At 44.0% G+C, this 56,502-nt stretch carries 59 protein-coding genes and 2 tRNA genes (1 of these 61 only partly in view); 19 read left to right on the top strand and 42 right to left on the bottom strand.

The genetic code is table 11. The features are described 5' to 3' along the window. The 8 genes from ACTTJF_RS02585 to ACTTJF_RS02620 all read right to left on the bottom strand — a co-directional run. Window positions 1-898, bottom strand: an 898-nt coding sequence (locus tag ACTTJF_RS02585) for a cache domain-containing protein (RefSeq protein WP_442550633.1), incomplete at its 3' end; no start/stop codon positions are given. Window positions 899-1,127: 229 nt separating this feature from the next. Then, window positions 1,128-3,686: a molybdopterin-dependent oxidoreductase gene (locus ACTTJF_RS02590; protein ID WP_442550634.1), complete on the bottom strand. Its 2,559-nt coding sequence runs from the start codon at window positions 3,684-3,686 to the stop codon at window positions 1,128-1,130. A 599-nt stretch (window positions 3,687-4,285) separates the two neighbouring features. Then, window positions 4,286-4,864, bottom strand: a complete 579-nt coding sequence (locus ACTTJF_RS02595; protein ID WP_314989894.1) for a cytochrome C — start codon at window positions 4,862-4,864, stop codon at window positions 4,286-4,288. A gap of 270 nt (window positions 4,865-5,134) precedes the next feature. Beyond that, window positions 5,135-6,061 carry a Dyp-type peroxidase gene (locus ACTTJF_RS02600; RefSeq protein ID WP_442550635.1) on the bottom strand — a complete coding sequence of 309 codons (927 nt, stop codon included), beginning with the start codon at window positions 6,059-6,061 and terminating at the stop codon, window positions 5,135-5,137. A gap of 213 nt (window positions 6,062-6,274) precedes the next feature. Next, complete coding sequence (locus ACTTJF_RS02605; RefSeq protein WP_442550636.1) at window positions 6,275-7,003, bottom strand: response regulator transcription factor; 729 nt, start codon at window positions 7,001-7,003, stop codon at window positions 6,275-6,277. Window positions 7,004-7,068: 65 nt separating this feature from the next. Beyond that, window positions 7,069-8,163 (bottom strand): ATP-binding protein, encoded by a 1,095-nt coding sequence (locus ACTTJF_RS02610; RefSeq protein WP_442550637.1) that lies wholly within the window; start codon window positions 8,161-8,163, stop codon window positions 7,069-7,071. Beyond that, window positions 8,138-9,148, bottom strand: a complete 1,011-nt coding sequence (locus ACTTJF_RS02615; protein ID WP_442550638.1) for a bifunctional 3,4-dihydroxy-2-butanone 4-phosphate synthase/GTP cyclohydrolase II — start codon at window positions 9,146-9,148, stop codon at window positions 8,138-8,140. Before ACTTJF_RS02615 ends, ACTTJF_RS02610 begins: the two co-directional genes overlap by 26 nt. A gap of 700 nt (window positions 9,149-9,848) precedes the next feature. After that, on the bottom strand, window positions 9,849-10,292 hold the full coding sequence (locus ACTTJF_RS02620; protein WP_442550639.1) for a helicase IV: 444 nt from the start codon (window positions 10,290-10,292) through the stop codon (window positions 9,849-9,851). 202 nt (window positions 10,293-10,494) lie between these two features. Between ACTTJF_RS02620 and ACTTJF_RS02625 the strand changes: the two genes are divergently transcribed. From ACTTJF_RS02625 to ACTTJF_RS02635, 3 genes are read left to right on the top strand one after another with little or no spacing between them, the layout of a single operon-like run. Next, complete coding sequence (locus ACTTJF_RS02625; RefSeq protein ID WP_442550640.1) at window positions 10,495-10,704, top strand: hypothetical protein; 210 nt, start codon at window positions 10,495-10,497, stop codon at window positions 10,702-10,704. Further along, the gene (locus tag ACTTJF_RS02630; RefSeq protein ID WP_442550641.1) at window positions 10,691-10,972 is read left to right on the top strand and encodes a type II toxin-antitoxin system YafQ family toxin; all 282 of its coding nucleotides are present in this window, start codon (window positions 10,691-10,693) and stop codon (window positions 10,970-10,972) included. The genes ACTTJF_RS02625 and ACTTJF_RS02630 overlap by 14 nt, the downstream gene beginning before the upstream one ends. 3 nt (window positions 10,973-10,975) lie before the next feature. After that, on the top strand, window positions 10,976-11,155 hold the full coding sequence (locus tag ACTTJF_RS02635; RefSeq protein WP_442550642.1) for a helix-turn-helix domain-containing transcriptional regulator: 180 nt from the start codon (window positions 10,976-10,978) through the stop codon (window positions 11,153-11,155). A 22-nt stretch (window positions 11,156-11,177) separates the two neighbouring features. Here the strand turns inward: ACTTJF_RS02635 and ACTTJF_RS02640 are convergent, their stop codons facing one another. Genes ACTTJF_RS02640 through ACTTJF_RS02650 form a run of 3 tightly spaced genes read right to left on the bottom strand, consistent with a single transcriptional unit; the run spans window position 11,178 to window position 12,895 of the window. Next, window positions 11,178-11,792 (bottom strand): hypothetical protein, encoded by a 615-nt coding sequence (locus ACTTJF_RS02640; protein ID WP_442550643.1) that lies wholly within the window; start codon window positions 11,790-11,792, stop codon window positions 11,178-11,180. Between the two features lie 22 nt (window positions 11,793-11,814). Further along, entirely contained in the window at window positions 11,815-12,660 is an 846-nt protein-coding gene (locus tag ACTTJF_RS02645) for a hypothetical protein (RefSeq protein WP_442550644.1), read from the bottom strand. Between the two features lies 1 nt (window position 12,661). Then, window positions 12,662-12,895, bottom strand: a complete 234-nt coding sequence (locus ACTTJF_RS02650) for a hypothetical protein (protein ID WP_442550645.1) — start codon at window positions 12,893-12,895, stop codon at window positions 12,662-12,664. A 215-nt stretch (window positions 12,896-13,110) separates the two neighbouring features. Between ACTTJF_RS02650 and ACTTJF_RS02655 the strand changes: the two genes are divergently transcribed. The 11 genes from ACTTJF_RS02655 to ACTTJF_RS02705 all read left to right on the top strand — a co-directional run bounded on the left by ACTTJF_RS02655 (window position 13,111) and on the right by ACTTJF_RS02705 (window position 21,604). Then, a complete protein-coding gene (locus tag ACTTJF_RS02655) occupies window positions 13,111-13,497 on the top strand; it encodes a hypothetical protein (protein ID WP_442550646.1) in 387 nt (128 codons plus the stop codon). Window positions 13,498-13,508: 11 nt separating this feature from the next. After that, the gene (locus ACTTJF_RS02660; RefSeq protein ID WP_442550647.1) at window positions 13,509-13,805 is read left to right on the top strand and encodes a hypothetical protein; all 297 of its coding nucleotides are present in this window, start codon (window positions 13,509-13,511) and stop codon (window positions 13,803-13,805) included. 168 nt (window positions 13,806-13,973) lie between these two features. After that, window positions 13,974-14,198 carry a hypothetical protein gene (locus ACTTJF_RS02665; protein ID WP_442550648.1) on the top strand — a complete coding sequence of 75 codons (225 nt, stop codon included), beginning with the start codon at window positions 13,974-13,976 and terminating at the stop codon, window positions 14,196-14,198. A gap of 344 nt (window positions 14,199-14,542) precedes the next feature. Then, the gene (locus ACTTJF_RS02670; RefSeq protein ID WP_442550649.1) at window positions 14,543-14,674 is read left to right on the top strand and encodes a hypothetical protein; all 132 of its coding nucleotides are present in this window, start codon (window positions 14,543-14,545) and stop codon (window positions 14,672-14,674) included. Between the two features lie 9 nt (window positions 14,675-14,683). Further along, complete coding sequence (locus tag ACTTJF_RS02675) at window positions 14,684-16,123, top strand: hypothetical protein (protein WP_442550650.1); 1,440 nt, start codon at window positions 14,684-14,686, stop codon at window positions 16,121-16,123. Window positions 16,124-16,134: 11 nt separating this feature from the next. After that, a complete protein-coding gene (locus ACTTJF_RS02680; protein ID WP_442550651.1) occupies window positions 16,135-16,557 on the top strand; it encodes a hypothetical protein in 423 nt (140 codons plus the stop codon). Beyond that, window positions 16,554-17,684 carry a zonular occludens toxin domain-containing protein gene (locus ACTTJF_RS02685; protein WP_442550652.1) on the top strand — a complete coding sequence of 377 codons (1,131 nt, stop codon included), beginning with the start codon at window positions 16,554-16,556 and terminating at the stop codon, window positions 17,682-17,684. Before ACTTJF_RS02680 ends, ACTTJF_RS02685 begins: the two co-directional genes overlap by 4 nt. Further along, window positions 17,638-18,780 carry a type II secretion system protein GspD gene (locus tag ACTTJF_RS02690; RefSeq protein ID WP_442550653.1) on the top strand — a complete coding sequence of 381 codons (1,143 nt, stop codon included), beginning with the start codon at window positions 17,638-17,640 and terminating at the stop codon, window positions 18,778-18,780. The genes ACTTJF_RS02685 and ACTTJF_RS02690 overlap by 47 nt, the downstream gene beginning before the upstream one ends. 115 nt (window positions 18,781-18,895) lie before the next feature. Next, window positions 18,896-20,230 (top strand): replication endonuclease, encoded by a 1,335-nt coding sequence (locus ACTTJF_RS02695; RefSeq protein ID WP_442550654.1) that lies wholly within the window; start codon window positions 18,896-18,898, stop codon window positions 20,228-20,230. Window positions 20,231-20,241: 11 nt separating this feature from the next. Then, window positions 20,242-20,745: a class I SAM-dependent methyltransferase gene (locus ACTTJF_RS02700; RefSeq protein WP_442550655.1), complete on the top strand. Its 504-nt coding sequence runs from the start codon at window positions 20,242-20,244 to the stop codon at window positions 20,743-20,745. Continuing rightward, on the top strand, window positions 20,732-21,604 hold the full coding sequence (locus tag ACTTJF_RS02705) for a tyrosine-type recombinase/integrase (RefSeq protein ID WP_442550656.1): 873 nt from the start codon (window positions 20,732-20,734) through the stop codon (window positions 21,602-21,604). The genes ACTTJF_RS02700 and ACTTJF_RS02705 overlap by 14 nt, the downstream gene beginning before the upstream one ends. Before the next feature lie 47 nt (window positions 21,605-21,651). On the opposite strand, the gene ACTTJF_RS02710 is transcribed toward ACTTJF_RS02705, so the two are convergent. The 18 genes from ACTTJF_RS02710 to ACTTJF_RS02795 form a co-directional block, all read right to left on the bottom strand. Continuing rightward, window positions 21,652-21,726 (bottom strand) — tRNA-Met (locus ACTTJF_RS02710). A 12-nt stretch (window positions 21,727-21,738) separates the two neighbouring features. Further along, window positions 21,739-21,813, bottom strand: a tRNA-Gln gene (locus tag ACTTJF_RS02715). 75 nt (window positions 21,814-21,888) lie between these two features. Beyond that, window positions 21,889-22,578, bottom strand: coding sequence for an MOSC domain-containing protein (locus tag ACTTJF_RS02720; protein WP_442550657.1), 690 nt, complete (start codon window positions 22,576-22,578; stop codon window positions 21,889-21,891). Window positions 22,579-22,585: 7 nt separating this feature from the next. Further along, the gene (locus ACTTJF_RS02725; protein ID WP_442550658.1) at window positions 22,586-23,272 is read right to left on the bottom strand and encodes a DUF4230 domain-containing protein; all 687 of its coding nucleotides are present in this window, start codon (window positions 23,270-23,272) and stop codon (window positions 22,586-22,588) included. Between the two features lie 225 nt (window positions 23,273-23,497). Continuing rightward, window positions 23,498-24,709 carry a threonine ammonia-lyase gene (ilvA, locus tag ACTTJF_RS02730; RefSeq protein ID WP_185898934.1) on the bottom strand — a complete coding sequence of 404 codons (1,212 nt, stop codon included), beginning with the start codon at window positions 24,707-24,709 and terminating at the stop codon, window positions 23,498-23,500. Window positions 24,710-24,844: 135 nt separating this feature from the next. Continuing rightward, entirely contained in the window at window positions 24,845-25,240 is a 396-nt protein-coding gene (locus ACTTJF_RS02735) for a CoA-binding protein (RefSeq protein ID WP_442550659.1), read from the bottom strand. Next, window positions 25,233-26,366 carry a tRNA (uridine(54)-C5)-methyltransferase TrmA gene (gene trmA, locus ACTTJF_RS02740; RefSeq protein ID WP_442550660.1) on the bottom strand — a complete coding sequence of 378 codons (1,134 nt, stop codon included), beginning with the start codon at window positions 26,364-26,366 and terminating at the stop codon, window positions 25,233-25,235. Before trmA ends, ACTTJF_RS02735 begins: the two co-directional genes overlap by 8 nt. Before the next feature lie 2 nt (window positions 26,367-26,368). Continuing rightward, on the bottom strand, window positions 26,369-28,063 hold the full coding sequence (locus ACTTJF_RS02745) for a Na+/H+ antiporter NhaC family protein (protein WP_442550661.1): 1,695 nt from the start codon (window positions 28,061-28,063) through the stop codon (window positions 26,369-26,371). Window positions 28,064-28,538: 475 nt separating this feature from the next. After that, window positions 28,539-29,285, bottom strand: coding sequence for an SDR family NAD(P)-dependent oxidoreductase (locus tag ACTTJF_RS02750; RefSeq protein WP_442550662.1), 747 nt, complete (start codon window positions 29,283-29,285; stop codon window positions 28,539-28,541). A 9-nt stretch (window positions 29,286-29,294) separates the two neighbouring features. Next, a complete protein-coding gene (locus tag ACTTJF_RS02755; protein WP_442550663.1) occupies window positions 29,295-30,506 on the bottom strand; it encodes an ankyrin repeat domain-containing protein in 1,212 nt (403 codons plus the stop codon). 63 nt (window positions 30,507-30,569) lie between these two features. Next, complete coding sequence (locus ACTTJF_RS02760) at window positions 30,570-31,067, bottom strand: HIT family protein (RefSeq protein WP_442550664.1); 498 nt, start codon at window positions 31,065-31,067, stop codon at window positions 30,570-30,572. Between the two features lies 1 nt (window position 31,068). Continuing rightward, complete coding sequence (gene trpC, locus ACTTJF_RS02765; RefSeq protein WP_442550665.1) at window positions 31,069-31,854, bottom strand: indole-3-glycerol phosphate synthase TrpC; 786 nt, start codon at window positions 31,852-31,854, stop codon at window positions 31,069-31,071. Then, window positions 31,851-33,116: a tetratricopeptide repeat protein gene (locus ACTTJF_RS02770; RefSeq protein WP_442550666.1), complete on the bottom strand. Its 1,266-nt coding sequence runs from the start codon at window positions 33,114-33,116 to the stop codon at window positions 31,851-31,853. The genes trpC and ACTTJF_RS02770 overlap by 4 nt, the downstream gene beginning before the upstream one ends. Next, window positions 33,092-33,469 (bottom strand): YkgJ family cysteine cluster protein, encoded by a 378-nt coding sequence (locus ACTTJF_RS02775; protein ID WP_442550667.1) that lies wholly within the window; start codon window positions 33,467-33,469, stop codon window positions 33,092-33,094. The genes ACTTJF_RS02770 and ACTTJF_RS02775 overlap by 25 nt, the downstream gene beginning before the upstream one ends. Then, the gene (locus ACTTJF_RS02780; RefSeq protein ID WP_442550668.1) at window positions 33,466-34,161 is read right to left on the bottom strand and encodes a tRNA1(Val) (adenine(37)-N6)-methyltransferase; all 696 of its coding nucleotides are present in this window, start codon (window positions 34,159-34,161) and stop codon (window positions 33,466-33,468) included. The genes ACTTJF_RS02775 and ACTTJF_RS02780 overlap by 4 nt, the downstream gene beginning before the upstream one ends. After that, window positions 34,158-36,140: a vesicular transport factor Uso1p gene (locus ACTTJF_RS02785; protein ID WP_442550669.1), complete on the bottom strand. Its 1,983-nt coding sequence runs from the start codon at window positions 36,138-36,140 to the stop codon at window positions 34,158-34,160. The genes ACTTJF_RS02780 and ACTTJF_RS02785 overlap by 4 nt, the downstream gene beginning before the upstream one ends. 2 nt (window positions 36,141-36,142) lie before the next feature. Next, window positions 36,143-37,093, bottom strand: a complete 951-nt coding sequence (locus ACTTJF_RS02790) for an NAD(P)-binding domain-containing protein (protein ID WP_442550670.1) — start codon at window positions 37,091-37,093, stop codon at window positions 36,143-36,145. 238 nt (window positions 37,094-37,331) lie between these two features. Beyond that, window positions 37,332-38,669, bottom strand: a complete 1,338-nt coding sequence (locus tag ACTTJF_RS02795; protein ID WP_442550671.1) for a class II 3-deoxy-7-phosphoheptulonate synthase — start codon at window positions 38,667-38,669, stop codon at window positions 37,332-37,334. Between the two features lie 163 nt (window positions 38,670-38,832). On the opposite strand from ACTTJF_RS02795, the gene rarD reads away from it, so the two are divergent. The 5 genes from rarD to ACTTJF_RS02820 all read left to right on the top strand — a co-directional run bounded on the left by rarD (window position 38,833) and on the right by ACTTJF_RS02820 (window position 43,167). Then, window positions 38,833-39,723: an EamA family transporter RarD gene (rarD, locus tag ACTTJF_RS02800; protein ID WP_442550672.1), complete on the top strand. Its 891-nt coding sequence runs from the start codon at window positions 38,833-38,835 to the stop codon at window positions 39,721-39,723. 30 nt (window positions 39,724-39,753) lie between these two features. Further along, window positions 39,754-40,212, top strand: a complete 459-nt coding sequence (locus ACTTJF_RS02805; protein WP_442550673.1) for a hypothetical protein — start codon at window positions 39,754-39,756, stop codon at window positions 40,210-40,212. Between the two features lie 66 nt (window positions 40,213-40,278). Next, window positions 40,279-41,211 carry an aspartate carbamoyltransferase catalytic subunit gene (locus ACTTJF_RS02810; RefSeq protein ID WP_442550674.1) on the top strand — a complete coding sequence of 311 codons (933 nt, stop codon included), beginning with the start codon at window positions 40,279-40,281 and terminating at the stop codon, window positions 41,209-41,211. After that, complete coding sequence (locus tag ACTTJF_RS02815) at window positions 41,208-42,488, top strand: dihydroorotase (RefSeq protein ID WP_442550675.1); 1,281 nt, start codon at window positions 41,208-41,210, stop codon at window positions 42,486-42,488. Before ACTTJF_RS02810 ends, ACTTJF_RS02815 begins: the two co-directional genes overlap by 4 nt. A gap of 16 nt (window positions 42,489-42,504) precedes the next feature. Next, on the top strand, window positions 42,505-43,167 hold the full coding sequence (locus ACTTJF_RS02820; RefSeq protein ID WP_315017026.1) for a hypothetical protein: 663 nt from the start codon (window positions 42,505-42,507) through the stop codon (window positions 43,165-43,167). Window positions 43,168-43,627: 460 nt separating this feature from the next. Here the strand turns inward: ACTTJF_RS02820 and ACTTJF_RS02825 are convergent, their stop codons facing one another. The 13 genes from ACTTJF_RS02825 to ACTTJF_RS02885 form a co-directional block, all read right to left on the bottom strand. Then, window positions 43,628-44,947 (bottom strand): amidohydrolase, encoded by a 1,320-nt coding sequence (locus ACTTJF_RS02825; protein ID WP_442550676.1) that lies wholly within the window; start codon window positions 44,945-44,947, stop codon window positions 43,628-43,630. 414 nt (window positions 44,948-45,361) lie between these two features. Next, a complete protein-coding gene (locus tag ACTTJF_RS02830) occupies window positions 45,362-46,447 on the bottom strand; it encodes a glycoside hydrolase family 3 N-terminal domain-containing protein (protein ID WP_442550677.1) in 1,086 nt (361 codons plus the stop codon). 454 nt (window positions 46,448-46,901) lie between these two features. Further along, window positions 46,902-47,792 carry an NAD(P)H-dependent glycerol-3-phosphate dehydrogenase gene (locus ACTTJF_RS02835; RefSeq protein ID WP_442550678.1) on the bottom strand — a complete coding sequence of 297 codons (891 nt, stop codon included), beginning with the start codon at window positions 47,790-47,792 and terminating at the stop codon, window positions 46,902-46,904. A 218-nt stretch (window positions 47,793-48,010) separates the two neighbouring features. Continuing rightward, window positions 48,011-49,432, bottom strand: coding sequence for an Asp-tRNA(Asn)/Glu-tRNA(Gln) amidotransferase subunit GatB (gene gatB / locus ACTTJF_RS02840; RefSeq protein WP_442550679.1), 1,422 nt, complete (start codon window positions 49,430-49,432; stop codon window positions 48,011-48,013). 126 nt (window positions 49,433-49,558) lie between these two features. Further along, window positions 49,559-50,266, bottom strand: a complete 708-nt coding sequence (locus ACTTJF_RS02845) for a F0F1 ATP synthase subunit A (protein ID WP_442550680.1) — start codon at window positions 50,264-50,266, stop codon at window positions 49,559-49,561. Window positions 50,267-50,413: 147 nt separating this feature from the next. Next, window positions 50,414-51,181 (bottom strand): TSUP family transporter, encoded by a 768-nt coding sequence (locus ACTTJF_RS02850; RefSeq protein ID WP_442550681.1) that lies wholly within the window; start codon window positions 51,179-51,181, stop codon window positions 50,414-50,416. A gap of 437 nt (window positions 51,182-51,618) precedes the next feature. After that, window positions 51,619-52,167, bottom strand: a complete 549-nt coding sequence (locus ACTTJF_RS02855) for a superoxide dismutase family protein (RefSeq protein ID WP_442550682.1) — start codon at window positions 52,165-52,167, stop codon at window positions 51,619-51,621. 135 nt (window positions 52,168-52,302) lie between these two features. Further along, on the bottom strand, window positions 52,303-53,064 hold the full coding sequence (locus ACTTJF_RS02860) for a TIGR02757 family protein (protein ID WP_442550683.1): 762 nt from the start codon (window positions 53,062-53,064) through the stop codon (window positions 52,303-52,305). Between the two features lie 54 nt (window positions 53,065-53,118). Then, on the bottom strand, window positions 53,119-54,972 hold the full coding sequence (flgK, locus tag ACTTJF_RS02865) for a flagellar hook-associated protein FlgK (RefSeq protein WP_442550684.1): 1,854 nt from the start codon (window positions 54,970-54,972) through the stop codon (window positions 53,119-53,121). A 3-nt stretch (window positions 54,973-54,975) separates the two neighbouring features. Further along, window positions 54,976-55,407, bottom strand: a complete 432-nt coding sequence (gene flgN / locus ACTTJF_RS02870) for a flagellar export chaperone FlgN (RefSeq protein ID WP_442550685.1) — start codon at window positions 55,405-55,407, stop codon at window positions 54,976-54,978. Window positions 55,408-55,442: 35 nt separating this feature from the next. Beyond that, window positions 55,443-55,646, bottom strand: a complete 204-nt coding sequence (locus ACTTJF_RS02875) for a flagellar biosynthesis anti-sigma factor FlgM (protein WP_442550686.1) — start codon at window positions 55,644-55,646, stop codon at window positions 55,443-55,445. A 53-nt stretch (window positions 55,647-55,699) separates the two neighbouring features. Continuing rightward, complete coding sequence (locus tag ACTTJF_RS02880) at window positions 55,700-56,011, bottom strand: rod-binding protein (RefSeq protein WP_442550687.1); 312 nt, start codon at window positions 56,009-56,011, stop codon at window positions 55,700-55,702. Then, window positions 56,011-56,502 carry the end of a flagellar basal body P-ring protein FlgI gene (locus ACTTJF_RS02885; RefSeq protein WP_299027876.1) on the bottom strand. Its footprint extends 570 nt past the window's final position, so 492 of the gene's 1,062 nt are visible here — the last part of the coding sequence; the start codon falls outside the window, past its right edge; it ends in the stop codon at window positions 56,011-56,013. Before ACTTJF_RS02885 ends, ACTTJF_RS02880 begins: the two co-directional genes overlap by 1 nt.

Below are 56,502 nucleotides of genomic sequence, written 5' to 3' on the forward strand. Positions count from 1 at the left end.
CAAATAGCGAAAGAGCGACGATAAACACCGCGGCTAATATAAGCTGAGCTTTTAAGAGCGGCAAAGTGTGATTTGAAAAGGTATTCGCACCAATAGCCGCAACCACTAGCCAGCCATCTTTATTTAACTCTAAAACCTTAGCTGTTACGTTTTCGCCTTTAGGATTTACATAAGGAATAAGGCCATTTGAATCAAAATCTTTATTTGCTAACTTGGTTGATATAGTCTTAGCAAATTCCGGTGTTTTGCCTATAAACTGAGGATCGCTATGGATTAAAACTACGCCACCTTTATTCATTAAATAAATATAACCGTGATCGGTTTTACCCATATCTAAAATTTTCTTACTTAGAGCGTCAATCTGGATATCAAAACCGATCGCGCCTACAAATTTGCCGTCCTTTACGACCGGTGCGGCAAAACTTATAACCAGCGCGTTATACGTAGCGGCTTTATAAGGCTCAGTATAGATGGGCTTGTTTGCGGCTTTTGCTTCCATATACCAGCCGCGTTTACGAGGGTCGTAGTTGTCTTTTTCCGGAGTTAGTCTAGTGCCGTCCGATTGAAAAAAATATCCATCGTCTTCGCGGCCGTAAAATACAAACGAAACCAAAGAGTTTGCATTGTCTTTTTGAAATTTAGTCTGCGCCATGTAGGCATCGCCATCGTTATCCGTCTTTGCTATTGCCTGGGCAATTTTGTTCGCAACCTCCATGTAGTCGTGAAAAAACGAATCCGTGACCGCGTCGACGTCTTTTAAAATTTGAGCCTGATTTTGGCTAACGAGCTGAACGACCTTGTTCTCGGCCGTATAATAACTAACCGCCGAAATAGCGGCAAACGAAACAATCAGCGCGACGATGAGCATCAACGCGATCTTATTCGTGATAGAACGCATTTTCTCTCCTTATATTTTTTCTTAAAATTAAAAAATTATTCTACTACTTTCAAAGTTAAATAAAATTGAAATTTAGCATAAACTTAGCTTTAAAAGCAAAATTTGATCCAAATTTATACCGCTCCGAGTTAAATTTAACGACTAAATTTTAAACGCCTCGCCGAGTCAAATTTAACCCGGCGAGGCTTTATCAAATTTAAGCCGCAGATTTTAGTTTGTGGCCTTAAATTTAAGCAAATTTCGGATCGCTAAACGCCGTTAGCTCAGGCGCCTTGCCTGTAAATTTCTCGATATTTACAAGCGCGGTGTGGCTGATGTTGCCGTTAGCTAGCTTGCTAGTCGGGATATCGATAGTTAGGACGTTTGGCGAGCCGTTTTTACAAAGACCCGCGTCAAATCCGTCGTACCATACGCCCTCAGCAAGCTTAACTACGCCCTCTTTGATATCTTGCGTCACGTATGCGCCCGCTAGCACTTCGCCGCGCGCGTTAAATACCCTGACCAAATCGCCCGTTTTGATACCTTTTTTCGCGGCGTCTTTAGGGTGTATCCAGATCGGCTCGCGGTTTGCGATCGCGTAGTTTTCGCGTAGAGAGGTTTGGTTTAGCTGCGAGTGGAGGCGATCGGTCGGATGCGGGCTTAGCATGTGTAGCTCGGCAGGTTTATCTTTCATACCCAGCCACTCGATCGGCTCAAACCACATCGGATGCGCGCCGCAGTCGTCATAGCCCATTTTCTCGATGGTTTCGGAGTAAATTTCGATTAGGCCGCTTGGCGTTCCTAGCGGATTTAGCACCGGATCCTCTCTAAACTCGCCAAATCTTACCCACGCATCGCTCTCAGGCGTCGAGGCGAAAGTTACCGGCTTGTTTTCGTTCCAAAACTCCTCAAACGGCTTCATATCCGTTTCAAAATCAGGTATAGCCTTGACCTGCTCGTACGCCGCGCCGTAGTACTCTTTGATCCAGTCAAATTCGTCCTTGCCGTTGTCGGTGTAGGCTACGACTAAATTTTTAGCGTACGCCTTGCAAAGATCGACGAAAATTTGATAATCATCGCGCGCTTCGGCGTATTTTTCCACGACTTGTTTCATCGGCACTATGTTCATATTCGAGTAGTCGCCCGTCATCGTGACGTCGTTGCGCTCGTACGCCGTAGTAGTCGGAAATACAATATCAGCCATCTTAGCCGTCGGCGTCCAATAAGCTTCGTTTACGACTACCGTGCGAGGTTTGCGCCACGCTTCTAGCAAGCGGTTCGTCTCTTGATGATGGGCAAAAGGATTGCCGCCGACCCAGTAGATAAAGTCGATATCCGGATACGTGATTTTCTTACCGTCGTGATCGATCACTTTGCCCGGATTTAGCAGGGCGTCCGCGATACGAGCGACCGGGAATGCATAGTTTGTCGCCTTTTGCAGCCAGCTTTGACCAGTACCCGCAACAGCCGCGGCTTTAGCGACGAAGCGGCCGTTTGCGTCAAATTCTCCGCTATCGGTACCAATAAACTCGCCCTCGTCGTTAAATTTACCCACGCTTGCGCTATTTACGCCGCCTATGACCGCGCCTTTGCAAGTCGGAGCGCCGCCGTTTGAGTAGTGGTAGCTAAGGCCAAAACCTCCGCCAGGAAGTCCGATCTGTCCTAGCATCGCCGCCAAAGTCACCATCGCCCAGTGCGGCTGCTCGCCGTGATGCGCGCGCTGCATACCCCAGCCGCTCATTATCATCGTGCGGTTAGCAGCGAAGGTATCGGCAAGCTCTTTTATGAGGCTTGCTTTTAGGCCGCAAATTTTGCTCGCCCACTCTAAATTTTTAGGCGTGCCGTCGGTTTTACCGAGCAGATACGGCAGGAACTTATCAAAGCCGCTCGTATAGGTCTCAATGAAGTTTTTATCGTATTTGCCGCTCTCGTATAGGTAGTGCATCATGCCTAGCATCATCGCGGTGTCGGTGTTTGGTACCGGAGCGATCCACTCGGCCTTATCAAAGTACTGCGCCGTTTCGCTTCTTATAGGGTCGATTATTATGACTTTTATGTCGCTGCGTTTTTTTAGTTCTTCAAAGTACTTAAAGCCCTGTTCGTCGGTGCTAGTCCACGCTATGCGAAGGGTTGCCATCGGGTTTGCGCCCCAGATGACGACTACTTTTGAGTTTTCTAGTACTACAGGCCAGCTGGTTTGCTGCTCATAGACCTCGATGCTACCCACGACGTGAGGCATGATGACCTGGCTAGCGCCAGTAGAATAATCGCCTAAAGACCCCACGAATCCGCCGCTAAGGTTCATAAATCTATGAAGCAAAATTCTCGAGTTATGCACGTTACCGCTTGATTTCCAGCCGTAGCTGCCCGCAAATACGCCCTCTAGCCCCTTTTGTTTTCTCGTCTTTTTTAGCTCTCTAGCTACTAGCTTTATCGCATCCTCGTAGCGTACGCGTACCCATCCGTCTTTACCTCTTAGTTCGGGTTTTGGCGAGTCCGGATTTTCTAGGTAGCTTTTGCGTACCATCGGGTATTTTATACGTGATTTGTAGACCATATCGGCGGTGTAGTGCTGCAACGGATTATACACTTCGCTCGTTTTTTGAAACGGCTCTGATTTTACGATCTTGCCGTCTTTGACGCTAACTTTTAGCATGCCCCAGTGAGCGGCCGTTAGCACCTCGCCGCTACGCACGTTTGCCGTATTTAGCTCGGCTCCGAGTAAATTTGACGCCGTTACGCTAGAAAACAAAGGAGCCGCTGCAAGCGCCGCTCCGCCTTTTAATACATTTCGTCTTTGTAGGTTCATTTTTCTCTCCTATTTTTACTTCTCGGTCGAACAAAGTCCGACCTGCGAGCGGAAGCGCAAGCGCTCCCTGCACCCACCTAAAGTCCCTACTGCGTAGGGTACCCTGCAAAATTTACTTCGCAGACTGGCAAAGCCAGTCTTTTTGCATCGTATTCGCTCGCAACTGCAAGCAGACACGACGGGAAGCTATGCTCCTGCACCCCTCTGCTCGCAGTTGCGAAGTCGCAGACGCAAGCAAAGCTAAATCACACCGCTTCTTTTAAAAGCGATTTTAATTCGGCTTTTTATCAGCCAACGAGCCGCGCCTTAGCACGGACTCAAATTTAAGCTTTTACGCTCAAATTTGACCGCTCTCTAGTCCAGCGAGTCAAATTTGACGGCTAAAAGCCTCATTCGCGCAGTCTAGCCCGCAAAGCTGCCGCTCAAATTTAGCGCGCATCTCGTTTTACGCGCTAAATTTACCATCCGCCGAGCCTTCAAATTAGGCGTTTTAAAAAAACAGCCGCTTCGCCACGACTTTTATAGGTTTAGCTCCCGCAAATCTCGTCCGTTTGCGAGCGCATTAAGCGTAAATCCTCGTCAAATTTACGCACCGCTTTTTACTTTTTCGCCACGTTCACATCGGCAGAGTGCTTTTGCAAGTACTGTATCACCAGCCACTCGTCGTCTTTGCCGATCGCCGTTCGCGCGATCATCGATTTTAGCAGGTTAGGCCACTGATTTGCCTTGTAGTGTGTGGTTTGATGTAGCGAATGGCACACTCCGCAGCTCTCTTTGTAAATCTCGCCGCCCTTAGCAAAAAGTCCGCCTAGATCGCTCGTAAAGCCGTCTTTTTGCGCATATACCACGGTTTCGACCTCGTCCCATTTGCCGTTAGCGCCCTTTTTTACGACCTTGATCTCAGGCGTCGCGGTTTTGGCAAACGCAACGGCGATGACGCGCTCGGAGTCGCTAAAGTAAACGACGTTACTAACGGCCGGATTTTGGTAGCCTTTAACGGAGATTTTCACGCGGTCGCCCTCGTTCGCTAGTATTTTTACGGCATTAGTCGGCAAGAGCCTACCTATGCTTTTTTGCGACGTCGCGTCGGCGTAAACGTCTTTTACCGATGGGCTATACACCTCGCCCGCTGCAAAGAGCGAACAGGCGAGCAAGCTTGATAGTAGGATTTTTTTCATTTCTCTCCCTTAAATTTAAGATGTAAAAGGATTATATAAGAAAAGTATGATGAAAGTATGATTTTATGAAGTTAAGATTTTATATTTTGCGAGGTTCATGCCGTAAATTTGCAAGCAAAATTTACAAATTTAGCGGTAAAAGCTTATGAAAAAATACTAATCTCGGTTTTAAATTTTAAAAGCGAATTCGGCGAGGTTATTGAAAGCAAATTTGAAAGCGGCGGCTCGCAAAATACCCGAAATTTAGGAGGGTTCGCGAGCCGAAAAATCCTACTCTGCGCTATAGCTTGAGAGCATATCAAAAGTAGGCGCGAAAAAGAGCGCTCCGGTGATCGGCATGCTAAAATCAAGTAGTCTATCGGAGTTGCCACGCGGCTCGCCGATAAACATCTTATTTAGCATCGCTTCAACCGTCGAAAACGTGCTAGCATACGCGATAAAGTACGTCCCGGTCACGCTTCCCTCGACAAAAGGCATATTTCCGCGAACGACTTTTTTATCGTCGCCTACGTTTGCCGCGGCGGAGTGCGAGTTGCTAGGCTTTTCATCCTCGCTCATCTCGATGTCGTCTGCTTTTGTGCGGCCAATGACTTTTTCTTGCTCGCTCACGCTAGTTGCATTCCACTCTCTCATTTTGTGCTTATATTTTTGTACGAACACATAGCTTCCGCCCTTAAATTTCGCGTCCTCGTCGCCGACTTTGGCAAAATGATCTCTATCCTCGCCGTTTGGATTTTCGGTGCCGTCTACAAAGCCAATGATCGCCCTGCCGTCGTGGTATTTAAAACCCTGGGTTTCGTCTGCGAGCTTGGCAAATTTAAAAAGCTCGGCCTTTACATTTTGCGCCATATCAAAGCAGTCGGCAGCATCAAGCGCTCTAATATGCACGTGGATATCGCCCGCGGTGCTCACGGCTTCGTGCTTATCGCCTTTTATCGCTTTAAAATTTACAAGCTCTTTTGGTAGCGGTTGCGGGAGTCCTAGTTTTAGCCACGCGTCGCGTCCGACGGCGATAACGCAGTTTACGTTCGCCTCCGCGCCAAATCTTACTTTTGCCGTTTTGTTTAAATTTACTACCAAAGCGCAAAGCCTCTCAAAGCCCTTTTTACAGGCGTTTTCGTCGCCGCTTAACAGCCAAGTTTGAAAGACGGTGTTGTTTCCCGGCGCCTGCGTTACTTCTTGCGAATTTATTTGCATTTTATCTCCTTGATATTTTTAAAATTAGCGGCTCGCATTTTACGACTTAAATTTTAATTTATGCTAAATTTACGCTTTTAAGAAACGTAAAATTTAAACGGATTAAAATCGCCGAGTCTTGGCTCAAATTTATCGTTGCGGTCTTTGCAGACGCCAAATTTAAAAGCGCCGCGTTTTGTATTTAAACTATGATTTTGATTAAGCCGTCTTGCCTCAGATATAGCTCGTTTGACTCACGGTTCGTTGATTTTGCTCGGCTAGGACAAGCGCATATCCGCTGCCCTGCGCGTTTTGGATGAGTTCGGGGTAGAGTTTTTTACGTAGTTTATAGACGAAGCTTCGTATCGCGTCGGCAGTGCAGCTACCATCCTGCCAGACGCACGACTCGATCATCTCAAAGCTCACGACGCGGCCCTGATTTTTTAGAAAAAGATGGAGCAAATTTTGCTCTTTTTTAGTTAGCGCCACGGGCTCGCCGCCCTTTGTTAGCTGCCTACTAAAGGCGTTAAATTTAAAGCCGTTTTTTAAATCTACTTCTGCGAAATCGTTTTTAAATTTATTCGCCGCAAAGCTCATTTGCATGATTAGCTCGCGCTTTTCAAACGGCTTTTTTAGTACGCCAAAGCTACCCAGCTCTATCGCGCTAAGCACGTTTTCGTCGCTACCATATGCAGTGAGAAATATAATGGGCACGTCCTTATCCAGCCCCCTGATGCGAGCCGCCATCTCAAGCCCGTTCATGTGCGGCATGTTGATATCAGAAAGCACCAAATTTACGCCCTTTGCTTCAAAAACTTCCAGCGCTTCTTTGGCGTTTGCGCAGGCGTAAACCTCGCTCACGTAGTTTTCGACCGATATTTTGATACTTTCGCGCAGGCTCTCGTCGTCCTCGACGATGAGCAAATTTACGCCGTTTAAGATATTTTTTATTTTGCTATACACGCTAGCCTCATTTCTTACTTGTGTTTCTTAAGTCCGCAAACTAATTTTCAAATTTATAGCCTCATCTAAATTTCGCCTAAAAATAGCGTAAATTTAGTCGGATTCGCCGCGCTTTCAAGCTCCAGCGAGCCGCCTAGCTTTTTTACGGCGAGCTCCCTAGCTACGTTTAGCCCCGTGCCCGTGCCCATATTTTTCGTCGTAAAAAACGGCTCGAAAATTTTATCGCTATCCGCCTTTACTCCGCTGCCGTTATCGCTCACGCCCACGCAAAATAGCCCGCCAGACCTCTTTAGCTCGATTAAAATTTGCGGCGTTTCGCATCCGCTTTCAACTAGCGCGTCCTTGGCGTTTGAGAGCAAAGAGAGCAAGATCTGCCTCACGTAGCTAGCGACGCTTTTTAGCTCGCATTTGCCGCTATCGTGAGCAAATTTTAGCTCGATACCGTGAGAGTTTAGCTCGGGTCTTACTATCAAAATAAGCTCGTTTATGATATTAACGAGATCAAATTTCGCCGCACCCTCGCCGCTGGCGTAAAAATTTCTAAACGCCTTTATTGTTTCGTCCATGAGCCTTAGGCTCTTTTTGCAGGCTGCGATTTGAGCCGGTATGCGCTCAAATTCACCCTCGCGCGCACACTCATCGATATTATCCAGATACAGTCCCAGCGCGCTTAGAGGCTGGCGCTGCTGATGCGAGATGGAGTTTATCATCTCGCCTACCAGCGCGGTTTTGGCGTGAATTAGCACCGAGCGCCTATGCTCAAGCTCCTTTTTTTCGAGCTCCGCTTCGTGAGTGACGTCGGTAGCCGCAAGGATAAATCCGCCAAATTTCACCCCGCCCTCAAGCACGTTTGAAACGTTTAGCCTGAAGCATTTTTGATCCTTTTTTACTATAAAATCGCTCGAGTTTAGCGGGCTATTTTTGAGATTTTCAAAGCTTTTTAGCTCGCCAAGGCCTTGCGCCGCAGCGATCATCTCGTCAAATTTCGCTCCGTAAAAAACCTTGGGCGCCAGAGCGAAAATCCGCTCGAATTTTTTATTGATAAATTTTATGACGCCCTTTTTGTCCGCGTACAAAAGCCCCAAATTTAGCGTCTTGGCAAAGGCCCGCGCAACCTCGCTGGGCCCGCTTGCGTTACTCTTTATAGCCCGCGATGTCAAGTCCAAAGCCCTTTAACGCGACGAAATCTTTGTTTTTATTCGCGCTTAAAAGCTCGATCCGGCTAACGCCTAGTTTGTGCAAAATTTGCGCGCCGATGCCATAGTCCTTGACCTGTCCGCCGCACTTCTCCTCGCCTTGTAAAAACACCGCGACGCCGCCGTTTTTGGATAGATACTCAAGCGACTCCAGCAGCTCGGCGAATTTATCGGAGCCAAGCAGCTCGACGTCGCTTGAAATTTGATGAAATTTGACCGCGGTTTTGTCCTTTATCTCGCCGAAAACAAAGGCATAGTGGCGCTCGCCCTTATGATCTAGGATCTCGCATTTTAGGGCGTCAAAGCCAGCTATCTTAGCCGCGCTTTTTTCCTTTACCTCGATTAGGCTTTCGTGTTTTAGACGGTACTGCACGAGCTCGGAGACCGAGACCATATTTAGCCCGAATTTCTCGCAAAACTCCTCTAGATCGGGTCTGCGAGCCATATTTCCGTCCTCTTTTACGATCTCGCAGATGACGGCTGCTTGCGTTAGGCCGGCAAGCTTGCATAGATCGACCGAGCCTTCGGTGTGTCCGGTGCGGCTTAGCACGCCGCCTTTTTTAGCGATGAGCGGGAAAATATGCCCAGGGCGCACGAAATCCTCCGGCTTTGACATCGGATCGGCCGCTAGACGGATCGTGACGTCGCGCTCGTAGGCGCTCACGCCCGTGGTCGTATTTTTAGCGTCTATGGTGACGGTAAACGCCGTCTCGTGGCAAGACGTGTTTTTATCCACCATCAAATTTAGCTCAAGTCTCTTTGCGATCTCCTCGTTTAACGCAAGGCACAGCACGCCTTTTGCGTGAGTTATGGCGAAATTTACCTTTTGCGTGTCGCTAAAGGTCGCCGCAAATACCAGATCGCCCTCGTTTTCGCGGTCTTCATCGTCGACCATGACGACCATTTTGCCGTTTTTAATGTCGTTTATGGCCTGCTCTACTCTATCCATTGTTATTCCTTGTTTAAAAATTTAGGATAATTATACATTTTTAGCTTTAAATTTAGTCTTTTGCGCAGGCTTTGCTTGAGATTTTACGGACTTTTAGACGTAGCTGGACGCGGTATCAACGAACTCTGGTTAAATTTAAACGAAGCGACCAGGCTTGTAAGTTTTTGTTTAGTTTTTACGGATTTATCAAATTTGACCGATTTTGGGCATAACCCGCACCTTGAAAATGCTAATGTTCAATTTAGCGATAATAATATGCGTGAGGTAAATTTTGCGCGTCGTTATTTTGGTTAAATTTGCCAAACCTTTAAAAATACGCACGATAGGATTTAGGCTGTTTTTATGGCGACGACCAAATTTGATCAAACTCGCCGCCAACCGCATACCGTTTTGGAGCAAATTTGCCGACCTAAAAGTGCAGACACGCCTGTTTGACGTTACGCGAGCGGTAAATCATCTTAACATCCTACCTTACGCCTTGCCAGCACGGTTTTATCACCCACTCCCAGACCGACAACTACGGTCGCAATACCAGAACTTAAATCTGTTTTTTCAAACAACCGCAAACACTTTTAAATAGTCAATTTTCTAATTTAATAAATTTTGTATCCATCGAATTTAACTTCCATCTTCTTGCGTTTTGTATTCTATTTGCATACAAAATTGCGACAAAGACGGAAGCATTTAAATTTGATAAATTTTACTGTTTTGACTTGATTTGATATTTTGCGCCAAGCCTTGCAAATTCTTTTGTAAAAAATGCGTTTAGATCGCGCAGGCTATCGTCGTTCATTTGGATGAGTTTCAGGCGGTTTTTCTTGTAAATTTTGATTTTTTTGCTTTTTCTTTTTAGGTATTGCGGCGTCTCAAGTCCCCAAAATTCGATATAAATTTCGCTTTGCGTCAGGTAAAAATCGCTAACGACGTGCTCTTTGGTCGGAGCTTTTTTCTCGTAGATAAAATCTATGCCGCGGTAAAACAGCCAATTTGCCACGATGAGCTCGGCACGGCTTTTCACCGTATCGCCGCTATCGCTTTTGTATCTAGTTTGCTTGATTTTTTGCTTTTTAAATAGCTTTAAAAGCAAAAAAATAATTACGATCAGCAGCAAAACGATTAAAATTTTTGGTACATCAAAGCTCATAAACATTTTTCTTTAGTGCAAAATTTGATTTTTTGGAGTAAATGAAGAAAAAATTAGATTTGGTTGCGGAGGACGGACTTGAACCGCCGACCTTCGGGTTATGAGGATTATGCGCTGCAAATTTGCCTTTCAAATGCCCTATTTTAGGATATTTTAATACTTTTTTGATATGATAGTATATCAAAATATTAAAGGGGTTTCAATGACTATCACTTTAACAAACGTCAGCTATGATTTTTTGAGCGCGCTTAAAGGGCTTATGTCTTTGGATAGAAGCGTTAGGATTTATGAGGAAAATGAACCAAACGAAACGACGCTTCAAACCATCAAGGATACTGAAGAAGGTAAAAATTTAGTCGGACCTTTTAACGGCGTCGAGGATGTTATGAAAGCTTTAAATGCTGAAGATTAATTTCTCAAATCAGTTTAAGGCCGATCATAAGCTTTTAAAGAAACAAGGCTTTGATGAAATTTTACTTAGCGAGTTTTTGTCTCATCTTGTGATTATAGACGAAATCGACCTACCGAGCTTTTATAAAAATCATCCTTTAAAAGGTGATTATAGGGGCTATTTTGAATGCCATTTAAAGCCTAATTGCGTTATCATCTATCGTCAAGGTGATAAATTTATCGATCTCGTCCGTATCGGCTCACATGCTCATTTATTTAAAAAGTATTGATTTATGAAAGTAACTTTTAGTGAATTTAAGATTGAGTATTTTTTAGATAGCGAAGAAGTCAGAGAAGAATACCTAAAACAGGTATTGGCTGACGGCGATCCTGAAGAATTTAAAAGAGCTTTGGAGGATGTCGAGCGTTCTCGCATTGTCGAAAAGAAAAATAATGAGAATTTGAAAGGTTAAATTTCAAATCCCATCTTAAAAATTAACTTAAATTTATTCCAAATTTTAAAAGCTCTCTAGGTAAAAAATCATCTATATTATTTATTTTGCTATTATCTATTTCGATCAAATTTAGATTGTATTTTTTATAAAGTTCTCTTTTCTTTTGCTTCCTGGCAAGATATTTTTCATCGTCTTCGTATCCCCAAAATTCTATATAAATTTTGCCTTTCGGTATATAAAAATCGCAATAAACATCTTCTTCTATCGGTACTCTTTTTTCGTATGCATGGGCTATACATTCGCTAAAAAGCCAATTTGATATTATTACTTCGGCGCGACTTCTTACGTAGTGTCCGTCGTTTGTTCGATATTCGGCTTTAAATTTGTTTCTAAAATCTGTTTCGTCTTTGTCTTTGACTTCTTGCGGTTCTACCGCATTTTTGAAAATTTTATTGTTTAAAATTTCTATTTTCCAATAAACGCTTAAATTTCCCTTATAGTTATTTTGTATTCCGCCGTTTTTCTTGCCAAGATCGGTAAGCTCCCAGCCGCTATTGCATTTTTTTATAAAATTTATTTCCGACAAAAATTCGTTTATTTCCTTTGCGGTTTTACTTAGTTTCTCTCCGATTTGCGTCGGTGTCAATGTATCCATTTCCTACTCCTTTTTTTGATTACTACGCCGCATATATGACGTATTCTATTTTGATCTGATTGTATTGATTGTATTCTTCCAGGAAAATTTTTGCCCCGTAGTCCATTTGTCGGCAGCTCGTAAAGAAAATTTTTCGGATTCTTTTGTTTTTAAATTTGCTTTGATTTTTATTTATAAATAGATCCGCATCGGCTACGAATTTCTTTATAATATCTTGTTTTGGCGGATTGATCCAGTTTTTACATTGTGCTAAAATCGCTTCATCTTCTTTGTATGCTATCAGGTCTATTCCCTCGTCTTTGACTCCGTTTATATAGCCGTTTGGATATACCTTGTAATTTCTTTGCTCAAAAAAACACTTTACGTCGTATTCGTATTCTTTGCCTTTTCTGATTTTTTTAGTTTCGGTTTTTGCGGCTTGATATTTTATTTTTTTGAGTTTGCCTGGCTCTTCGTTTATTTTACTATATGCTTCTATTATTTCTTGTTGTCGTTTTTCTTTTGCTTCTTTCCATTTTTGATCTATATAGCTATTTTCTTGCTTTTTAATATTGTTTATTTTTATTTCTATTTGCGAAAATTGATTATTTTGTAGAAATTCTTTTGTATTGATTTGACCTTGTTTTTTTGTGTCTTTGAGAGTTGCGTTTTCCCTTGTGTCTTTAGATAGAAATTTCATTGCTACATATATTGATATCCCGATCGCCAAAATAGCTAAGGTTATCACAAATGCTTGTTTTATCATTGTTACTACTTTGGGATGAGTCGCAAAGTATCCTATTATGACAAGAACTATTACTGTTATAAAAACTGCTAGCTGAAAATCATCTTTATTCTTTTTTGAATAATAGTTTCTTGATCTTCTCAAATTATTGATCTACTTCTTTTTTTAAAATTCTTAGTTTTATATCTGTAATGTAGTATTCTTTTTCTGTATTATTTAGCTTTTTGAATAATTCTAACAATAGTTTTTCATCATCACTTAATTGTATTCCATTGAAGTATTCATATACAGCCTTGTATAATTCAGGGTTTCTTTTTTCCCAATTGTAAAGCGTTGTTATATCTTTTTTAATAACTTTCGCTATTTCTTTTTTGTCCATTTGAATATTTCATACTTTTTAATTTATTTCTAAGTTTAATTTTGTAATAATTCAAATGTGGTTTTAGAATTATTCAAAATTTTCTAGATTATATCTAAAAAATTATGAATTTTTAATTCCGCCCTGAACATGGCGCAAAACTATTCCCCCTGTTTTTGGTCTGATACGCCTTTGCAGGGGTCTTTAAAGTATCAAATTCAAAACAAAGGCGTATTATGGAACTCATTAAATCACAGTTTGCCGTTACTTACGAGATTAAAGACGGCGATATTAAAGCAACTGCTGCGGGCGTTATGGACGATCGCCCTTATGGTGCATCTGTTCGCATTTCTTGCGTTAATACCTTTGAGGTTCTTAACGAAAAAACCCAATTTACCAATACTGTTAAGCAAGAGGTATTTTTTAAAATCCCTTGCCCTGATGATCTAACCGCTGGCAACGTTGGGAGATTTTTTCAGCAAAAGTTTAAAAATCACGAAACCGTTGTTTGTCTAGGCGGCTTGCCTGATCGCAATAACGTTATAACGTTGATTAACCCAGTTGAGTATTTTTTGCCTGAAACAGCTACTACCAAAAAAGCTCCTATCGCTCCAAAAGCTTAAGGCGGTGTGATATGAGCTTTACTGTTTCTTATGAGCTTTTTCGTGGGGAAGTTTTAACTGTTGCTTCTGGCGAGGCTTCTGAGTCTGCCGTACTTATCAAAAGTTCAAATGTTTATGATATAAGAGGCGCTAAAAAAGAGCAATCTATTACTTTTAAAATTCCTTGCCCTAATGATGATTTTGCTTCTACAGTTTCTGCATTTATAAAAAACAGATTTGATAGCGGTGATAGTATTGTCTTTTCTGGCACATTTCCTCATGACAATTTGGTTATTGTGTCTGTTCCCCCTAATTTTTTATCGTCTTAAATTTTTAGAGCAATGCGGCTTTTAACAAAAAGCGTTCGCATTGCTCCTACGCTCCAAGCGTATGTCGCGAAGCGCAAAAAGCTTACTATTTCGGCAAAGCTTGATTTTGTTTCAGCCTTTGCCAAAGTAGTACGCGTCTGCTTTAAAATTTACTTCAAGGAGGCTAAGATGCCTAAGTTTCTTTCTACTGCAAAAGGTAAGATAACTACCGCTGTTGCTGTTGTTTCGATTTGCGCTATGAATGCTGCCGCCGCTGGCGTTGCTATCGGTGCCGACGGTGCCGTAACTGGTGACATAGATCCAAAAACCTTTTTTGGTATGGCTACTGTTGTCGTTGCTCTTTTGGGAGTCATTTTCGGCGTAAAAGCTGGTATTCGCTTACTGCGCAGCTAGCTTGCATGACTTCCTTGATTTTTCGAGGAAGTCAAATTTTTAAAAAGCTCTAAAGATGTACGATTTTATAGATCTTGTTAGACTCGGCATTTATATCAATGGCTTAATGGCTGTTGTTATCGGTTTTTTTGCCGTAGTTAAACAAGTTGCTGTCGCTTTAGACCTTTTTAAGAGTTTGGATTAAGCCTCATGTATGATTTGCATTTATCTATTGATCAATATCATTTCCTTATGAGCCTTAGCGGAATCCTTTGCGGTTTTATTTTATGTTTGTTTATCTTTCTTATCGCTACTAAAATTTAGGCTGATCCAAACTCAATAATCAAGAAAAGGAGCTTTTTAACATGTCAGTAGGCGTATTTACCGTTACGGGCGTTCTTAGCTTTGATTACTTCTTTTCTATCATGGTTTGGTTTATGCTGTTGTGCTTGCCCGTTTGCGCTGGTTTAGTCCTTTTTACCAAAAAGGTATTATAAGGCTGTTTTATGAGAAGCATACTCTTAATTTTCGCCCTCTGCCTAAATCTATTCTCTATTGATCTAAATTCTATTCCTGATCAAACTTTTTCTCAGAATAGATATGAGCCTTATCCGCCTCCCTCTGCCGCCTTTTCTTCAATTTCCGGAGTAAGCATTATTAATTATGAATATTTAAAAATAGGCAACGATTACTATTTATATAATAATATTGGCACTCCTATTTTTAATCTTGAAAAGTTAAATTCATCAGGTTTTATGGCTAAATATAGCGGAAGTAATATCATTGAACTTGTAAACTATGATAGTTCTTTCGATAAAATTAAAATTCCTTGTTCAAAAAGCGGTAATGGATATTCATATTGCGCCCGTTCTATAAAAAAATCAGATCCAAGCTATACCGAAGTAGAATTCTCATATTACGACAAATACTCTGTTACTAAGGTTGGTTCTTGCCAGCCTGATGAACATTTTAATACAAATACCAAACAGTGTCAAAAATGTCCTGATGGTCAATCTTGGAATCCTCAAACAAATAGTTGTTTTACTGATTGCACTGACGAAAAAACAAATAAATACGGCTGGGCTGATGGTTCTTGCACTGATTGCAGTGCTGCAAAAACTACGGGAGAAATTTATAAATGTTTTTGCGGCAGTTTAGGACTAGGTGTTCCCGAAACTCTTACCGATGTTGGTGTAATTGGTAAGCCTGGTTATTTTTTAGGTAAATGTTCTAATGGTTATTCTTTTGAATATAGAGATCCTGATTATAGACCGGATCCTAAACCCGACGACAATAAAACAAAACCCGACGATCCTAAGCCTGATAATCCTGACAATCCTGATCCAGATAATAAAGACAAGGACAAAGATAAGGATAAAGACAAGGATGATTTTTGTAAGAAAAATCCAAACGATCCTAAATGTAAACCCGATGATTTTTGTAAGAAAAATCCAAATGATCCTAAATGTAAACCCGATGATTTTTGTAAGAAAAATCCAAATGATCCTAAATGTAAACCTGATAATAATAATACAATACCTGGTCCTGGCGGTGGTGGCAATAATGACAATAAAGACGGCGAAGCTAAATTTAATAAAGGTGATTTTGATGACGGAGATCTTGATAAGGAGCGTAACAGCCTTTATGGTGGAATAGCAAAACATATAAACGACAGTTTATCTAAATTTGATGGTATTCGTGACGGTATTAATCAATTTGTAAGCAATGTTCAAGGTAAAGGTTTTGAAAAAGTTCAAGCTAGCATTAAAGGCAAATGTCCCATAAAGAAACAAATTTTACTACCAAATGGTAGTTCCAAAGAAGTAACGGTTGATTATTGCGAGTATTTATCTCCTGTTTCTGAAATTTCATATTTTGCCTTTTACGTAGGTTTTGCTGTAGGCGGTCTTATTTTGTTTGTTAAGCTTCTTATATTTTCAATTTAAAGGATGAAATTTTGCCTGCCATACTCTCTGCTCTTTCTTGGATATTTGGACGTTTAAAGCTTGGCAATCTTGCCGGATTTATAATCAAAAAGATAGTTTTTAGCAAAGTCGTATTAATTGAAATTGCTATGTTTGCGCTTATGGTTGTTTATTTTGGTGCATTGCTTGCTATAGCTAATTTTTTATTTGGTCAATTATTTGATATTTTTAATTTTACTAAAACTTTAACTAATCCTACAAATAGTAATGAGGTAACTTCTACCGCCTTAGCTGTTTTATCTACTCTTGGTGTTTTTAAAGCCTTTTGGGATATTTTTAATCTTTATGCCCCTATTTTTATATCGCTATTCCTTATGATTGGTGCAAAAATAGGCATTAAGCTACTTGAGAAGCTTAGAAAAAGCATTCAAAGCTATATTGGGTACATCACATGATAACTTACTTAGTCGGCAATCCTGGAAGCGGTAAAACCTATTATGCTGTTTTTAAAATTTATCAGCTTTTTTTGTTTAAGCCTGAAAACAGTTTTTTAAGCAAATTTATCAAGCCCGAGAAGTTAAAAGAATATACTTATTGCTACACAAATATTAATGAGTTTAAATTTGACCTACATAATAAATTTATAAAATTTGACTTTGATAAATTTTATGCCGATATGTCTATACTCCACGCTCTTTATATTTCCAAAGTTACCGACGCGGAGTTAAACGAGCGCGCTAAAGAGTTAAATTTAAGTGGCGTATTTATAGTTCTTGACGAAGCTCACAATTTTTTAAAGGCTAAAGAAGATCCGGTTCTCGTTTGGTGGCTTACCTATCATCGCCACTTATACCAGGATATTTATCTTATTACCCAAGATCTGAGCCTTATAAGTAACGAATATAAACGTATTGCCGAGCATTTTTTAAAAGCTGTAGATAGTGCCAAACGCCTATTTAAAAACAAATTTAGATATATCCTTTACGGCTCTTATAAGATGTATCAAAAAGATGCAATGCAAAAATTTCATATTCCATATTTGCAAGAAGTATTTGATCTTTACCATTCCGGTCAATCGTCATCTCAAAAATCATTTGTTCGCAAATTTTTCTATTTCGCCCTATTTTTATTTATCGCACTGTCTATTTACTTTTACTTTTTTCTTAAATCTTTAAGCTCCGACGTTTCCGACGAACAACAAGACGATTCAAGCCAAATTTCTCAACCTATCCAGGCGGCTCAACCTCGCCCTGCGCATCAACCCAAGCCTGCCCCACAAACCCAAGATCAACCAAGCCAAACCTATATTTATAACCTTTCATGTATTAACGACGTCTGCACCTTTAAAAACGAAAAATACCCTTTCCCTTACGGCTATATCTCTTTTACTGTTTCATCACATAAACCCTTGTATTTTTACTCTACCACCAAAGGCAAACATCTTACGGAGTATTTTTTAGTTTTTGATGCACCTGTGCTCGATGAGCTAAAAAATACTTCTTTCTTATATCAAAATCCAAATAAAGGCGTATCCTATGAAAACTCTCAGACAACTAGTCTTAACGTTAATCCTTTTAAGTAGCTTTGTCAAAGCCGAAACAATTTACACCGATCTTGTAAATTTTGCTCAGCTTGCAAGCAGATCCAACAATATAACTATAGTAACCGACGATAGTATAGACGGCACTTATTACTATTTCATATATCAGCAAGAAACAAATTTAACCCTTGCTATGTTTCAAAAGATGCTCGAGTCAAAAGGTCTTTACCTTTATAAGCAAAGTAATTTTTACTACGTAACGGATAAAAAGCTGCCTAGCCTTGATCTGCGACGTATCGATTTAAGCAATTATGTCTTAGACGACGTGCAGCGTATCATTTCAAATTTTGAAATCAATGCTACCTATTCTAAATCGTCCAATTCCGTTTTTTTCCGTGCCGACGAGCATATCTACGATCAGATCAAAGACGCGGTCAAGAGTATAGATAAGCAGCTCGAGCAGGTTCAGTTTAAACTTACAATAACCGAAACCAATCTAAAAGATATCAAAGACCGCGGCACAAAGCTTCAAAGTTTGCTTAAACCGCTAAATCACGGTGATTTGGCTTATTACATAAATTTAATCACTTCGCCCTATACCACGAACTCAAACGTAATCAGAAACGATGATGACGGCTTTTTTGGCGTTTTAAATTTCCTTGATACCAACGGACTTACGAAAATCATATCTAGCCCTTTTTTGACTGCTCGCAACCATACCGAGGTATATTTCTCAACCGTCCAAAACATTCCCTATCTTGTGCAAAATTCTCAAACTTCGGCCACTCAGACCACTACTCAAAATTCATACGAATACAAAGACGTCGGTTTAAAAGTTACCCTAAAACCTATCATTTTACGCGATCACATAGATTTTGACTTACACCTTATCCTGGAGGATCTTTTATCAAATCAAAACACCCTAACCCCTACTACAAGCAAAAAGGAGCTTAAAAGCTCATATTCTCTAAAACGTGGCGATATTTTAGTTTTAAGCGGCATAAACAAAAATACCAACCAAAAACAACGTAACGGCATCCCCATACTTAAAGACATCTTTTTACTTAAATACCTTTTTTCGATCGAGCAAGATCAAGAAATTGATTCAGTAGTAACTTTAACGATACAGATAATTTAAATTTGTGAAGTTATAAAGCGGAGCGGAAACTGAGCGCGGCGCGTAGCGCGCGCGAAGTAACGCGCCGCCTTGTCAAATTAATAAAAATAATTCACTTTTAAGTTTAAGGTGCAAAGTGTTTGGTATTTCCAAGTTAGATATCACCATCGCCAATGATAAAATCAAGACTCAAAGAGACTATATGCAAAATTTCTCTTTTGTAAATAATCTCGGCGAAGTAAAAAGCCTCCTTGATATATCAATGTCCGCAAATTTGAGTAAGCGTTACTATGCCGAAGTCTCAAATCGTATTAATACCTTAAACTCTTTTAGCATCATGTATCAGCAAAAAGGCGTATTTCTAACAATTACTTTAAATGGTTGCTTTCGCGGTGCTTTAAAGGGCGAATATGGTAAATTTAAGCCGCTTGATTGGAAATATATTCCTGCCGATATAAAATCTAGGATGAAAAACGGCGAAAAGCTTGAAATTAGGGATTTAGTTCAGATTTTAAATTATCAATGGCTACTTTTAATAAAACGCTATCACAAGAAATATAAAGGCGTTGATCGCTCTTATGTTCGCTGCTTTGAGCCGCATAAAAAGGACGGTGTGCCGCATATTCATGCGCTTTTTTATGTCCCTGCTCACACAATACCTTATCTTTTTGAGTGCTATAAAGACCTATTTAACGCTCCGCAAAACTTAAAAACCGATGCTATAACTCCGCACCAGGCGCGAAATGGCGAAATAAACGGTTTTCAATGGACAATTGATAATCCTACTGGCTACGTAATGAAATATATTCAAAAAACTTTTATGAATTTAAGCGAAACTGACGAATTAGACGAGCTTGCAGCGTGGTATGTAAAGCATAAAGTTAGGCGCTTTATTACTTCGCGCACTCAGGTACCGCTTTGGGTATATCGCCGTATAAATTTTATCAGTTCAATGAGGGACTTTTACCATTTATGCGATATTAAAAACGATGATGAAAACGTTATAGAGTGGGATTTACACGAAAAATACATAAATATCTTTATTCCTCGACGAGACGAGGAAGTAATACTAGAAAAAGGCGTTTTGACGCATAAAATTTGCGGTAAGGTTATAAATACTTATCAAACTCAAAAACCCCCTCAAAAATCAACTTCCCAAAGCATAAAACCCGATCTTGACGCCTGGGTAGATGCCTGGTATGTTCGCGAGGGTAGAAAAATCAAGTTTGAAGCTATGAAAAATCGAAAAGAATTCAAAAAACCGCCTCTATGGATGAAAAATTACGAGCTTTACAATTATTATTCAAAATTGGATAAAGCTAACTGTAATATTCAGCACCTAGCTTACGTTGAAAATATAATGCTTGATAGAGGCTTGAATTCATTTACCAAAAGAAATACAAAACACGATCTAAATAATCCAGATCTCGAGGACTTTATCGAGCGCGGACTTAGAGAATATGAATTTTAAAAGGATATAAAATGAAACCAATACTTGATGTCTGCTGTGGCAGTAAAATGTTTTATTTTGATAAATCTGATCAGAACGTTTTGTTTTGTGACAAACGTAAAGAAACTCATATATTGAGCGATGGTAGGATATTAGAAATAAATCCGGATATAGTTGCAGATTTTAGAAATTTACCGTTTGATGATGAGAGTTTTTATTTAGTTGTATTTGATCCTCCCCATATGCCTACGCCCGGTAAAAATTCATGGGCTCAAAAATATTATGGCCAGCTTGATGTAAATTGGAGAGAAGATCTAAGACAAGGCTTTAGTGAATGTATGAGGGTTTTAAAAACTAATGGAACATTTGTTTTTAAGTGGAATGAGAGCAAGATAAAATTAAGTGAGGTTTTAAAAAGTTTTTCTCAAAAACCTATATTTGGGCAAAGAAGAGGACAAACTCATTGGCTGGTATTTTTTAAATTTAAAGACTTAAATTTATTTAAGGATAAAGGTCTTTTTGATGACTTTGAATGAGCTTTTTAAAAATTATCTTGAATATTACGAGTTGATTTTAAGCCCCTCTACGCTTAGAAGCGATATAGCTACATATAAAAAGCATTTTCAAGACGATTTAGGTTTAAAAAACGTAAATGAGATAAATTTCATTGATGTCCAAAGATTCTGTAACGAGCTTATCAAGCGAGATTATAAAATCAAGACCGTTAAAAATATCCTTGCAAAGCTCAAGGTTATTTTTAAGCTTGCGTTAAAGCTCGAAATAATAAATAAAAACCCTTGTGACTTTATCGAATTGCCTAAATTTGACAATAAAAGATACTTTGATTACAGCGTAGCGATCCAAAAGAAGTTTATTAAAGCCATTTCGGAAAACAAAGAGCCTAGTGCGGATATATTCTTTTTCTTGCTCCACGGTCGCCGAAAAAATGAAGTATTGAGTTTAAAATTTAGCGATATAAACTTTAAAACCAGGACTTACACTATCCCGTTTAAAATCAACAAGGCTAAACGCGATATGTCTTACAAAATGAGCGATGAGCTTTACGATCGTCTTTTTCGTAGGTATATCGACGCAAAGAAGCAAAACAAGCTAAACGGCTATGTATTCGTAAACCCGATGACAAACGACAAATATCAAGATTTACGTAAGAGCTGGAACTCATTGCTTAAAAGAAACAATTTGCCTAGGATAAGATTGCACGACATCAGGCACTTAATTGGTACATATTCAATCAATTATCTTAAAATTCCGATCGAGCAAGTATCGTTTACACTTGGTCATACAAATATTATTACAACTCAAAAATATATCACTGCAAACGTAAGAAAATCTAAAGAAACTATCGAAAATTTACTAAAATCAATTTCAGAATAAATTAAGCGTTTTAAAAGGTGTTTTCAAATGCCGATAAAATGGGAGTTTGGTTGCGGAGGACGGATTTGAACCGCCGACCTTCGGGTTATGAGCCCGACGAGCTACCACTGCTCTACTCCGCGATGAAATTTGAGTGGATGGGGTAAGAGGATTCGAACCTCTGGATGATTGGACCAAAACCAATTGCCTTACCGCTTGGCGATACCCCAGCCTGTAAAAAGAAAGCTGATTATATATATTTTTGCCTTATTTGTCAAGCTTTTTGGCAAATTTTCGCCGTTTTTTCAAAGTTTTTCCATAAAAGCCGTGCTATATGAGCCGTTTAGGCGCCTGTTTATATCATCATGCCAGCTAGCAGGCAGCGCCTTAAGAGCCCTAAATTTAGGCAATAAATCCAAATTTTCGCTCGGATTAAAAAATAGTTTATTTATTTGCATCACGGTTAGAGCATTTTCGTTTTTTTGCAGGATTTCCACCTCGCAGCCGGCCTTGCACGACCCGTTTTCAAGCACTTTATAGTACCAGCCGGTTAATCCCGTAGCAAAAATCTCTTTGGCTAAATTTGCATTTCCCCAGCGTTTTGCGAGCTTAAAACACGGTTTTCGCGGCTGGGTTACTTGTAGTACTAATGAGCCGATTTTATGCACGTCGCCCACGTTGACGCTATTTTCATCTAGTCCGCTAACGGTCAAATTTTCGCCCATCGCGCCTAACGGCAAATTTTTAAGCCCCAGATAAGCTTCCCACGCGGGATAGTTTTCTAGCGAGTTTGCAAACACGGCTTTATTTACGCCGCCGTGATGCTTGGTGTCGGCCACTTCGTCGTCCTCAAAGCCAAGCTCGTTCGCGTAAATTTCGCCAGTCTGCGCATTTTTAAATATCGCCGAGCGCCACGCCTTGCCCAGCTCGTCCGTAGCCGCCACGTTGCCGTACTGCCTTGCTTTACCTATCAAGAGCGCTTTTACGAATGCCATCTTGCCCTCACGCCACGTTTTGCAGATTTAGCCTGACCTGCTCGCCCTCGTCGTTAAACTCAAATCTCACCGCCCTAGCCCCGAAGCTCTTTGCGATCGCTTCTAGCGTATCGCGCGCGGATTTGTGGATCTTGGATTGGAGCTGATTTATCAGGCGCACGGACATCTTTTCGACCTCGGCGCGCGCCTCCTCGATGAGCCTGTTTTTATCCTCCTCGCTAAAGCTGCTACCGAAAAATCCGTTTAGCGAATCAGGCAACAAAAACGGGATAAATTTGCCGTTTTTCTCGTCGTAAAATTTCATATTCGCGATCGAAAATTTGTATTTGCAAGGCGGCATCTTGATGAGATACTCCTCGCTCGCGACGTTTACGATCTCTAGGCGCGGGCTCGTTAGGTCGTAGATGAAATTTATCTCAAACTCAAATATCATCGAGAGCTTTTTCTCGCTCACCAGCCAGCGCAGATACTCCTTGCCAAAGCTGCCAAATGCATGGTCGGTCTTAGTCACGATCTCTTTGCTATAGACCTGAAAAACGGATAGCTCACCGATGGATTTTAGCTGCGATATCTCGGTGCTGATCTGCGTAGTCGCGGGCTTTTGCGCGATTTTTAAGGCTTTGTTAAATCTAAAAATCATAAATACGCAAATCGCCAGCAAAATCGCTAAAATAAAGCTCGTAACATCTATCATCTTTACTCCTTTAAAAGGCGATTTTAGCGAAATTCGTTAAAATAATCGTTAAATTTGAGCTTTTGGCTGTTTTATATCGGTATAAATTTGGATTGTAAATTTAAATTTAGCGAGCTTTTAGAGTCTGTGCGGTTTGGCAAAACCCGTACCTTTAAGATACGGGTTTAAATTTGGCTCAAATTCGCTCCAAATTTAGCAAGCAAATTTGAGCTCAAATTTAACCGCCTAAAACACCTGAATAAATTTAAAATCATGCTCTCTAAGCACTTTTTTGATAAGCTCTTGATGATCCTCGCCCTTGGTTTCGAGCGTAATCGTGATATTAGCGTCGCCGTACTCTAGGCTCGTGGAGAAGCGGTCGTAGTCGATCTTCACGATATTAGCATTTGCGATCTTTAGACTATCGGTTAGGCTCATGAGCGCGCCCGGTTTGTCGATAAGCGTGATTTGCAGTGCCATCTTGCGGTGGGATTTGATGAGACCCTTTTCGATGATGACGTTTAGCATCTGCACGTCGATGTTTCCGCCGCTTAGCACGATACCTATGCGCTCGCCGGCCTTAAATTTGACCTTATTGTGCAGGATACTAGCTACGCCGACCGCACCCGCGCCCTCGACCACGATCTTTTGCGTCTCGAGCAGGAACAAAATCGCGTTTGCGATCTCCTCGTCGTCGACCTGCACGAACTCGTCCACGCACTCTAGGATATTCGCCAGTGTCGTCTCGCTCGCGTCTCGAACCGCGATACCGTCGGCGATCGTGCGCACGGTTTTTGAGTTTATGCTCTTTTTGGCGCTAAAGCTGTTAAACATAGCAGGCGCGCCCTTTGCGCTCACGGCGACCACGCGGATGTCCGGATTTACCTGCTTTACGCAGCTTGATATGCCGCTGATTAGCCCGCCGCCGCCAACCGGCACGATGATAGTCTCAAGCTCAGCCAGATCGTCAAGCATCTCAAGCCCCACCGTGCCCTGCCCAGCCATCACGTACTCGTCGTCAAACGGATGGATAAAACTCATGCCCTGCTGCTTGGCGTACTCTACGGCGTAGGCGTAGGCCTCGTCGAAGTTGTCGCCCTTTAGGATAACCTCGGCACCTAGATCTTTTGTGCCTAGCACCTTTAAGAGCGGCGTGGACTCGGGCATCACGATAGTGGCGGGCGTTTTAAACTCGCGCGCCGAGATAGCTACGCCTTGGGCGTGATTTCCCGCACTTGCTGCGACGACGCCTTTTTTGCGCTCGTTTGAGCTTAAATTTGCGATTTTATTATACGCGCCGCGGATCTTATATGCGCCAGTTCGCTGGAGGTTTTCTTCTTTTAGGTAAATGAGTGCGCCGCTTGCAAGGCTTAGTTTCGCGCTGTAAGCAAACGGCGTCTTATACACGAAGCCGCTTATCGTGCGCTTGGCTTGGATTATTTTATTTAGAGAGATCATTTTGGCCTTTCGTTTTTGTTTAAAATTTACTTTTCGTCGCTTTTGCTCGCGCGTTTATTTACCGTATTTTTGCTTACGTTTTCTTTATTTTTATTTATATTTGCCGCAAAATCGTGCGTCGCCGTCAAATTTAGCCTAATCAAGCCTTTGAAGCTCGATTTTTATACACTTATCCTGCACGAAATTTATCCCGTTTTCGCGCGCGACCGCTTCTGCTTCGTCGTTTATTATCCCCAGCTGTAGCCACAGCGTTTTTACGCCTTTTTTGATGGCATCCTTTACTAGCTCGCTAGCAAACTCGCCCTTTCTAAACATCACGGCGATGTCGATATCTCCCTCTATTTGGGTCAAATTTCTATAAACCTTGCGTCCTAAAATTTCATCAAATTTTGGATAGACGGGAAATACGTTAAATCCGCACTCGATGAGAAATTTTGCCACCTCGTTGCTAGGCTTGCTCTCATCTGGGCTAAGGCCCACGACCGCGATATTTTTAGCAGAAGATAAAATTTGCCTTAATTCGCTAGGCATTTTTTCTCCTTAAAAGCACGCCGCACTCGATGTGAGCGGTGTTTGCAAACTGATCAAAGACGGCGAATTTAACCGCCTCATGCGTCGTGGCAAGCTGCGCTAGATCGCGTTTTAGACTTTGCGGCGAACAGGAGATATAGATGATATTTTCGTAGTTTTTGATGAAATTTATCACGCTCTCATCAAGTCCCGCGCGCGGCGGATCGACCAAAACGTGCGAGAAGTCGTAGCTAAAGATATCAAGCTCTCTTAAGCGGTTAAACTCGCGCTCGCGCCAAAACGCGCTCATCAGCTCCTCTGCGCTCATTCGCAAAAATTTGATATTATTTACGCCGTTTAGTTCGCAGTTTTTAAGGGCATTTGCGATCGAGCTTTTGGATATCTCGGTCGCCAAAACGCGCTTAAATTTTTCCGCCATCGGGACGGTGAAGTTGCCGTGTCCGCAGTAAAGCTCGAGCAGATCCTCGCCGCGCTCTACGCAACCCTTCGCCCATGCGACCATCTTTTCGTTTACGGCGGTATTTGGCTGGATAAAAGCTCCGTCGCCGAATGTAAATTTGTAAATTTTACCGCCGATATTTAGGTGGTCCTCTAAATTTAACTCGCCGCTTAGTAGCTTTTGCCCCTTTGCCCTTGCGGCGATCGTCACGCGGTGACCGGCAAGCTCGCGCGCTAAGCTTTCTATCTCACTCTGCTCGGCTTCGCCTAGGCGCTTATGATAGAGCAGCGTCGCTAGTATCCCGCTCGCGCAAGAGATAAACTCGGCGCCAAAGAGCCTCTCTTTTAAAATTTGATTTTTCATAAGCGCTTCAAGCAAACGCGGCATCAAATTTGCGATAGGAGCGGCAACTTTTGGGCACTCATCTATCATGATGCGCCTAGTTTTAGCGCCGTGCATCGTGTATGCTAGATCGACCACGCTATGCCAAATATCGTGCCAAATTCCAAACTCCGCTCTCGTGCGGTAGCCGGCCCTCTGCGAGGCGAAAAACTCAAATTCGCCGCGGTAAAACGGCTCAAATTCACGCCTTATGAGATCTTTTTTAAACTCAGCCTGCCCCTCATAAGGCATATCAAGAGTGCAACTACCGCACTCTCCTAGAAATTTACAAAACTTATCGGGCAAATTTAAACCTTTTGCCCGACGAATCTAACAACCAAAGCCGTCACCAAAAGCCCAAACGGAAGCACTATCCAGATGCTTAGGCCAAGCGCAGTCGGGAAGTATCCCGCAAAAATACTGATCGCGCAAACGGCAAGCGCATAGGGCATCTGAGTCTGGACGTGATCGATGTGGTTACATCCCGCACCCATGGACGAAAGTATCGTAGTATCCGAGATCGGAGAGCAGTGATCGCCGAATATCGCGCCCGTTAAAACGGCTGAGATATTTACTATCATATACGCGTGCAAGGCGTCGCCCTCTAGTCCGCTATGCATGCCCACCGCGCTAGCTAGCGGTATCGCAAGCGGCATCAAGATGCCCATCGTGCCGTAGCTGGTGCCGGTAGAAAAGCTGATAAACGAACCCAGCATAAAAATCGCCGCCGGAAGGACAATCTTTGGCGTAGATTGCGAAAGCAGATCGACTAGGTAGCGAGACGTGCCAAGCTCCTTGATAACCGAGCTAAGCGACCACGCAAGAAGCAGGATGATGATCGTAGTTATCATGGTTTTCCAGCCCTTACCCCAGGTCTCTATCGCCTCGCGCACGGTTAAAATTTTTCTATAAACGGCCATAAATATCGCCACTATCGTAGCTAACAAAGCCGACTGAAATAGCGCCACGGACGCATCAGCCGCGCCAAAAGTAGCCTGGAAGGTGTGAAACGTAAGCGGATGAGCCTTCGCGCTCTCAAGAGCCTCGCCCTCAAGCGAGCCCAAACCGCTAAAATAAAAGCTAACGAACGCGCCCAAAATAAGCACCAAAAGCGGTACGATCGCGTTTGAGCTTTGTAGTTTTATGTTTTCTTTAGGCTCTAGCGTCTTATCCTCGACGTCCTCTATCATCGCTCCGTCGCGTCTAGGGTGCAGTTCGCCCGCTCTAGCTCTGCGCTCGGCTTTTAGCATGCCGGCAAATTCGCGCCCCATAAATGCGGTGCAGACGATGAAAAACAGCATGAAAAGATTGTAAAATCTATAAGGCATCGTCTCGACGAAGATACTAAAAGCGTTTACGTTCGTTATGCCGATGAGCTCGTAGCCTTGCTTTATGAGCGAGATCTCAAGCCCGACCCAAGTCGAGATGACGGCTAGACCTGCGATCGGAGCGGCGGTAGCGTCGATGATGAAGGCTAACTTTTCGCGAGAGACTTTAAATTTGTCCGTTATCGGGCGCATGATCGGGCCCACGATGAGGGAGTTCGCGTAGTCGTCGAAAAAGACGAAAAGTCCCATCACCCAGGTTGAAATTTGAGCCGAAACGCCCGTTTTGGCCTTTTTGCTCAGCCATATCGCCACGGCCTTGGTTCCGCCCATTTTGGTGATGAGTGCGACCACGCCGCCGATACAAAGCACCTGAAGCACGATGCCCGCGTTCCAGCTATCGGCCAGCGAGCCCACGACCCTTTTTACGATGTCGGTAAAGCCCTTTACGAAGGTCATCGGGATGCTTGAATCGATGATGTTTATGAGAAACGTACCGCTAAAAACGCCGATAAACAGCGACAAAACGACGTCTTTGGTGATAAACGCCAAAACTATCGCCACCACGGGCGGGATAAGCGTCCAAAAGCCGAAAATTTCGGCATTTTTTTTCGCTACTTCGGGATCTACGGCTAGCGCCAAGATCGGCAAAAGCGACAAAAATAAAATCTTTTTCATCAAAAACTCCTTTTTGTTTTTCGTCGGTTTAATCAAATTTTCCGCCCCGCGTGCGGTCGGTCGGTATTTAAGGCATAAATTTAGCTAAATGCGGCTTAAATTTTTGTTTTAAATTCGCTTAGAATTCAAAATTTTTAGCTCTTTATTAAAATTTTATGTTAAAAATAAGGCTTTTGCGGAAATTTTGTTTAAAACGGCGCTCGGCGGCAAATTTTAAATTTCCTCGTAGTTTAGATTTTGAGAAAAATTTTAGCTTTGATTTGTTGGTCAAATTTGGCATTTAGCGAGCCGCGCGTCATTTGCACGAAAGAAGGTTAAATTTAGATTTTCGTTTTAAGATTGAGCGGGCTGGGGCAATGTAAACGCAGCCTCGCTTCCGCCGCTCAAATTTGAAAATCAGGCGTAAATTTAGGATTAAATTTAACCAAGAACAACCGAATTTAATCCTAAAATCCGTAAATTTAACAGCAAAAGCCTACTTTTTCTCGATAAAAAGCCCGGCCCAAGTCTGTTGCGTCGCCATCGCCTCGACGACGTTGATATTGACGCGGTGAGGCATATTTAGGCAGTTTAGCACAATCTGCGCGATATCCTCCGCGGTGATGTACTCCACGCCCTCATAAACCGCGTCGGCTTTGGCCTTATCGCCGCCAAAGCGAACCTCGCTAAACTCGGTCTTGCAGATGCCAGGAGCTATCTCGGTCACGCGGATGCCGGTGCCGCGGATGTCGTTGCGCAGATTTCTACTAAATTGCTTTACAAACGCCTTGCTAGCACCGTAAACGTGACTGCCCGGATACGGCCATGCGCCCGCGGTCGAGCCTAGATTAAAGATATAGCCGCTCTTTCGCGCGATCATGAGGGGCAAAACGGCCTTAGTCGAGTACAAAAACCCCTTGATGTTGGTATCGACCATTGTCTCAAAATCCTCGATGCTAGTCTCCGCCACTCCTTCAAGCCCGAGCGCCAAACCTGCGTTATTTACGAGTACTTCGATATCGCGAAACTCCTGCGGCAAATTTGCCACGCCGTCAAAAACCGCCTTTTTATCGCGGATATCTGCGACGATGATGTGCGTATTTCCAAGCTCCTTTGCCAGAGTTTCGAGCCTTTCCTTGCGGCGAGCGAGCGCTACGATCTTGTAGCCTTCGCGGCTGAGCATCCTAGCTATCGCCTCGCCAAAACCTGACGTAGCTCCCGTGATAAAAGCCGTTCCCTTCATATTCTCTCCTTATTCGGTGATCAAATTTGACTCAAGCCCCATCGCCCTTAGATACTGCACATTGATCTCTTTTTTGCCGATGATCGCGTAGTCTAGGGCGTTTAGTCCGTTATCATCCACTGCCTGCACGTCCGCGCCGTTATCCACCAAAAGCTGCAATATCTCCACGTCCGCCGCCCCTGCCGCGCTCATCAGCACGCTTTTTGACACCGCGTCAAAGTCGCAGAGCTTCACAAAGCTCGGCAACTGAACGCTCAAATTTGAACTATAGGCAAGCTTGGTGCTAACGTCTATCAGCCTTTTGTTTACCAGCGCTCCGTTTTCGAGCAAAAACTTGACCAAATTTATGTCGTTTAGCTGTACGGCCTTAAAAAGCGGAGTGACGCCGAGCAAATTTGCATAGTTTACGTCTGCGCCGCTAGAAACCAGGAGCTTTACGTTATTTAAATTTTTAAGCGCGAAAAACAGCGGACTCTCAAAGCCGTAGTTTAAATTTACTCCCGCACGCAAAAACTCTCTTATCACGTCCTCGCTTTTTTCGTAAAGAAGCGCGGCGTTAAAGGCGTTTTGCAGCGAGCTTTGCGAAACGGCGCCAGAATATATCGCCTCATTTATGCCGTATTTTGTAAAGGTCGGGTCGCTAACCTTTCTCGCAAACTCGTCCATATCGCCGTTTTGCAAAGTCGCCGCGGCAAATTTTAAAAACTCGTTTGCAACCTTTGAAGCGTAATAAATCGCGCTGCCTTCGTCTATTTTAAAATTTGATTTGTAGTAGTTTACCAGCAGCCCCAAGACGGCGTTATAGTCTTTGTTAAAGTCCTTAAAAACCGTGAAGTTACTTAAGCTTTGATGTCCCCAGTAGCGAAGCCTGGCTCTGTTTTGCGATACGATTTTTTCGTATTCGTCGGGGCTCTCTAGCTCTTTGGCGTAAATTTCGGGCGCATAGGAGGCTTTTAAAATCTTAAATTTAAACTCGTTTAAATTCTTAGTCGCCAAATTTCCGACGCAAGCAAGGCTTTCGGAGCGGATATTTTGCGCTACCGAGAGTAAAATTTGAGCCTCTTTTAGCCCCAGAATAGAGTCATTGCAGTTTGGCTCAAATTCTCCCGAAAAGGTTAAATTTTGAGAGAAAAATCGCTGCTTGTCAACCAAAGCGTCATCACAGCTAAAGCTAGCAAAAACAAAAGAAAATGACAAAAATATCGGCAAAATAAATCTCATCGCATGCCTCAATATCTTTTAATTTTGATAATTCTACCAAAAAATAATTTGGTAAAAATAAATTTACCGATCATTAAAGCAAACGCCCGCAAACGCGGCCTTTAGCTTCTCGTAAAGCGGAGTAAAAGGCACGCCGTTTACGCGCACCTCGGCAATGGAGGTGATGAAGTTCGTATCGCCGCTCCAGCGTGGCACTAGGTGATAGTGCACGTGCTCTGCGATGCCCGCACCCCCTGCTTTGCCTAGATTCATCCCAATATTTACGCCCGCCGCGTTTAGTTCGTGTTTTAAAATTTTAACGCCCTCGCGCACGTAAGCGCTCATCTGCGACCACGTTTGCTCGTCTAGGCTTTCGATATTATCGGTGTGTATGTACGGTATCACCATAAAGTGTCCGGGCGTATACGGGTAGAGATTCATGATCCCAAAACACCGCTTTGCGCGGAACAAAATGCCAGTCTCGGCGTCTTTTTCGGGATGATTTACGACGTTGCAAAAGACGCAGCCCTGCTCCTTTTTACTAAAATATTCGCTCCTCCAAGGTGCGCAAATGTGCTCCATATCAGCCCTCCTTTACGGTTTTTACGGCTTTTGCCAAGTCCTCTTGCCTCATAAAATGCTCGCCTATCAAAAACGCGTCGGCTCCTTGCACGTGAAGCTCTTTTAGCTGTGAGTGCTCATAGATGCCGCTTTCTGCGACGATTACGCTTGCATTTTTGATTTTAGAAAACAGCTTCTCGCAAAGGCTCATATCCATCTCAAACGTGCTTAAATTTCGGTGATTTACTCCGACTATCTTTGCGCATGCGAAATTTGACTTCTCCACATCCTCCTCGTCGTGCGTCTCGACCAAGGCCTCAAGCCCCAAAGAGCGCGCGTAATCAAGCAACCGCTTTAGCTCATCGGCGCTAAGAGCCTTTGCGATAAGCAAGATAAAGTCGGCTCCATAAACGAGCGCTTCTAAAATTTGATACTCGTCTACGATAAAATCCTTTCGAAGCAGCGGCAGCGAGCTTTCGCGTCTGATGGCCGCCAGATACTCTAAATTTCCTTTAAAAAAATGCGGCTCGGTTAGAACCGAGATAGCGTTCGTGCCGCCTTTTTCATACTCTTTTGCTATCTCTACGGGCGCAAAATTTGCTCTTATCAGCCCCTTGCTAGGGCTTGCTTTTTTAACCTCGGCTATGATGCGATACGGCTCGTCTGCGCTACTTTTTAGCGCTTTTACCGCGTCTTTTATCTCGCGCGGATTTTTCGCTGCGAGCTCTTGTAGCTTTTCAAAAGGCGTTTGCGATTTTCGCAAATCCAAGTCCTCTTTGGTTTGCTTGATTATTTTATCCAGTATCATCTTTTACCTTTTTTTAGGCACTCTTTGATAGCTTTTATATGCTCTTTGCCCTCGGGCGAATTTATAAATTCCTCGTCGTGCAGGACTTGCTGCATTATCTCGTCGGCCTTTTTGCACTCGCCTAGCTTATAGTATCCCCACGCTAGCGAGTCTAGATAAAAGACGGATCCCGGCTCTAGCTCGAGGGCTTTATTTACCAGATCTATCCCCTTTTTCGCGTCTATATCGTGGTCGATGAGTAGGTAGCCGTAGTAGTTTAGATATAGCGCGTTATTTAGCTTTACGGCCGATTTTTCAAAGTTATTTATGACTTGCTTTAGGCTATCTTGATCTATCTTTTTGGTTTGTTTGTTTGTGTCTCTTTCGTATTGATATATCGCCATTTTGGCTTGGTATTCGAGATTAAAGCTCTTATCAAAGGCTTCTTGCGCTTTTTTATAAGCCTTAGCAAAATCCCCCGTCGCGGCGTAAAGATCCATCAAAGCGTCGTCGTTGTAGGAGTATTTTTGTAAAAATTTGATCGCACCGTCGTAGTTTTTTTGATAGACATAGACGCCAAGAGCCTTTTCGAGATATATTTTTTCTTTCGTCGCTTCAAAAAGCCCCTCGTAAACATCGATCATATCGGAGTAGCGGCCGTCCTGTGCGTAGATATCTACTAGCGCCGTGCAGGTCTCGACCTCGCAGCCGTCGATACGGCGCGAGCTCTCCAGATGCCTGATCGCCTCTTTTTTGTCGTTCATTTTATTGTATAAAAGATCAACTATTCTCAACAAATTTTCCACGCTCCTATCTAGCTCGTATGCACGCTCGAGCTCGCCTAGAGCAGCTTTGTTGTCGTTTTGCATCGAGTAGACGGCAGAGAGCATGACATGGTTTTTAGAGACGTCCTCTTTTTTGACCAGCTCTTGCATTATCTTTGCAGCTTCGTCTAGTTTGTTTTCGCTCACCAAATTTGCGCCCTGTATGCGAAGCACGTCCACGTCGTCTTTTAGTACCTTTTGGCTGAGTGCTAAAATACTTTTAAAATTTACGTTTTTAGAAAAAAAAGCGAGCCTGAGCGCCTCTTTTAGATAGTCCGTGTTTTTAGTTTTTTCGTAAAGCTGCTCGTAAAGCTCGGTCGCCTCGTCATGTCTGGCGTTTTCAACCGCTAAAAGCGCCTTGATAACGTATAAATTCTCGTCAAAACCGTCTTTGGCGGTAGCAAAACAAACAAGCAAGGCCGCCAATATAAATTTTAAAATCGCCTTATTCCCGCGCATTCCTTCTCCAATTCATTGATTTTATCCTTAAAATAGTCCCAAAACGGAAAGGTGCGGCACTGGCTCGGCCTAAAGTCGTAAACCGAGCAGTTTTTTGCCGTTTCGTCAAAAAATACGCACGCAAATCCGCCGTCGTAGGGCTTTTCTTTGAGGCTAAATTTATATCCGAATTTATCTAAAAATCGCGATCTAAACTCATCCTCGCTTATTTTTAAATATTCCGCCAGCGCCGAGATTTCTGCCGAGCTTATCCATATATAGCCGCTCTCGCCAGTGCAGCATTTACCGCCGCACCGCTCACACTTGCTAGCGTCAAATTCATAACCAAAACCGCTTTGTCTTAGCAAATTCACTCCGCGGCGTCCTTGCTTTGAGTATTTGCCGCAGCAAAAATTTGGGCCGCTTTTTTGCTATAAACTCCGCCTTCAAAAACGAAAATCGGAGGCAAAATTTGAGTCAAAGATTTTGAGCTTTTTTTAGCCTCGATGAGTGCTAAATTTGCCGCGGCGTCCGCTTTTGGATGCACGAAGCAAAGCCTAGTAAGCGTAAATTTAAACTCCGCTAAACAAAGCAAAATTTCAGATATACGCTTAGCGTCGTAGCAAAAACTAAAAACTCCGCGCGGCTTTAGAAGCGAATTTGCGCTACCCACAAGCTTACTAAGAGGTAAATTTTCGCTATATCTAGCGGTGCGAAGGTGCTCGTTCTCGCTTTTTTTCGCGCCGTCGTGGTAAAAGGGCGGGTTTGAGACGATGAGATCAAATCTTTTTTCACTCTTAAATTTAGCAAAATCAGCCGTTATAAACTCGGCTTCAAGTCCGTTTTGGCTAGCATTTGCGGCGGCTAAATTTACGTTAGCTTCTAAAATATCGAGCAAGCTAAGCGAAATTTTGGGAAAATCGCGCTTTAAAAGCAGTCCCAAAACGCCGCTGCCGCAACCCGCGTCCAGCACCTCGCCGCGCGCTCCGCCCTCACGGATGAAATCATACAAAAACATCGTATCGCTGTTATAGCGATAGCCGTTTTTGGGCTGGGTGATTATCATCTATATACCTTGATGATAAATCCTTGCTTATCTTCAGACGTGACGATGTCGTTGCTATACGATATCCGCGAAAAGTCGCCGAATTCGTCTTTTATCATCTCGCCTGCGACCTTGGCGCGCTCTTTTCCGATACCGAAATTCGCATATGAGTCGATCTTTTCTAGCTCGTCCTGCGGGATAGCTTTGGCCGCTTTTGAGGTGGCGATAAAGTTGCCGCGGCTCACGATCGGCGTGATTTCAAAATAATAATTTGAATTATAACTTTGCAAAAAATCGCTTACTTTGTTTTTGCAAACCTGCGTCGGTCTGTCCGAGCCCGCGCTCATGTCCGAGCACTCAACAGATGCTATGAAAACTACCTTTTTAGGCACTTCGGCTCTAAAATTTAGCTGGATTATCTTTTTTAGATTTTCATTTTCGCTCATTAGCTCTTCATTTTTGGTTAGTATTTGCGCCACCTCGCCCTTTGCGATGTTTTTTTGCGAACTCGTTTTGGCTAAATTTTCCTTCGTATCGCTTAGATCCTTTGCTCCGTCTTGCATCTGTTTTTTTAGAGTCGCTAGTTCTGCGTCTTTTTTCGCTACAAGCTCGTTTAGAGCGCCCATTTGCTCTTTATTTTCCTTGGCGGTTTTGATATTGTTTTCGACCAAGGTCGTGATTTTATTATTTAAAATTTTATAGTTTTGGATGTTTTTTTTGCTCGCGGCGATCTCGTCTGCTAGCAGCTCTTTTTGGATATTTAGCGACTCGTTTAGATCGACCACCTTGGCTTCCGCGATTTTTAATGAGCTATCTTTTTTCGCAACCTGATCTTCCAGCTCGTAAATTTTACCCTTTAGCTCGGTTACGTTTCGCTCTGTGTCTTGACGCTCTTTTTCGAGCTGGTTTTTTAGCTTTTCAAACTCCGTTTTGTGCATAGCTAAGATTTTTTCTACCTCTTTTTCAAAGCCCTTTTTTTCTCTCTCAAGCTTTGCGACCAGCTCTTTATTTGTCGCATTTAGCTCGCTATTTATCGACTTCAGCTTAGCTTTTGACTCGGCTTTTTTATTTGCATTTTCAAGGCTTGCTTCAAGCTTGCTGATTTTTTTCTTGTCCGCGTTTTGCTCTTTTTCTAGAGCCGTTATCCTGCTTTTGGTTAAATTTTGAGCGTTTAGCGCCTGAGCGTTGTATTCGCTCGCGATCCTTTTTATCTCGGCATCTTTTAGCCCTAGCTCGTTTGTTAGCCTAGCGTTTTCGCTCTTTAGTTTTGCGGCCTCTTCGGTCGCAGTTCTTAGTTCGCTTTCAAATTTAGCTTTAGCAGAAGTCGCTTCGTTTTTCAGCTCGTCGTTTTGAGCCTCGAGCCGTTTTAACGCATTTTGGCTTTCGTTTTGCGTTTTGGCGCTTGATTTGTCAAATTCGCTCTGCTTTTTTTCAAGCTCGGCTTTTAGAGTTTTGATCTCGCTGCGAAGCGAAGTCAAATTTTGCTCTAAATTTTTATTTTTTTCGTTTTCTTCCTGCGCTTTGGCTAATTTTTTATTTAGCTCGTCGATCGCGCTTAGACGTTGTTTGTCGTTAGCGCTAGCGGCTTGTTTTCGTCTGGTTTCCAGCTCGGCTTGTTGATCGTTTAAGAGATTTGAGATTTCGAGATTTTTACCAACTAGATCGACGTTGTCGTCATAAAGCAGCTTATTTTGAGCGCGCAGGACGCGGATTTGTTCTTTTAGCTCGGTTTCATTGCCTAAAATAGGCACGTCCGTATCGTTTACATCCAAATTTTTAGCGTATTGCTCCTGCGGCGCGGTTTGGCTTTGCGGGATTAAATTTTCCTTAATCGGGATATTTACGCGCTCGTTTTTAGGTATCTCCTCGACGTTCATTATCTGCACGGCGAGTTCCGTAGACTTTGCAGACGGTTTTGTAAACTCGAAATACAAATAATACCCGCCCAGCGTGAGCAAACAACCGCAGATAAAAAATAAAACTAAATTTAACGCTCTCAACTCTATTTTTCCTTGATGTCTTGGACTACCTTATGCGCGTGATTTAGCGCGAGCACGATCGAGCCGCCGTTTTTTAGTACGATATCGCCGCCGATATATAGGCCAGGAACGCTGCTTTCATAGTGCTCGTTTACGACCGGATCTTTGTCTGCGTCAAGCTCTACTCCGCATTTTTGTAAAAAATCCACCGGAGTCGAGCCGCCGATAGCGTAGACGACCCTGTCGTAGACTCTGATTTTTCCGTTTGAAAAGTGCACTCTAACGCGCCCCGATTCGTTTTCGATCTCGGTGATATCGTGATTTAGTCGCACTTTTAGCTTATTTGCTTTTTCTAGTTCCCATAGCGCCGTTACGTTTACGTCGTTTACGCGGCTAAATTTATCCTTGCGGTAGGCCAGCGTAGTTTTGTTGTATTGGCATAGCTCGATAGCGTACTCTACGGCCGAGTTTCCGCCGCCTACTACGAGTACTTTTTCGCCGCTAGAACAGGAGTTTAGATTAAAATTTATAACGTTACTTAGCGAAGGCGGGATCTTGTAGTCGGGTTTGTTCGGGCGTCCCATTTTACCGATACTTATCATCACGTTTTTGGCTTGATAGTCGCCCTTTGCGGTGTGCACGAAAAACAAACCGTCCTTTTTCTTTACGCTTTCGACCTCAGAGTTAAACACGGCCTCGATCTTTTCCTCATCCAGTAGCTTATCAAAATAATCAAGCGTGCTCTCTTTTGTGCCGTCTTCAAAGGACACGATGCCGTGAATGGTGCTGTCCTGGCCTTTATACTCCTTATCCACGCGCTTATTGTCTTTGTAAAATTTTCTTATAGTTTGACTGTGGTTGTCACCCTTTTCGAGAAGCAAAACTTTTTTTAATCCATTGGCTCTCGCCTCTACGACGGTCGCGATGCCGCAAGGGCCGCCGCCTATCACGATAATGTCGTAAACATCGCTCATTGTTTCTCTCCGATTTGATAATTTTTCATTAATGTAGCGAAAATTGTATTAAATTTTAAGAAATTCGCGAAATTTGGGGTAAATTTAATTTAAAAGCAGAAAAAGCGGTCAAATTTAAAAGACAAAAGGTAAGCGGGATCAAATTTGGCTTGTTTAAATTCGGTAAATTTGAGAGCCAAATTTGAAGCGCGTCAAATTCAAAGGGGCGCAAATTTCATCAAATTTACGCCCGCTAAAGCTAAATTTTCTTTAAAAACTCGGCGATTAAAAACGCGAGTTCTAGCGACTGGTCGGCGTTTAGGCGCGGGTCACACTGCGTCTCGTATCTGTGCGCGAGATCATCCTCGTTTAGTTTAAACGACCCGCCCGTGCACTCGGTCACGTCCTGACCAGTCATCTCTAGGTGCACGCCGCCCGCATGCGTACCCTCGGCTCTATGTATCTCGAAAAAGCTCTGCACTTCGGCTAGGATTTTATCAAATTCGCGCGTTTTGTAGCCGTTTGCGGCTTTTATCGTATTGCCGTGCATCGGATCGATGCTGTAGACGATATTTAGGCCTTCGCGTTTTACTTCGCGTAGGATTTTAGGCAGCCGCTCGCCGATTTTATCCGCGCCCATTCTGATGATTACGTTTAGTCTGCCCGCTTCGTTTTGCGGATTTAGCGCATTTGCGAGCGCGATGACGTCCTGTGCGGTTGCGTTTGGTCCGATCTTTACGCCTAGAGGATTGTGTACGCCGCTTAGAAAATGTACGTGGGCGTCGTTTACGCCGCGCGTGCGCTCGCCGATCCAGAGCATATGCGCCGAGCAGTCGTACCAGTCGCCGGTGAGGCTATCCTCTCTAGTGAGCGCCTCCTCGTACGGTAGCAAAAGCGCCTCGTGCGAGGTGTAAACCTTTGTTTCGCTAAGTGCGGGCGTATTTGAGGCATTTATACCGCAAGCTCCCATAAACGCTAGAGTTTGGCTCAGCTGCCTAGCTAGCTCGCCGTATTTAGCGTCAAGCTCGGGCTTTTTGATGAAGCCAAGATTCCAGCGATTTACCTCGTGTAGATCGGCTAGACCGCCGCGAGAAAAGGCGCGAAGCAGGTTCATCGTGGATGCGCTTTGATAATACGCCTCGATCATGCGGTTTGGATCGGGCACGCGGGCATCCGGGTTAAATTCAAAGCCGTTTATGATGTCGCCGCGGTAGCTGGGTAGCTTTACGCCGCCTTGCTCCTCGTAGTCCGAGCTTCTAGGCTTGGCAAATTGACCCGCCACGCGCCCTACTTTTACGACGGGGCAGCGTCCGGCAAACGTTAAAACGATCGCCATTTGTAGCATTACCTTAAACATATCGCGGATATTTACGGCGTTAAAATTTGCAAAACTCTCCGCGCAGTCGCCCCCTTGCAATAAAAACGCCTCGCCGTTACAAACTTTTGCAAGGTCTTGCTTTAGATTTCTAGCCTCGCCGGCAAAAACTAGCGGCGGCATCGTCTTTAGCTTATCCTCGGCCTTTTTTAGCAAGGCCTCGTCGGGATAGCTTGGCTGCTGCAAGATATTAAATTTTCTCCACGAATCTCTACTCCACATCTTTAAACCTTTTTTAAAAATAACGCCGATTTTAGCTAAAAGAACTTTTATTACAGATAAAATTTCAAATTTTAGCCCCAAATTTGCCCTCGCTGCGCCTTTTTGAGCCATATAAGGTTTGATTAACGACAAATAAATATAATTTCGCCAAAAAAGCGGAAAAATGAAGGACAAAAATCAAACCAAAATCGGCTTAATCTACGGCCTGTCGGTATTTATTATCTGGGGCGTTTTTCCTATTTATTTTAAACAACTTGGCGCGCTTTCGGCCACCGAAATCGTCGCTCACCGCATCCTTTGGTCGGTGCTGCTTTTGTTTTTACTGCTTAAATTTAGCCGCAAACTAGGCGCCGCAAAGAAAATTTTAAGCGACAAAAAAACTACGTTTTGGCTGTTTGTCACGGGACTTCTCATCGCTGCTAACTGGTGGATCTACGTCTACGCCGTAAATATCGGCAAGATAGTAGAAACTAGCCTTGGATACTTTATAAATCCGCTCGTAAATATGCTCCTTGGCGTGCTGATTTTAAAAGAAAAGCTATCACGCGCGGGCAAATTTGCCGTCGGCATCGTCTTTGCGGCTATCGGCGTGCAAATTTACGACGCGGGCGGACTGCCTATCATATCTATCATTTTGCCTATCACGTTTGGATTTTATTCGCTCATTAGAAAGCGCCTTAGCGTGCCCTCTTTAGAAGGGCTTTTCGTCGAGACCGCGCTCATAGCTCCTATCGCGCTCGTCGCGCTATTTTTCGTAGCCGCTAGCGGGCAAAATCACTTTAGCTTTTCGTGGTTCGGGCTCTTGATCGCTCTTTGCGGGCCTGCGACCGTCGTGCCGCTTTTGCTTTTTAACTCGGCGGCTACTAGGTTAAATTTGAGCACGATCGGCTATTTGCAGTATATCTCGCCTTCGATGCAGCTTTTGCTTGCCGTTTTTTACTACGGCGAGCAAGTTAGCGCGCTTAAGGCGCTGTCGTTTTTGCTGATCTGGAGCGCGCTTGCGGTGGTTAGCTTTAGCGCGATTTATAGTAAAAAAAGCAAAATTTCAGTATAACCGCAAATTTAAATCAAAAAAGGAAAAACAATGTCATCTATCGCATTTTACGCCGTCATCTGCGTCATAGCCGCGCTCGTGCTCTACGCGCAGATACAAAAAACAACGAGAAAGATCGACGAGAACGGCACTCTAGCAAACAACTCTCCCGAGGCTGCGCGTCAAATTTCGGTGCAAAAGTACAAGGATTTTTGCGAGATCATCAACGGCGAGCTAAGAGAGCTAAAGATGAAAGCTCTCTACGACGACGCCCTAAAAAACGAGGATCTAAAGGAAAAATTTTTAGAAAGCCTAAGCGAGATGAGCAAAAAGCTGACGTTTATCGAGACGATGAACACCGCTAGAAACCCCGACAAATGGGAAAGCGAGCTCTTTGAGGTGCTTAGCCGCCTAGACGATCTCGTCACCGAAAATTTCAAAGACGGCGAGCGCACAGGAGACGAGATTAGAGAGCGTCTGGGCGCGGAGTTTAGCAAGCTGCAAAATTAAACCTTAAGTAAAAACGGGGTAATATCGCTTTTTTGATTTAACTCTATCTTTCTAAGGAAAAAACGGATGAGCTATACCAAAAAAGACCTCGTAACCGCTGCAAATTTAACCAAAGACGAAATTTATCATTTCCTAAATTTAGCCAAGGAGTTTAAGGCGCTAAACAACTCCGAGACCAAAAAAGCCAAGTCGCTCTACGGCAAAACGACCGTAAACGCCTTTTTCGAAAACTCGACTAGGACGCGGACGAGCTTTGAGATCGCGGCTAAGCGCCTCGGAGCCGACGCTATAAATTTCACCGCCTCAAACTCCAGCACCAAAAAGGGCGAAACGCTCATCGACACCGTCCACAACATCGTCGCGATGAAAACGGACGTCGTAGTCGTGCGCCACTACAGCTCGGGCGCGGCTAAATTTATAGCCGAAAACACCGACGCTCACGTCGTAAATGCAGGCGACGGCCTAAACGAACACCCTAGCCAAGCGCTGCTTGATCTCTTTACTATACTGGAAAATCGCGGCAGCCTAGAAAATCTCACGGTAGCCATCATCGGCGATATCTTTCACAGCCGCGTAGCTCGCTCAAATATCTACGTCCTAAAAACGCTCGGAGCCAAGGTTAAACTCTTTGGCCCGCCGATGTTTTTAACGGGTATGGAGGCTTTCGGCTGTCAAATTTGCTCCGATATGCGCGAGGCCGTCGAGGGCTCGGACGTCATCATCATGCTGCGTATCCAGCTCGAGCGTCAGGATGATGAGATCGCATTTCCGTCCGTACGCGAATACTCCAAATTTTTCGGCCTAACCCAAGCTAAAATGCAATACGCCAAAGATGGCGTTATGATCCTGCACCCGGGTCCGATAAACCGCGGCGTCGAGATAAACTCCGACGTAGCCGACGATCCGCGCTATTCGCACGTGCTAAATCAGGTCGAAAACGGCGTCGCCGTCAGGATGGCGATCCTAGATACTCTCATCAAAAACAAAGGCGCAAAATGAAAACTCTCATCAAAAACGGCACGATCGTAAACCACGACGGTTCGCAAAAAGCAAACATCCTAATAGACGGCGACAAGATCGCTCTCATCACGGCTGACGAACCAGCAGCTGATAAAATAATAGACGCTAGCGGCAAGCTCGTGATGCCGGGACTTATCGACATGCACGTGCATTTTCGCGATCCCGGCCTTGAGTACAAAGACGACATAAACACGGGCTCGGAGACTGCTGTCGCGGGCGGCGTAACCACCTGCTGCCCGATGGCAAATACAAATCCCGTAAACGACAACGCCGTCGTCACGCGCGATATGGTAGCTAAAGCAAAAGCTCGCGGCCTCATCGACCTGCTGCCTATCGGCGCGATAACTAGCAAGATGGACGGCAAAAAGTGCGTAGAGATGGGCGATATGACGCAGGCGGGCGCGGTGGCGTTTAGCGACGACGGCCTGCCCGTAGCTAGCAGCGACGTGATGAGATACGCGCTTGAATACTCAAAACACTTCGGCAGCTTCGTCATCAACCACTCCCAGGACTGCTCGCTATGCCGCGGCGGCCACATGAACGAGGGCCGCGTATCGGCGATACTAGGCATCAAAGGCATGCCGCGCGAGCAAGAAGAAATCATGGTCTCGCGCGATCTGCTACTAGCCAAGCTCACGGGCGGCCACATCCACATCGCGCACGTTAGCTCTGAGTGGTCGCTAAAGCTCATCGCTCAGGCTCGCGCGGCCGGCATAAACGTGACCTGCGAGGCAACTCCGCACCACTTTACATACACCGAGGACGAGCTGCTAGGATATGATACGAACTTTAAAATGTCGCCGCCGCTTCGCACCAGATCAGACGTGGACGCGATCAGAGAGGGGCTAAAAAGCGGCCTCATCGACGTCATCGTCACCGACCACGCCCCGCACCATAACGACGAGAAATTTTTAGAATTCGACAAGGCGCCTTTCGGTATCCTCGGCCTGCAAACCCTCGTGCCTATGACGCTAGATCTAGTTAGAGACGGCGTGATAGACTACGAGAAAATGGCGGCTCTGACGTCTTATAACGCGGCTAAAATTTTAAAACTAAAAGACAAGGGCGTGATCGCTGCGGGCTACCTCGCCGACATCGCGATAATCGATCCAGGCTTTGAGTATCTCTACGACAAAAACCTAAATAAATCAAAATCCCAAAACTCCCCGTTGCTAGGCAAGATGCTAAAAGGCGCGGCGGTAATCACGATAAAAAGCGGAAAAACGGTGTTTGAGTTTCCAAACGTCGTAGCGTAAAAGGATGAGATGGAAAGTGAAAGTATATGCACAATATTTTGAATTTAATGGACTTAAATATAGACTAAATACTATTTTGCAGTTTGGAGATAGTTTTACACATATTGGAAATATTATTTTGGCAAATCCTGGAAGCTCTAAGCCAGTGGGAAACATTGATGAAATTTCAAAGGGATCAATAAAAACCTTTTATGATTCCTTTGAAGGGCGAAAATTTAATGACTTAAATTGGTATGAGTTTAGTGTTGATACTACTATGCGAGTAGTCGAAAAAATTTTTAATGGCAGTTATATTACCGATAAACCGCTACAATTAAACGGCGTCGTTCAACTATTTAATGCTTTTAATATAGCCAATCCAAACTTAGACGAAACTCTTAATAATATACCTAGAGATAGCAATCCATATATTATTACTCCAAATATTGCAGATTTTATAGCTGATAAACCAACCTATATAGGATTTTCTCATGATGTTTTATATCATAAATATGATTATATAAGAAAAATTCCTCAAAATATTTTTGAGTCAATGCCATCAAAAATAAAAAAATTTTATGAAAATAATATAGAAAAAACCTTTTATCATCCAATGTATATATCTCGTACATATCGTCATAAAGAAAATATAAAAAACGATCTAAAACGTTTTTTTAAAATAGTAAATGACTTCAAATAATATTTTAAGATTAAGGCAAATAAACTTTCACTATTTATTTTGCCTTAAAAACAGCTGTAAAATTTTATAGATGACTATATCACAAAATAGGCTATAACGTTTTTTAAATTATTTTTCCGCGTTTTTAAAATTTGCGGTTTTGGTATCGGCAAATTTGAGTGAAATCACACTCCGCACTTGACTATACGCAAAAATAAATCCAAATCTGGCAAAGTCAAATTTAACTGATTTTGTGCATATTTTGCTTAAATTTTTGCCTTGTCGCCGCACAGTTTCGACGACTCTATTCAACCCGCCAAATTTACGACCGACTGCCGAGCAAATTTAACCGCCGAATTTATCAAAATTTAAAATCCGAAACAGACAAATCTACGCCGCCGGCCGGCTCAATCGATGAATAAAAACCGATAAAGCCCGCCGCAAGCGACGCAAATTCGTCAAATTTGACTCAAAATTAGCCTCACGCGTCCTTGCCGTTTATCGCGTACGCCGAGCGTAAAAACACGTCCGTACCCGATAGTAGCGCGCTCTCGTCAAAGTCAAACGCGCCGTTGTGATGCCCTGCGGCGAGCTTGGTACCGATCATCAGATAGCCGCTCTTGCCGCCTGCTTTTTGCACGGCGTGCATAAAGTGCGCGAAGTCCTCGCAAGCGCCGAAATTTAGATCCCGCACGATGAGCTCGTCCTTGATAAAAGGCGACTGGCGCGCGGCGCGCTCGTAGATATCGGTGATCTCTTCGCTACTATCGCCTCCGCTCGTGCCGCCGGTTAGCTTCACGTCGTACTGCACGCCGTACATCTGCGCGACGCCCGCTACGATATCCATGCATTTTTTAAACATAAACTCATTTAGCTCGGTCGTTTCACCGCGCGTTTCGCAGGCGATGTAGCCGTTTGGCGCGATGACGTTTCGCCCCTCGCCCGCCCTCAAAACGCCTACGTTTATGCGCGTGACGCCGTCAGCATGGCGCGTGATACCGTGCATGGCTAGAGCCGCCTGAGCTGCGGCTAGCAGAGCGTTTGCGCCTTCTTGCGGAGCGCCCGCCGCGTGAGCCGATCTACCCGTGAAATTTACGTCAAATTTCGACGTAGCAAGAAGCTTGTTCGTACCGCAGATGATGCCGCCGCTAGTTTTCGCCTGAAAGCCGATATGGCCACCCAGTAGGTAGTCCACGCCCTCTAGCACGCCTGCTTGCTCCATCGGCACGGCGCCTCTGGTGCCCTCCTCGGCTGTTTGAAATATAAATCTAAATTTGCCCTTAAAGTCATCCAAATTTTGCGCGATGAGTTTAGCCATCGCTAGGCCTATCGTGATGTGCCCGTCATGCCCACAGGCGTGCGTGATGCCGTCTATATCGGCTCTAAAGCCCTCTTTAAACGGTCTATGCGCCTCATCCTTACTCTCGGTCACGTCCACTCCGTCGATGTCGAATCTAAACGCAAGCGTCTTACCCGGTCTACCCGTATCAAGCTCGGCCACCACGCCCGTTAGCCCATCCTCCATCACGGGCAAAAACTCGCGCTCATCGGCGCTTAGCAGGCTTTTTGCGCGTTCTAGATACTTCTCTTTATCTTTTTCGCTACCTAGCCCTGCTCTGGCTTCCGGCTTCATTATCTCGCGTCCCATTTTTAGGCTGTAGCCTAGCTTTTTTAGCTCGCTAGCGATCTTTGCCGTCGTAAAAAACGTGAAAAATCCGGTCTCGGGATGCGAGTGAAAAAACCGCCTATTTTTCACCATTTCGTCTTTTAGGGCTTCGACTTTTGCTGCTACCTTGTCCATTTGTCGCTCCTTAAAATTAAAATTTTATTATTTTTCTTAAGGCTAGATTATACACCAAGATTAATTTTAAAAGCTTAAATTTGAGCCCAATAATGATAAATTTAATGCTGATTTTTCGCGAGCCGACCTGTTTGTCGTAAATTTGATTTTTTGCCAGTGGATGCTTTGGTCGTTTTTTAAACCGCGATTGGCGCCAAAGCGGTGCGGGTAATGCGAGGTAAATTTATATTTTGGGGAGTGGTTTTAAAGACAAATTTAGGGCGTTAAATTTGAGGTCAAATTTAAAATTCGCACCAATTTTGAACTCAAATTTAAAAAACGAGACAAAGAGGCAAATTTAACTTCAGTTGTCGCGCAGACCGACTAGCCGCAAACAAACTCCGCGCAAAAGCTCAAATTTACCCCTTAAACAGCTTATTTTATGTTATTTTTTAGCTTCATTATCCGTTCATAGGATTCCTCAATACGCTCTTTTGGTATCTGTTTGGCGCCCACCGCGTCCACGACTAGCTGCGTGACGAGCTCCGCAGTCCTACGCCCATCTATCTTGTAGTCACTAAAGAGCATCACGTCACCGCCTGCGTTGATAAAGTTTATCACTTTTTCTTGCAGCGTAAAGTCCTTTAGTCCGCCCATGAGCATGTCGTCGCTGATGACTACGCCGTCAAATTTTAGCTCGCCGCGTAGCAAGCCGTCGATGATCGCCGGCGAGAGCGAGGCCGGTAGCTCGGAGTCGCGCTGCATGAGGTAGATGTGGCCGACCATTATCATTTTAGCTTCGTTTTTGCGAATCGCGTCAAAATACGGCTTAAGCTCGCCGTAGTCGAAATTTTCTATCACGACCTTGGCCGTGTGGCTGTCGGCCTCGACGTTGCCGTGTCCGGGGAAGTGCTTCATCGCAGCTATCACGCCGCGAGCTTGCGAGGCCTTCATAAACTCGCTCGCATACAGCGAAACCTCGTCTATATCGGCACTAAACGCCCTGCCGCGCGAGCCGATGATGGTGGATTTTGGATTTAGCACGTCGGCCACGGGAGCGAAATTTACGTTTACGCCGACGTCTTTTAGCTGTTGCGCCATCTTAGCGTAAAGCTCGCCCGCAGCGGCTAGATCGAGCGTTTTTGCCACTTTTTGCGCCGAGATAAAGGTTTCAAATCCGCTCTTGTCCTTAAATCTCGTGATCTGCCCGCCCTCCTCGTCGATAGCGATAAAAATGCCTTTTTGCGCCTCTTTAAACGCGCTTGTTAGCGCCTTGAGGTTCTTTTTGTCCGAGATATTTTTACCAAGCAGCATCACGCCTCCAAAACGCTGATATTTGGCCTCCGAGACAGCTTCTTTGGCGGTTTTGGGATCAGAGCCGTTGAAGCTGACCATTATCATTTGGGCTATCATTTTGCGAAGCGTCGGTTTTTCTTGCGCTTGCGTATCGGCAGCGTTTAGCGCAGTCGGCAAACCCGCTAAAAATAGCGCCGAAAAAAGCGCGGCGATAAATTTTTTCATATCTTTCCTTTTTTTTGTTTTTGCGGATTTTACACTATTTTGGATAAATTTAAGGACTCTTGACACTGTTTGGACGGGCTGGTGCGGCAAAGCGATAAAATTTGAAATCTATAAATTTGTTACAAGCAAAAAAGTGCTTAAAAATGACCAAACAACTGTTAAGGAAAAATTTTTAACACAAATTTGATCTTGGAGACTTTGGCGATACTCTTACTTGATTGATATTTATGTTTGGGTGGTATGAATATTGTTGTTTTGATTTTGCTTTAACAGCTAAAAACGACATAAACAGAGCAGGTAAACATCGTGTCAAATTTAACTTTTTTTAAATTTGCGAATAAAATTCGTTCAGGATTTGCGGTTTTTAAAATTTAAATTTAGCCACGAAGCAGGCAAATAGCAGTCCTACAAACCAAATTTACCTCCGCCGCAAAATGCGTGTTTTAGCCAAATTTTATTTTTTACTTAGTAGATCTCTCAGGCTTTTTTGCACGTCTTTGCCGCGCAGCATCGCCGCGACCTCGTTTACTATCGGCGTATAGATGCCCTTGCCGGCGGCAATCTTTTCTATCGCGTAGGAGGTATCCACGCCCTCTGCGACTTCGCCTAGATCGTTTAGGATTTTATTAAGACTCTCGTTTTTAGCAAGTCCCAAGCCCACGCGGTAATTGCGCGAGAGTACCGATGAAGCCGTGAGAAAGAGATCGCCCGCCCCGCTAAGCCCCAAAAAGGTCTGCTGCTGCGCGCCGAAATACTCGCCAAATCTCGCCATCTCGACAAGTCCGCGCGAGATGAGGCTAGCGCGAGCGCTGTTGCCAAGCCCGAGCCCGTCGCAGATACCGCCCGCGATAGCGATGACATTTTTATACGCACCCGCGATCTCGGCACCGATAACGTCGCTGCTAGCGTAGGCTTTGATATTTTGTGGGAAAAGTCCTGAAATCTCGCGCGCAAGAGCTTCGTTTTTGGAATTTATCACGAGCGCGCACGGAAGGTCATTTTGTATCTCCTTAGCAAAGCTCGGACCCGATAAAAAGGCCAAATTTGACGCGTCTACGTGTTGTTCGTAAATCTCGTCTAAAAAGCGAAGGCTGGAGGTTTCGATGCCCTTTGAGGCGACTAAAATTTTCTGCCCGAAGTTTTTAAAATGCTCTTTTAGCCAACCGCTAACGGACTGAGAAGGTATGGCAACGACGAGCAGATCGCGCTTTAGCGCCTCCTCTAGGCCTACGAAATGCGTGCCTTCAAGCTGCCTACGCGAGCTGATGACGCAGTCGTTTTTTTGCGAAAGCGCATGAAAAAGCGCGCTGCCCCACTTCCCCGCTCCGATGATGGCTATTTTCATTTTTTCTCTTTTTTGTGATTTACGTTTATTTTAGCTAATTTGACCGGCCTGCCTGCAAGCTCAAGCCTTGCTTTTGCGAAAATTAAACAGCTTAAATTTGACCGTGCCGCTCGTCTCCATAAAATAAGAAATTTGGCGCCGTAAATTTACTTTTTGGGCCAAATTTGACCCAAAAACCCGCGTCGCCAAATAACGCTAAATGGCGACGCAAGTCAAATTTATCCTAGTTTTTCTTTTAAAAGCTCATTTACTTTTGCAGGGTTAAACGCGCCCTTACCCTCTTTCATCGTTTGCCCGACGAAAAATCCGAAAAGCTTGTCCTTGCCGCTTTTATACTCGGCGACCTTGTCGACGTTCGCGCTTAAAATTTGATCTATTATCGCTATGATGGCCGAGTCGTCGCTGACCTGCTTTAATCCCAATTTTTCGATGACGACGTCTACACTCTCGTCATTTTCCATAAGATAGTCAAGTACCTCTTTTGCCGCCTTGGCGCTTATCGTGCCGTCTTCGATGCGGCGCAAAAGCTCTATCATCTTAGCCGAATTTACGGGCGAAGTCTCGATCGTAGCGCCGTTTTTTAGACGACCCAAAAGCTCGACGATGAGCCATGTTACGGCAAGTTTCGGCGATATTTTAGCCTCTACAAGCTCCTCGAAATACTTCGCCGTCTCCACGCTGCTCGTTAAAATCAGCGCGTCATCTTCTTTGACGCCAAGCTCGCGCTCGTATCTAGCGACCTTTTGCTCGGCAAGCTCGGGGATCTTGATCGCTTCGTTGTACATCTCCTCGGGGATCTCGACTGGTAGCAGGTCGGGATCGGGGAAATATCTATACTCGGCGCTATCTTCCTTGCCTCGCATAGAGCGCGTGACTAAATTTACAGTATCAAAAAGGCGCGTTTCTTGATAAACTTCCTCATCGTATTTGCCGTCTTCCCACGCCGCGCTTTGACGCTCGACCTCGTAGTCGATCGCTTTTTGGATAAATCTAAACGAGTTTAAATTTTTAATCTCGACGCGCGTGTAGAGCTTGCTGTCGCCTTTTGGGCGGATGCTGACGTTAGCGTCGCAGCGAAAGCTTCCCTCTTGCATATTGGCGTCGCTGATGTTTAAAAATCGCAAAATCGAGTGCAGTTTTTTTAGATACGCGACCGCCTCGTCGGAGCTGCGCAGATCAGGCTCGCTCACGATCTCAAGCAGCGGCGTGCCGGCGCGGTTTAGATCGACTAGGCTCTGTCCGCTCTCGTGGATGTTTTTACCCGCGTCCTCTTCAAGGTGTGCGCGAGTGATACCGATGCGCTTTTTCTCGCCGTTTACGTCGATAAAAAGCTCGCCTTTTTCTACTATCGGTATCTCAAACTGCGAAATTTGATAGGCTTTTGGAAGATCTGGATAAAAGTAGTTTTTGCGGTTAAAAACCGAGCGCTTATTTATAGTTGCATTTACCGCCGCACCGAAGCTTATCGCCTTTCTTACGGCCTCTTTGTTTAGTACCGGCAAAGCTCCGGGTAACGCCAGGCAGGTCGGACAAACGTGCGTATTTGCCTCATCGCCGAAGCTCGTGGAGCAAGAGCAGAAAATTTTAGTTTTTGTATTAAGCTGAGTGTGAACCTCAAGCCCGATAACGACTTCAAACATAATTTGCCTTTTATTTAAAATTTAGGGCTTATTTTAGCAGGATTTTTATTTAAGTTAGATAAAAAGAAGGGGTTGCGCCCGCCGATTTTTAGCGTATTTTAGCTAGCGGACGCGTAAATTTAAATTTTAGTGCTCGTCGTGGCTGATCAAGATCGCGCCGGCAAGATACACGTAAGTAAGAATCATAAAGATAAATGTCTGCAAGCACGCCATAAACGTAAGCAAAACAAACGCCGGAAGCGCAGCGTAAGACGCAAGAGCAAGCACGACCAAAAGGAACAAATCATCGCCCTTGATGTTACCGAAAAGTCGGAAAGAAAGCGATACGACGCGAGACAGATGCGAAACAATCTCGACGATAAACATTATCGGAGCTAGCCATTTATTAGGCCCCATAAAGTGCGCAAAATACTTAACTACGCCGTTTACTCTGATGCCTTCGTAGTGATAAAACACAAAAACCACGAGCGCTAAAGTAAGGGTCAAATTTAAGCTCGAAGTCGGAGCCTCAAATCCAGGTATTATGCCTATTATGTTACTTACGAATACGATCAAACCGATGGTGGCGACTAGCGGCAGATATTTTCTAGATAATGTTTCGTTGCCTAGCACATCCTTGCCCATGGATACGACGCCTTCTAAATACGCTTCGAGGATATTTTGCGTTCCGCGAGGCACGAGTTGCAAATTTTTAGTTGCAAATTTTGCCACGATGAGCACGATAACCGCGACCAAAATGAGATGTCCCGCGTAATTTACCGCGTGGATAACGTGCTCGTTGTCGGTAAACAAAGAAGCGATCCAACCTGTAAACAAAAACAAATTTTCTTGCATGGATTAACCTTAGATTTATGAAATTTAACGGCAATTTTATCCAAATAAACGTTAAAAGTTTTTTAAGCTTACCTCAAATTTCGCCCGAATTTTAGCTTTTTTGCAAAATTTTGCTCAAATTTTGTTGCCGTTTTTTAAAACTACCGCTCACGCGAAAAATCTATCGTAAACGAGCTTTAGTATCGTCGCGCCCACGACGGCTAAAAACACGACTCTAACAAATTTAACGTCCTTTTTCATAACCATATTCGAACCGAAATACGCGCCTAAAACCTGTCCCGCGCCCATCAAAAATCCGACCGCCCAAAGCATATGTCCGCCCGCGATAAAGACGGCAAGAGAGACGATGTTGCTGGTAAAATTTAGGATTTTCGTATGCGCGACGGCTTTTTTCATATTTAGCCCGATGAGCGCAACCATCGCAAACGTCCAAAAACTGCCCGCTCCAGGCCCGAAAAACCCGTCGTAAAAGCCTAAAATAAGCCCGAATATCACGTAAAAGGCTCGCGTGTTCATACGGGCGACTCTATCCTCGTCGCCGACCTTTGGCATCAAAAGCGTATAGATGAAAATCGCTATCAAACAAAACGGGATAATAACGCGCAAAAACTCGGCGCTCAAAAACAGTATAAGCACCGTGCCGACGCATGCGCCGATAAAGGTAAAAACGATGCCGATAAACACTTCGCGAAAATTTATCATCCCTTTTCGGGCAAAATTTAGCGCCGCGGTGAAGCTACCGAAAGTGCCTTGAAGCTTGTTCGTAGCTAGCGCCACGTGAGGCGGCACGCCCATCGCCATGATCGTCGGTAGGGCAATCAGTCCGCCCCCGCCCGCGATCGCATCTACAAAACCCGCCGCAAAGGCCGCCGCGAAAAATATCAAATACGCCGTAACGCCGAAGTCAAAGTCCATTTTCGCCCCTTCAAAAAGCAAAATCATACTACGAAAAATTTAAAAAATTTATAAAATTCGGCTTTTTGTTTTACTGCGGTTAAAATTTAATAAAGCGGCGAGTAAATTTTGCCGAACGGGGTTAAATTTAGCGGTTTAGGTTGCGGTGCATTTTGTAAATTTTGCGGGCGCGCTCGGCAATTTTTTGAAATTTTAGACAAATTGTGCAAATTTGAGTTCTATTTAACGGCGGCAAATTTGATATAGTTTTTAAAATTTAGTTTGCAAAACCGCGCGGACAAAATTTGGATATTTTAGAAAATTGATTGAGATTTTGCATTTTCGAGATGCGGGTTTAAAAATATACAAGACGCTAGATTTAAAGCCGCGTTAAATTTGACCGAGTATGAAAAAGAAGTTCGCCGACCGCCGAGAGCGGCAAATCGGCGAATGCGGGATTATTTTATAACGCCGCAAACCATTCTAGCGCCGCCGCCGCCAAGAGGCTTTGGATGGTCGCTGTGGTTATCGCCGCCGACGTGGATCATTAGCGAGTGGCCTTTTAGCTCGCCCAATGTTTTGATTTTCGGAGCTAGGACTGGATAAACCGCGTTACCCTCGGCATCGACGAAAAGCGCAGGCAAATCGCCCTTGTGGCCGTTGTCGTCCCATGCAAACGAGTGTTTTTTAGTGTCGCTTGGATCCCAGTGACCGCCCGCTTTCATACCTAGGCCCTTCTCATTTGCGCCGCAGTCGGCATTTTGATGCACGTGAAATCCGTGCGCGCCGCCCTCAAGGCCTTTAAGATTCGGGAATAACGCCACGCCGTAGTTAGTCTCAATCGCTACTACCTCGCCAACGACGGTGTTGCCTTTTTCGCTTAGTTGCTCCATAGTGACGACTAGGTGCTTGCCTGCCTTTGGATCAAAGACTTTTTCCTCATGCGCAAGAGCGCTAGTAGCGAGTAGGCAGCCTAGAGCCGCGCTAGCTAAAACGATTTTTTTCATTTTTTCTCCTTAAAATGTAATTGCAAGGTAACTATAGCCTAAATTTGATTAATTTAGGCTTTAAATTTTCTTAAATTTAAAGCGCCGCGAGGACTTAAATTTGTCTCCGTTTAGCGCAAGGCAAACCCGTCAAATTTACCTTATCTCGCTTAAAATTTGCGCTAGTTCGCCGCTTTGGCCGATGCGGTAGAGTGCGAAGTCGTATTTGATCGGATCGTCGGGGTCAAATACGCAAAGCTTGTCCGTTAGCTCGCACACAGCCTTAAAATCATAGCTTTTGCGAGAGATTAAGCCCAAATTTAGCGAAACTCGGTGCGTATGCACGTCAAGAGGCATGAGGAGCTTGCTTTTTGGCAGGCTTTTAAATAGCCCAAGGTCGATGTCGCTATCTCGCACCATCCAGCGCAAAAACATATTGTAGCGTTTATACGGGCTTTGCGGCGCTTTTTCGTAAGGCTTACCGAAAAAAAACTCATATCCCTCCGAACGGTAAGGGTTTAGCGAATAGATAAATTTAATGAGCTCGTTTATACCGTCTATCATAGAGCCATTTTTTTCAAAGCCCGCTCTCACCGCACTCTCGATGTCGCCGTGCTTTTTTAGGCGCGAAAAGGTGATAAAAATCTGCCGCACGTCCTCGCAGCTTTGAAAGCGGTATTTGTGCCGCGTCAAATTTGAAATGATTTGCTCCTCGCTTTTATCCAGCAGCGAGAAGTCGAGCGAATTTAGGAAATTTACGATTAGTTTTGCGTTGCCGTAAGCAAAAAGCGCGCAGACAAGCGAGATCTCGGGCGTTTTAAATTTGCTAGCGACTTGTAGCGGATCGGCGGCGGCAAACAAGTCCGCATGGGTATTTTTAGAGATTACGTTTTGATCCAGGAGAGTTTTTAAGTCCATTTTTAGCCTTTTTGGCTGAGATTTTAAACCAAAAAGGCTAAAAGAAATTTAAATTTATTGTTTGACGGTTAGCAAGGTATCGAGCATCTTTTCTACGGTCGTGATGATTTTGGCCGCTGCGCCGTAGCTGCTTTGAAAGCGTATGAGATTTGTTAGCTCCTCGTTTAAATTTACGCCGCTAACTGACTGATGCTCTGACATCGCGACCTTGTGAATGGCTGCGTTTGCGTCGTTTAGGTCGTTGTTTGCCTGCGTCTCGCTAGCTAGATCGGACGTGATGTAGCGGTAGTAGCCCTCGATGCTCTCCTGTTTATCCGCGTGTTTGTTGGAGTAAAACACGATTTTATTGTATTGCAGCTGCACCATATCGTTTGCGACTTCGTTGTTGCCCGGAGTCGGATTTGAGTAGGCTTTTAGCTTGTGCGGATTTTCCATCAGCTCGCTTTTTACGCTCATGTTTTTGGCTTTGTCGCCCTCAAATACCCTATTTAGCCCGATGATACCCGGGAAATTCGTGCCTTTATCGATGAAAGCAACGCTGTATTCGCCGGCGTTTCTTTTCGGTATGACGCCAAACGTTCCCCTGCCCGTCGCCGCGTCGTACTGATAGCTTGCCTGAAAATAATCGTCCACGTCGTTTAGCGAATTGTTATCGCCATTGTCGTCGGTGTCTGAGTTAAAGTCGCGCACGATAGAGTTACCGCGAGTATTGTCGTTTATCGAGGTGGAGGCGTTTATGTTGATCGTTTTGCGAGCGACCTCTTGGCCTTGGTTGTTATAAACCACGACGTCAAAGCTACCGTGCTTGATGTCGTTATTAAAATTCATGAGCGTTCTAGAGTTGCTTAGGTCTTTTATCTCGTCGGTTACGGCGTTTTCTACAGCCGATCTTGCGTAGATATTGTTCGTCTCGTTTATGATGCCTTTGGCAAAGGTATTTAGATTGTCGATGTATTTTTGTATCGTTCCGTCCTGAAACTCTCCGCTATCATCCATCCTGCGTCCGCGCAGATCCAATGCCGAGCCCAGTTTACCGCCCTGGATACGTCCGTTTAGATCGACCTTTTTGCCGTCCTCTCTTTCAAAATAAACGCCCTTAAATTCGCTCTTGCCGTTCATTTTATCTATCTTTAGCGGGTGATAGGTCACGCCGTCAACTATATTAAATCCCGAGATATTTATCTGATGCTTAGTGCCTATGTCGGTTACTGTAGGATCGACGTTAGTGCCTTGCAGTTCGCCCTTAAACACGCTTATGCCAGCAAGCTTTGACATAGCAAGCTCGAGCTGATCGCGTTTGTCGCGCAGATCGTTGGCTCTAGTGTTGCCCACGGACTCGACGCGCACGATCTCTTTGTTTATCTGCGCGATTTGCTTAGCGTATTTATTTATTTCATTTACGGTAACCTCTATCTGCGAGTCCACGTCTTTTTGTATCTTAGTTAGCATGTCGCTAGCTTTGTTGATGCTGGTTGAGAGCGTGCTAGCGTTATTTAGCAAATTTATCTTTTGCGAGCCCTCGGTCGGGTTTGAGGCAAGGTTGTTCCATGCGTTGAAATAATTTTGCAGATCTCTGCCTATGCCAACGCTTTGTAGGTCGGGGAAGCGCTGCGAAATCTCCTCTAAAATTTGCTTTTTGTATTCGGTCGATTCTAAATTTATATTTGAAGTGCGAAGCCTAGCGAATGTAAATTCGTCATGCACGCGCACGACCGTATCGACCTGCGTACCTCTGCCGATATCGCCCGGGATATCGTGAAAAGGCTCTCTAGCAGACTGCACGACGCGCTGTCTAGTATAGTGCTCGCTGTCGGCGTTTGTGATGTTGTGTCCGGTCGTAGTGATCTGCGTTTGCGCGGCATCTAGGCCGCTCACGCCGATGTGCAAAGACGAAAATATATTAGCCATTTTTTAAACCCTCGTTTTAAATAAACTCTCCGGTCTTAGACCGTTTTTATCGTAGCCGCCGTCTTGCTCGCCTTTAAACATATTTTTTAGCAAGCTATCGAAAAATTCTTTCACTCCGACGACGTATTTTGCGTATTCTTTGTTTTTTGAGTAGAGCTCTTCAAGCTTTGAGCGCATAAGCGCGAGAGATGACTTTACCTCATCATCTAAGATAGAGCTTAAATTTGCCCCGCCGTTTTCCTTTGAGACCCTTAAAAGCTCTTTATCTAGCAGCGATTTTATAGATTCGAATTTTTTAACCAGCTCATTTTTGCGTCTGACGCTATCATCGACCTTGCTGTGGTCGGCTAGTTTTATTTTTTCTATATCTTCCGTAGTTTGAGCGATGAGCTCATCTAGTACGCCCATCGCCTCATCCAAATATCTTTTAAACATTTTTGTCCTTTCTTTTTACGCAAGGACAAAAAATCTTATAAAAGCGTATCGGCAACGGCTTTTGCAGTCTTGGACATATCTAGTTTATATGTTCCGTTTGCGATCTGCTCGGCTATCTTTGCGACCTTGCTTTCTTCTTTGCCTTGTGTTTTTTTCATGTTTTCGCTCTTTTTTACGTCGTTTGAGCGAGTGATTTGCTGAGGGCTCATGCCCAGTTTAGCTCCTAAAGTTCCTATCATTTTCAAGCCTTTTTAGATTTGCTAGAAACTAAATCGGCAAATTTTGAAATTTCTTAAGCCCTTTCTTTCAAATAATTGAATAAAAGTTCGCTAAAGCCCAAATTTCCGCTCAAAGCCCTGCTCATAGTATCGTTATACATCGAGTGATATATCTCGTCTCCGGCGTCTTTGCCAAATAGCGGATTTTCGTCTTTTAGCGCGATATCCAGCACGCTTTTAACCAAAAAAGCCTCAAAAGCGTCGGTTTGCTCTTTTAAAAGCGCGTCTTGCTCGCTCTGAGGCTTGTCTGCGCGCCTGTTTTCGATTGAACTAGTGGCAAATTTATTATACGAGCTTAAAGCCGCGGAAGTATCTACGTTTAGCATTATATTATCTCCAAATTTACGTGTATAGCGCCTACGCGTTTTAGATTTTCCATTATCGCGATGATATCGCTAGGCGTCGCGCCCATCTTGCTTAGCGCCCTTGCGACGCTAGCTACGGTTGTTTTTTCGCCGCTGATTTTTAGCATATTAGTTAGCGGATCAACCGCTGCGCCGTCTTGCAGATCGATTGTTTGCTGATTTGCCGCCATATCGTCGTATGAGCTAGGCTCTATCTTTATCGTGATATCGCCGTGCGTGATGACAACGGGATCAACTGTGATATTTATACCGCTTACTATCGTGCCCGTGCGCTCGTCGATTACGATTTTATCTAGCGCTTTATAATCCACGTCCAAATTTAACACCCTAGCTACGAAGTCGACCATGTTTGCCCCGTTTGGCTTAGCGATCCTGATCGTTCGCGAGTCGACGGCTACCGCGCTATCGCCGCCTACATTTAAATTTACCGCTCTTTGGATGCTTGAAGCGGT

It is taken from the genome of Campylobacter sp., from assembly GCF_052170435.1.
Classification (GTDB): Bacteria; Campylobacterota; Campylobacteria; order Campylobacterales; family Campylobacteraceae; genus Campylobacter_A.

Coding starts and splice junctions, on each gene's coding strand:
- ACTTJF_RS02750 (WP_442550662.1), bottom strand. CDS start 29,285: ATGAAGGGAACGGCTTTTATCACGGGAGCTACGTCAGGTTTTGGCGAG.
- ACTTJF_RS02855 (WP_442550682.1), bottom strand. CDS start 52,167: ATGAAAAAAATCGTTTTAGCTAGCGCGGCTCTAGGCTGCCTACTCGCT.
- ACTTJF_RS02780 (WP_442550668.1), bottom strand. CDS start 34,161: ATGATAATCACCCAGCCCAAAAACGGCTATCGCTATAACAGCGATACG.
- ACTTJF_RS02675 (WP_442550650.1), top strand. CDS start 14,684: ATGAGAAGCATACTCTTAATTTTCGCCCTCTGCCTAAATCTATTCTCT.
- ACTTJF_RS02805 (WP_442550673.1), top strand. CDS start 39,754: ATGTCATCTATCGCATTTTACGCCGTCATCTGCGTCATAGCCGCGCTC.
- ACTTJF_RS02620 (WP_442550639.1), bottom strand. CDS start 10,292: ATGAGCTTTGATGTACCAAAAATTTTAATCGTTTTGCTGCTGATCGTA.
- ACTTJF_RS02795 (WP_442550671.1), bottom strand. CDS start 38,669: ATGTGGAGTAGAGATTCGTGGAGAAAATTTAATATCTTGCAGCAGCCA.
- ACTTJF_RS02615 (WP_442550638.1), bottom strand. CDS start 9,148: ATGGATAGAGTAGAGCAGGCCATAAACGACATTAAAAACGGCAAAATG.
- ACTTJF_RS02755 (WP_442550663.1), bottom strand. CDS start 30,506: ATGAGATTTATTTTGCCGATATTTTTGTCATTTTCTTTTGTTTTTGCT.
- ACTTJF_RS02790 (WP_442550670.1), bottom strand. CDS start 37,093: ATGAGCGATGTTTACGACATTATCGTGATAGGCGGCGGCCCTTGCGGC.
- ACTTJF_RS02770 (WP_442550666.1), bottom strand. CDS start 33,116: ATGCGCGGGAATAAGGCGATTTTAAAATTTATATTGGCGGCCTTGCTT.
- ACTTJF_RS02760 (WP_442550664.1), bottom strand. CDS start 31,067: ATGGAGCACATTTGCGCACCTTGGAGGAGCGAATATTTTAGTAAAAAG.
- ACTTJF_RS02830 (WP_442550677.1), bottom strand. CDS start 46,447: ATGAAAAAATTTATCGCCGCGCTTTTTTCGGCGCTATTTTTAGCGGGT.
- ACTTJF_RS02685 (WP_442550652.1), top strand. CDS start 16,554: ATGATAACTTACTTAGTCGGCAATCCTGGAAGCGGTAAAACCTATTAT.
- ACTTJF_RS02640 (WP_442550643.1), bottom strand. CDS start 11,792: ATGGATACATTGACACCGACGCAAATCGGAGAGAAACTAAGTAAAACC.
- ACTTJF_RS02705 (WP_442550656.1), top strand. CDS start 20,732: ATGACTTTGAATGAGCTTTTTAAAAATTATCTTGAATATTACGAGTTG.
- flgK (WP_442550684.1), bottom strand. CDS start 54,972: ATGGCTAATATATTTTCGTCTTTGCACATCGGCGTGAGCGGCCTAGAT.
- ACTTJF_RS02850 (WP_442550681.1), bottom strand. CDS start 51,181: ATGGACTTTGACTTCGGCGTTACGGCGTATTTGATATTTTTCGCGGCG.
- ACTTJF_RS02690 (WP_442550653.1), top strand. CDS start 17,638: ATGAAAACTCTCAGACAACTAGTCTTAACGTTAATCCTTTTAAGTAGC.
- ACTTJF_RS02600 (WP_442550635.1), bottom strand. CDS start 6,061: ATGCAAATAAATTCGCAAGAAGTAACGCAGGCGCCGGGAAACAACACC.
- ACTTJF_RS02825 (WP_442550676.1), bottom strand. CDS start 44,947: ATGGACAAGGTAGCAGCAAAAGTCGAAGCCCTAAAAGACGAAATGGTG.
- ACTTJF_RS02630 (WP_442550641.1), top strand. CDS start 10,691: ATGCTGAAGATTAATTTCTCAAATCAGTTTAAGGCCGATCATAAGCTT.
- ACTTJF_RS02810 (WP_442550674.1), top strand. CDS start 40,279: ATGAGCTATACCAAAAAAGACCTCGTAACCGCTGCAAATTTAACCAAA.
- ACTTJF_RS02860 (WP_442550683.1), bottom strand. CDS start 53,064: ATGGACTTAAAAACTCTCCTGGATCAAAACGTAATCTCTAAAAATACC.
- ACTTJF_RS02845 (WP_442550680.1), bottom strand. CDS start 50,266: ATGCAAGAAAATTTGTTTTTGTTTACAGGTTGGATCGCTTCTTTGTTT.
- ACTTJF_RS02815 (WP_442550675.1), top strand. CDS start 41,208: ATGAAAACTCTCATCAAAAACGGCACGATCGTAAACCACGACGGTTCG.
- flgN (WP_442550685.1), bottom strand. CDS start 55,407: ATGTTTAAAAGATATTTGGATGAGGCGATGGGCGTACTAGATGAGCTC.
- ACTTJF_RS02590 (WP_442550634.1), bottom strand. CDS start 3,686: ATGAACCTACAAAGACGAAATGTATTAAAAGGCGGAGCGGCGCTTGCA.
- trpC (WP_442550665.1), bottom strand. CDS start 31,854: ATGATACTGGATAAAATAATCAAGCAAACCAAAGAGGACTTGGATTTG.
- ACTTJF_RS02720 (WP_442550657.1), bottom strand. CDS start 22,578: ATGGCATTCGTAAAAGCGCTCTTGATAGGTAAAGCAAGGCAGTACGGC.
- ACTTJF_RS02625 (WP_442550640.1), top strand. CDS start 10,495: ATGACTATCACTTTAACAAACGTCAGCTATGATTTTTTGAGCGCGCTT.
- gatB (WP_442550679.1), bottom strand. CDS start 49,432: ATGTTTGAAGTCGTTATCGGGCTTGAGGTTCACACTCAGCTTAATACA.
- ACTTJF_RS02835 (WP_442550678.1), bottom strand. CDS start 47,792: ATGAAAATAGCCATCATCGGAGCGGGGAAGTGGGGCAGCGCGCTTTTT.
- ACTTJF_RS02665 (WP_442550648.1), top strand. CDS start 13,974: ATGCCTAAGTTTCTTTCTACTGCAAAAGGTAAGATAACTACCGCTGTT.
- ACTTJF_RS02735 (WP_442550659.1), bottom strand. CDS start 25,240: ATGCCTAGCGAATTAAGGCAAATTTTATCTTCTGCTAAAAATATCGCG.
- ACTTJF_RS02650 (WP_442550645.1), bottom strand. CDS start 12,895: ATGGACAAAAAAGAAATAGCGAAAGTTATTAAAAAAGATATAACAACG.
- rarD (WP_442550672.1), top strand. CDS start 38,833: ATGAAGGACAAAAATCAAACCAAAATCGGCTTAATCTACGGCCTGTCG.
- ACTTJF_RS02700 (WP_442550655.1), top strand. CDS start 20,242: ATGAAACCAATACTTGATGTCTGCTGTGGCAGTAAAATGTTTTATTTT.
- ACTTJF_RS02725 (WP_442550658.1), bottom strand. CDS start 23,272: ATGATAGATGTTACGAGCTTTATTTTAGCGATTTTGCTGGCGATTTGC.
- ACTTJF_RS02660 (WP_442550647.1), top strand. CDS start 13,509: ATGAGCTTTACTGTTTCTTATGAGCTTTTTCGTGGGGAAGTTTTAACT.
- ACTTJF_RS02875 (WP_442550686.1), bottom strand. CDS start 55,646: ATGATAGGAACTTTAGGAGCTAAACTGGGCATGAGCCCTCAGCAAATC.
- ACTTJF_RS02745 (WP_442550661.1), bottom strand. CDS start 28,063: ATGAAAAAGATTTTATTTTTGTCGCTTTTGCCGATCTTGGCGCTAGCC.
- ACTTJF_RS02595 (WP_314989894.1), bottom strand. CDS start 4,864: ATGAAAAAAATCCTACTATCAAGCTTGCTCGCCTGTTCGCTCTTTGCA.
- ilvA (WP_185898934.1), bottom strand. CDS start 24,709: ATGATCTCTCTAAATAAAATAATCCAAGCCAAGCGCACGATAAGCGGC.
- ACTTJF_RS02635 (WP_442550642.1), top strand. CDS start 10,976: ATGAAAGTAACTTTTAGTGAATTTAAGATTGAGTATTTTTTAGATAGC.
- ACTTJF_RS02670 (WP_442550649.1), top strand. CDS start 14,543: ATGTCAGTAGGCGTATTTACCGTTACGGGCGTTCTTAGCTTTGATTAC.
- ACTTJF_RS02880 (WP_442550687.1), bottom strand. CDS start 56,011: ATGCTAAACGTAGATACTTCCGCGGCTTTAAGCTCGTATAATAAATTT.
- ACTTJF_RS02655 (WP_442550646.1), top strand. CDS start 13,111: ATGGAACTCATTAAATCACAGTTTGCCGTTACTTACGAGATTAAAGAC.